A 57,671-nucleotide genomic window follows, 5' to 3' on the forward strand; every position below is an offset into this window, starting at 1 on the left:
CGTCAGCAATCGCGACCACGGCACGAGCTTCTCCATCTCTTCCAGGAAACGCTGGCGCCGAGTCATGCGCTTCTTGCCCGTGCTTTCCGCTTCCGCAAAGCTCATTTGCCGTTTCATCGTCGTGGACCCGTTCCGTGAACTATCTTCTACAACGTCCTCGGCTGCGTCAGCGATGACCACAGAGCCGGATAAATCAGTGTTTCCCTCGGGCGGGAACGGCGGCGATTCAGTATTTGCGGCGATTGACGGCGGCTTGAGGTGAAACAGGAAATTCAAATGAGAATATTTCGTGCGGGACCTATTTTTCCAAGCGGCGGCCATCGCCGCTTGCGGGCATGAAGTATATCGAAGGCGATTCCAACGCGATCAATATCGTAGTTATATGTAGGACTGCAGATACTCTAATCGATTCGATGTCGCGCATGCATTGCGAATTTGTCGCCGATGATCAAGAGGTCTCTCGAGTCGGTCAACCTTAACGGCGAAAGCGTGCATCCGGGCTGTCGCCGCGCGAGATGGAGGTGATCCGGCTTTACTCGTCTGGAATGAGGGAAGCCGCAGATTGCGGAGCGCATGAAGAAAGGCAAGTAGGCCATCAGCGCGGAAGGTTCACGCGATGAAAATTAGGTGTGGCAAACGATGTCGAACTGATCAGATACAAGACGGTTATAGATCTGATCGATGAGGGATGCGCGAGCCGATTTGATATCAGAATTAATCTGGATTCTATACAGATAAGTTATGCGAATTATTAACATATTGAAATGCAGTCCGTATGGGATGCCGATCGTAGCAATCGCGATGTCGCTTGCATCGTCGATTGCCAGCGCGAACATGCTGGTCTATCCGATGTCTGCGTCGATCGGCGGCGGCAAGGAGTCGGCCGCGGAGCTGCGCATCTATTCGAAATCCGATACGACGCAATACGTGAAGGCGATCGCGAAACGCGTGATCGATCCGGCGACGGATCACGAGCGCGAGGAGGCCAGCATGAATTCCGGCGACGACGCAATCGTGATCTCGCCGGCCAAGTTCGCGTTGCCGGCTGGCGGCACACGGCTCGTGCGAGTGATACCGCTGGGCGTGCCGAAAAAGGAAGTGCTGTATCGCGTCTATCTGCAACCGGTGGCGGCACCGTCGGATGACGACTCCGCGGCGAAGGACGATGTGTCCGGCAAGGTCAACTTCAGCCTCGTCTGGGCGCCGCTCGTTCGTGTGCTGCCGAAGACGCCCGTGCCGGATTTCCACGTGTCGAAAGGCGCGCTGGTCAATACCGGCAACGTACGGATCGGTTTGATCGAAGCCGGCGCGTGTCAGTCCGAGCAGGACGCCGCGTCGTGCCAATGGACGAAATTTGACCGCAGTGTCTACCCGGGCCAGCACTTCACGCTGGAGGGGCTGCATTCCGCACCTTATGTGCGAATCCGATATCGAGTGGGGGGAATGACAGATGTACAGCAGAAGATTGTGCACACGCATTCCGCCGACGCGATGAACGCGCCGAGCGCGAGTAACGAGACCCCGATGGGTCATCCCATTGTTTCAACCAACCAGAAGGACTAACCCATGCTGAAATATGTTCCGATCGCTGCCGCCGCCCTGATGTCGATGTCGGCCTACGCCGTTCAGAAGGACATCACCGTCACGGCCAACGTCGACACGACGCTCGAAATGCTGTCGGCGGACGGCTCGGCACTGCCGACCACCATGCAGATGCAATATCTGCCGGGTACCGGTCTTCAGGCCGCTGTAGTGAACACGAAGATCTTCACGAACGACAAGGCGAAGGATCTGCAGATCCGCCTCGCGACTGTTCCGTCGCTGAAGAACCAGACGAGCCCGGGCGCGACGGAAATTCCGTTGTCGGTCAAGCTGGGTGAAACCGAGCTGACCACCACGGCGGCGACGCTGAAGACGGCAGAACTCTTCCCTGGCGAACTGGCACAAGGTTCGAACGTGCTGCCGCTGTCGATCGGTCAGAAGACCGTCGCAGCCGTCACGGCATCCGGCACCTACCAGGGCCTCGTCAGCGTGATCGTCACGCAGAGCGCGGCGTCGGGTAGCTAAGCTCCCCGGCTGTATCGATGGGCGCGCCTGAACGGCGCGCCCTGTTTTTTGTAGTACTCCTCCAAAAAACTTTCACTTTCCCGCATGATTCCATTCGACCTCAAGAAAACCGTTGTCGCATGTCTGAGCGCTCTGTGTGTGACGGACATCGTGTCCGTCGCGCAGGCTGCTTCGACCGTGCCGCCCGGCTTCGAGGACATCATGACGGGGCACGACGAACGCATCAACGTCAACTTTCTGGGCAAGCCGCTCGGCTTGTTCCGCGTGTATGTGACACCGGACACGATCCGTTTCGAGGATCCCGCAGGCCTGTTGCAGGCGCTCGGCTCGCACGTGAATCCGGCGACCGACGTGTCGACGATCGGCGACGCGCTGTCCAAGGCGATGGCGCGCAACGGCAACCTCGCCTGCGCGGGGCAGTCGGGCGTGAACGGCTGCGGGTATGTCGACACCGACAGCGCGGCCGTGATCTACGACGAAAGAGAAGGCAATATCGAGCTGTTCCTGTCGCGCGACTGGCTGAGCACCGAAGAGCGTGACCAGCGGTTTCGCGAGCCGTCGCCGATGACGGAAAACGCGCTGATTCACCAGCAGACGATCAACCTGTCGGGCGGGCGCGGCTACAAGAGCCTGTCCGTGTCGGGCACGGGCGCGCTCGGCATCACGCCGAAGAGTTTCATCGGCGGGAACTGGAATTTCACCCATACGGGCTATTCGAGAGGATCGGACAGCCACGTCCAGCTTCAGGATCTCTACTACCGTCACGATCTCGGAACCGAGCATTACGCGCAGGCCGGCCGGATGGACAACCGCAACCTCGCGAGCGCGCTCGGCGGCAACTTCGGGTTCACGATGCTGCCGGTCGGCACGCTCGACGGCGTGCGCGTCGGCACGACGCTGGCTTATGTGAATCCGGAAGTCGCGCAGCAGGGCACGCCGGTCACGCTGCTGCTACCGCGTGATTCGCGTATCGATGCGTACCGCGGTCAGGAGTTGCTGGGCACGTTCTACATGAAGGCTGGCGTCAATGCGCTCGATACATCCCGCTTTCCGGAAGGCACGTATCCGCTGACGTTGCGCGTGTTCGAGAACGGCGTGCAGGTGCGCACGCAAACGACGCCATTCACGAAGACGGGCGGCGGTGTCAATTCGCGCACACGACAATGGTTCGCGCAGGCCGGCCGCCCGTCCGACCGGGACGCGCCGGACGGCATGACCGCGGCAGCCGGCATACGGATTCCGCTGTTGCGTGACATGGCGCTGACGAGCGGTATCGCGAGCGTCGGCCGGCACGTGTACAACGAAACGGCGCTGGAGTGGCGACACGCGTTCCCGCTCGGCGTGCTCTCGGCCGGCGGTTCGTTCTTCGTCGGGAACGACGGGTCACGCGGCAACACCCAGCAGATTTCGTTCGCCGACGGCGTGTCGTGGAGTGTGTACCGCTATCAGATGCGCGGCGCGGCGTGCAATGGTCCGGCCGTGTCATATCGCGACATCGGCTGCTACGACATGCTGAACGCGACCGTGTCGTTTCCGATGGGCAACTGGTCGGCGATGCTCGGCTATACGTACAACAAGAGCGTCGGGCGGTCGCAGAACTGGCAGCCCGACACACCGGACCGTCCGTGGGCAACGCCTGTCTTCCGTGAGGGTGACCAGGTGTCGCGCGCGCTTCAGGCGTCGCTGTCGCGGTCCTTCACATGGCGCAAGGTCAGCACGAACCTGCGCGTCGGCGCGTACGCGAACCGCAACACCGGTGCCCGCAGCGAGTACGGCGGCTACGTCGGAGTGACGCTGTCGATGGCCGAACCCGCGAAGCAGCCCGGGCGCGCGTCCGCTTACACGTCGGCGGGCGTCGACGTCCGCACGGATCGCAACAGCACGACAACGAACTACACGCTGGACCGAAACTGGAACTGGCAGGGCGACACCTACCGGGAAGTCGCGCTCGGCGTGTCGGGCTATGGCACCGACAGCCTGACCGGCACCATGCAGGGCCGCTGGAAGGGGCGCTACGGCGACGTCGCCGCGTCGGTCGCGAACAGCTACAGCCGTGACAGCGGCGGCAACAATCCGTCGGTGACGGCGAGCTATTCCTCGTCGTTCGCGGTGGCGCGACAGGGCGTATTTCTCGGTGCATCCGCGTCGCAGTCGGATCCGCTGGCGGGTTTCGCCGTCAGGGTCGGCAAGCGCGACGATGCGAGCGGCATGGCGGCCGAGGTGCGCAGCGATTCGAGCGCGAAGATCAAGGTGGGTTTCGGGCAGCGCGCGCTGCTGCCGGTGTCGGCCTTCACGCCGGTGACGACCGAAGTGAACGACGCGGGCGCGCATGCGTCTGCGAGCGCGACGAGCGTGACCGAGGGGCTCGGCAAGCGCACGCTGTTCATGGTTCCGGGGCAGCTCGCGCTGCGCAACGTCGAAGCGAAGGTGACGTACACCTACGTCGGCCAGGCATTCTCGAAGGGTGGCATGCCGCTGTCGGACAGCGTGATTCTCAATGGCACGATGCCGCTGATCGACAACGAAGGCGGCTTTATTGCCGAACTCGACAATAAGGAAAGCGAACTGTTCGTTGTGGACGGGCCGACGCTGATGCGGTGCCCGCTGCACGTGAAGCGCAAGCAGGACGTGCTGATGATGGTGGGCAAGGTGCGCTGCGAAGTGGCCGGGCCGGATGCGCTGCCGGAATCGCTGCGCAAGCAGGCCCGCGTGCGCAAGCTGCTGGAGCATCGCTATGTGATGTCGATGCGGGCGCGGACGACAGGTGTGACCGACGCGGAGCAATGACGCGCACGATCTGTGCCGGCAGGCACCTCACGCTGCCGCTTGCTTTGCCGAAACGATAAGGAAACAGCTACTCAAATGCTTCAGATCAATCGAATTCGCTGTCGGGCAATTGTCCTGGCGGCCGCATTGGGGGCGATCGCGCTTGACGCATCGGCGGCCTCCCAGCAGCCGGCCAACCGCAACGATACGGCGGAAGCTACGCTGGATCGCGCCGCGCCGCAGGGGGACGTCGTGATTTTCGACAACGCTTCGGGAGGTTACGATACGAGCGAGCCCAAAAAATGGGCGAGGAATTCGTGGACTTGCCAATCGGCTACCGACGCGGCGACCGGCGCGTGCAACACATCACCGGCAACAGACGCGACGGGCGAATCGAGCATCATCAAGCTTTCGTTCAAGGAAGAAAAGACCGGTGCCACGGCCGTGCTGAATCTTCACGGACAGTCGGTGCTCACTCGCAGGCTGGATTGCAACAAAAACGTCATTCCGTTAGTATTGTCGATCGCGACAAAGCCAATTAACGAGGCGAACCCCTACTACGTGGCCCAGTGCGACTCCTCAATCGAATGGGATGGCCGCAGTCTCTTCGTCAAGATTCCCGCCGCGGAGCTGAAGAAGCTCCCGTCCGGCGGAACGTGGAAGGCGAATCTTTGGCTGAACCTTAGGCAATGGGCCACCTCAGGTACTCATCCGACGATCGCCGTCTTCAAATCGGCGATCGAGCTGGACGTCACCGACAAGAACAACATCCAGGTCTATCTGCCGGAATACACGAGCGCGACGCCCACCGTCGACCTCAAGCTGCCGAACGGCAGCAGGATGTCGGGCACGTCGAACGTCGACATGTGCCTGTACGACGGCTACAACTCGCAGAGCACGTGGTTCGACGTGTCGGCGAGCGACGGTCTCACGGTCGATCGCCGCGACAAGGGTCAGTATTCGGTGCTGCTCGATAAGGACAAGAGCGGTGCGTACGAATCGCGTATCGACTACAACGTGAGCCTGACGTATGCGGGCAAGAAGATCGCGCTGCCGAACAACGAGACGGTGCGGCTCCAGGGCGTGAACAACAGCGCCGGTCGCTCGGTATCGCTGCCGGGCATTTCGGTGCCGGTCATTTGCACCCCGACGCCGCTGACACTCGAGACGCCGGAATTCCAGTCGGTGTGGAAGCGTCCCGGCAAGTACAGCAACAAGCTGACGATCACGTTTACGCCGTCGTCGGCGAGTCTGTAAGCCAGGCCGTATCGTGCGTCCTGGCCATCGCGTCACCGGCAATCGGCGCGATACTGTGGACGGCGTTGGCTGGGAGTCGCTCTTCGTCGCAGTGGACGATCATGTCCGGATTGCCTACACGGCGATACATCCACGAGAGGCGCGCGACACCGGCCTGCCGCTGATCACGCCCGTCCCATGATCCGCGTGCCGAGCGAGATGCCGAGTTCGGATAGCGAAGCATTGGTCGCGAGCTGGGCGGCTTCCCAGCGCGACAGCGCGGTGTCGAATGCGCTTGCGTGCACGCCACCGCGCAGCGCTTCGGCAAGACCGACGGCATTCTCCGCCGCCTTCGCGACCCCGGCGGCCGTATGCGGTCGCACGAGGCAGGCCGCGTCGCCGAGCAGCACCGCGCGGCCGAACGCCATGCGCTCGACCGCAAGATCGAGGATCGCCTGCGCGAACGGCGCCCGGGTCGCGTCGACGAGCGCGGCGAGCGTCGGCGCGAGCAACCGGCGGCCGGCGTCCACGAGTTCGAGCCGGTTGTCGTCGCGCATCGCGCCGGGCGGCAGCGAGCCGTCGCGCTGCGTGCCGTCCTGCGTGAGAAACAGCGATGGCACGCGATCCTGCTCGAGCCGCCGGTACCAGACCCAGTTCACGCGCCGCTTGCCCGGCTCGATCGCGCCGTCGCGGCCGGGCACCAGGTAGGTCAGGAACAGATGCGCGTTGCCTTGCTGGAACGTGAACCGATCGCGCAGCACCCGCAGCACCGTGTCGGGAAGCGTGTGCTCGTCGACGAGCCCGCGCCAAGCGACGTAGCCCGCATACGCGGGCCGCGCGTCGGACAGCAGCTGGGCGCGCACGGCCGAGCGGCCGCCGTCCGCGCCGACCAGCAGGTCGGCATGCTCGACGCTGCCATCCGCGAAATGCGCGATCACGCGCGCGCCGTCCTGTTCGAACCGCTCGAACGATACGCCGGCGTGCACGACGCCGGCGGGCAGCGCGCGCTTCAGCGCGGTGTAGATCACGTTCCACGCGGTCTGCGCTTGCGGCATGTAAAGGCGCTGCACGATCCGGTCGTGCTCGTCGAGATAGATCCGGTCGACCGAATCGACGCCTGCATCGCGCGGCACCGGCACGCCGCCGAATGCGAACGCGCGCTCGATCGGCGGCTGCAGCACGATGCCGCCGCCGCGGCTGTCGAGGTCGTGCGGCGATTGCTCGAATACCTTGACGCGCCATCCGGCCGCGCGTAGTGCTGTCGCCGTGAACAGCCCGCCCACCGATCCGCCGATGACGATCGCCGACGGGCCCGAAACGTCGCTCATGATTCCCTTCCCCCGATGATTTTTCGCGCGCGGCGACTCAACCTTCCCAGTGCTTCAGGAGGACCGCCGGCCACGCATTCACACGCGCCGGCTGTTCTTCGCGCGCCATGTTGCGCTCGTCTTGGCCGACGGCCGGCCCGCTGCCGGCGTCGACGTCGTGCTGGCGGAAACCGTTCGCGGTGACGGTGCGATGAGCGATCGAAGGCGTGTCGGCGGTCAGGTGACGGTCACCATGCGGTTCGGCCCGCACGCGCCCGGACGCGGGCGCAAATGCCTTTCGAGGATAAGCGAAGCGACCGGCACGCCGGATGAATTGTTCTGAATTCGTCGGGCGGCGCGCGGGGCCGCGCTACACGCGGCGGCGTCGCCGTGCGGCCGCGCCGGCCGCGAGCTGCTTGAGCGTAGCGGGCGTGCCGTGGAGAAACGCGTCGACCAGCCGTTCGATTTCGGTGTCGAGATCGTCGGGCACCGGCAGCCCGTAGACCCACTTGCGAACGCCGAAATAGAAGATGCTCGCGTGCAGGCTCCAGACGAGCTCGATTTCCGCGTTGCGCTGGGCCTCCGTCGCCGGCGTGGCGATGTCGTATTCGTGGCGCAGCTCGCGCAGCACCGGCAGGAACACGCGTTCGCGCAGCCGCGACAGATAGCGCGTGTTGAAGCCCTCGCGGCTGAGCCCCGCGAAGATGAAGGTGCGGATCCATTCGCGCCGCAGGATGGTTTGCGCGTACGCGCGGTAGAACGCGACGAGCCGTTCCTGCAGCGGGACCGTGCGATCCGCGATCATTTTTTCCCAGTCGGGGCTCCACGTGTAGACCTCGTCGTACACGCGATCGATCAGCGCCTCCTTGCTCGGGAAATACCGGTACAGCAGCGGCTGGGTGACGCCGATCTGCCGCGCAAGCTCGCGCGTGCTGCCGGAAAAGCCGTGCGTCGCGAAGTGCTCGATCGCCTTCTCGACGATCTGCCGCTCGCGCGCTTCCGGCGCGAGGCGCCGGCCCGGCGTGACGGCGTTGCCGTCGGCGTCCGTCCCGCGCTCGCGGGCTGGCGTGCTGCGTTTTCTTTCGGTCATGCATCGGCTCCTGATCGCGTGCGCGCTTAAGCTATCGATCGAAAAATAACACGATCGGACCGCGAGGACCGCGCGCGGCGTGCTTGTCGACGCGATGCGGGACCCGTCGCGCAAGTGCCTCGCGTCGCGTCGAGCGCGCCATCCGGCCGGGCGCCCGGGCGTCCTGTTCAGGAAAATTCAGGCCCATCGCCATGACATTAAGACGCGCCTTAACTAGTCTTGCTTCCGAACAGCCGTTTGGACCGGACGCCAGTCGGCACCGCCGGGCCGTTCGGCACAACCGGAGCGGAACATGCGTGATCTGATCTCGCCGGACGCACGCATCGCGTGCGCCGGCGCCACCGTCGCCATCCAGGAGGCCGTGTCATGCCGACGGTAACCGCGGCCGCGGCGCCCGATCACGTGCGCGGCGAGGACGTGTTTCTCGCGTCGATCGCCGGCTACGTCGACACGCTCGGCTTCGTCGCGCTGTTCGGCCTGTTTACCGCGCACGTCACCGGCAACTTCATCCTGATCGGCTCGGGGCTGGCCGGTGTCGGGCAAGGGCTCGCGATCAAATGGCTCGCGTTCCCGGCCTTCATCGCCGGGATCGTCGGCGCGCGCGTGCTCGACCACCGGATGCGTTCGCTGGGCCACGGCCCGCGCGCGCGTTCGCTCTATGCGCTTCAGGCCGTGCTGCTGGCCGGGTTCATGCTGGCCGGCGTGATGGCGTCGCCGATCGCCGACGCCGATGCGCCGCGCACGATCCTGTGCGGTCTGCTCGGCGCCGCGGCAATGGGTGTCCAGAATGCGCACGGCCGGCTGACGGCCCGCTCGGTCGTCGCCAACACGGTGATGACGGGCAACGTCACGCAGGCGGTGATCGATGCGTTCGACTGGCTCGTGCCGCTTGCCGCGCCGGCCGAACGTGACGCCGCGCGCGTGCGGCTGCGGCGCACGCTGCCGCCGGTCGCGGCCTTCGCGATCGGCGCGGGCGCGGGGGCCGCGGCGTACGTATTCGCCGCCTTCTGGGCGCTGGCGCTGCCGCTCGCCACCTTGTGCTTCCTCGCCTATCGATCCGGCCGGCCCGACGACGGGCCGGCATCACGCTGAATCCACGCGCGCCGCACGGCAGCGCTTGCCACTTTCAAGGAGAATTTCGATGATTGCACTGAAGTTGCGACAGGTATTGCGGATGACGGCCGCGTCGACGGCCGTGCTCGGCGCATTGCTGGCGACCGCGCCGGCCCACGCCGACGAGACGCGTCTGCTCGAGACCTCGTCGGCGAAGGTGCCGGCCGTCTCGGTCGGCCCGCAATACGACACGACGCACGTGTGCGTCGCGCCGGCAGACTTCGACCGCTTCACCGACAGCTTCGTCGCCACGTTCGGCGGCAAGAAGTCGCAGCAGGGCGTGTTCCAGGTCACGCCGACGCCGAGCCAGACGATGTCGCAGCTCGTGTTCACGCCGTCCGGCACGATCTCGGTGTTCGGCTTCAAGACGCCGATCCCGTACCCGTTCTGCGAGGAGCGCACCGGCTACCTCGTCACCGACATGGACGTCGCGATGAAGTCGGCGCGCGCGCACGGTGCGGACGTGGTCGTCGACACGTTCCCCGATCCGATCGGCCGCGATGCGATCATCCGCTGGCCGGGCGGCGTGAACATGCAGCTGTACTGGCACACCCAGGCGCCGCACTACGATCCGCTGCAGACCGTGCCGGAAAACCGCGTGTACGTGTCGCCGGAAAGCGCGAGCAAGCTGGTGCACGACTTCGTCGCGTTCTCGCGCGGCAAGGTCGTGTCCGACGTGCGCAAGGCGCCGGGCATCGAGATCGGTCGGCCGAACGACACGTACCGCCGCATCCGCATCGAGTCGGGCTTCGGCAAGATGACCGTGCTGGCCACCGACGGCCATCTGCCTTATCCGTTCGGGCGCGAAATGACGGGCTACGAAGTGGCGGACCTTGCGGCCACGCTGGAGAAGGCGAAGGCCGCCGGCGTGACGGTGCTGGTGCCGACCTTCACGTCGGACGGGCGCGATGCGGCGCTCGTGCAGTTCCCGGGCGGCTACGTCGCCGAGATCCACGCGCGGTCGAAGTGATGGACCGGCGGTCGATGAGGCGGACGTGGCGGGGCGTGTTGCCGGCCGCCGTGCTGGCGGGCGGCGTCGCGACATACGCCGGGACGGCGGCCGGCGCCGAGGAAACCGCGGCGCCGGCCTCGACCACCGCCGCGACGTGCACCGCGAAGCGTCCCGCGGTGCTGTTCAACCGCTGGCAGGAAGACTGGTCGGTACTCGCGAATCCGTGCGTGCCGCGCAAGCCGCTCGACGGGCTGAAGTACATCCCGCTGGGCGGCGACCCGTCGACTTACCTGTCGCTCGGCGCGAACCTGCGCGAGCGCTTCGAGCTGAACAACGCGCCGCTGTTCGGGCTCGGCGCCGCCCACGACGACAACTACGTGATCCAGCGCGCGACGGTGCACGCGGATCTGCGCTATGCCGGGCATTTCCAGGCGTTCGTCCAGTTCGTCGATGCGCGGCCGTACGGCAAGGACACGGTCGGCCCGGTCGACAAGGATCAGCTCGACATCGAGCAGGCGTTCGTCGCGTATGTCGACCAGCTTGGCGGCGGCACGTTCAAGGCGCGCGTCGGCCGGCAGGAAATGGCGTACGACTTGCAGCGGTTCGTGTCGGTGCGCGACGGGCCCAACGTGCGCCAGGCGTTCGACGCGCTGTGGGCGGATTATGAAATCGGCAACTGGCGGCTGATCGGCTATGTGACGCGCCCCGTGCAGTATCGCAACGACGCGGTGTTCGACGACGTGTCGAACCGGCACCTCAGATTCGACGGCGTGCGAATCGAGCACAACGCGGTGGGGCCGGGCGAATTGTCGGGCTACTGGTCGCGCTATACGCGCGACAACGCGCGCTACATCGCGGGGGCCGGCACCGAGCGGCGCGATGTGTTCGACATGCGCTACGCGGGCAAGTCTTCCGGGTTCGATTGGGACGCCGAAGCGATGCTGCAGACCGGGCACATCGGCCAGGACACGATCGGTGCATGGGCGTTCGGCGCGCTGGGCGGCTATACGTTCGCGAAGACGCCGGGCACGCCGCGCATCGGCATCCAGGTCGACGGCGCGTCGGGCGACAAGCATCCCGGCGACGGACGCATGGGCACCTTCAATCCGCTGTTCCCGAACGGCTATTACTTCACGCTGGCCGGCTACACGGGCTACAGCAACCTGATTCACGTAAAGCCGTCGCTGACGTTCAAGCCGGCCGGCAACGTGACGGTGCTGACCGCGGTCGGTTTCCAGTGGCGCGCGACAACGGCCGACGCGATCTACGGGCAAGGGATGCAGGCCGTGCCAGGCACGGTCGGCAAGGGCGGCGCGTGGACCGGCATGTACGCGCAGGCCCGCGTGGACTGGCTCGTCAATGCGAACACGGCGCTGGCGGTCGAGGCGGTGCACTTCCAGCTCGCCGATTCGATTCGCGCGCTGGGCGCGCGCAACGCCGACTATGTCGGCGTGGAGGCGAAGTTCGGCTGGTGACGCGGTGACGCGGTGCGCCGCTCGGCTCAGTGCTGCGCGCCCGCGAGCGTCTCGACGAAGTCGATGAACGCCGTGACGCGCTTCGAGCCGCGCTGATTCGGCAGATACAGCGCGGTGACGACCGAGCGCGCCGCGTCGGGCATGACGTCGTACGCTTCGAACAGCCTGCGCAGACGGCCCGACTGGACGTCGCCGTCGACCAGCCAGTCGGGCAGCAGCGCGATGCCGGCGCCGTCGAGCGCGGCATCGCGCAACACTTCGCTGTGGTTCGACTTCAGCCGTCCGGCGACCAGCACTTTCGTCGTGCCGTGCGCATCGGCGAACGACCACGCCTGCTGGTCGCCGCCGAAGTGAAAGCGCAGGCACTGATGGTCGACCAGTTCGGCCGGGCTACCCGGCGCACCGTGCGCATCGAGGTAGTCGTGGCTCGCGACGACGAAGCGCTGGAAGGTGCCGAGCTGCCGCGCGACGACCTCCGCGGACGGCGCCGCCTCGCCGAGGCGGATCGCGACGTCGATCCGGCCGGCGACGAGATCGACGCGTTCGTCGGTGAGCTGCAGGTCGAGGTCGAGCTTCGGGTAGCGCGCGAGGAAGGCGCCGATGTGCGGCGCGATGCGACGCACGCCGTACGCGACGGGCACCGACACGCGCAGCGGTCCGGACGGCTCGTCGCCGCGATCGGAGACGAGCGCGTCGGCTTCCGCGAGTTCCTCCAGCAGCCGCTTGGCCCGCGCGTAGTACACGGAGCCGGCATCGGACAGCGTGACCTGGCGCGTCGTGCGGTTCAGCAGCACGGTGCCGAGCGATGCCTCGAGCGCATCCACCGCGCGCACCACCGACGAGGCCGCGAGATCGAGACGCCGCCCCGCGCTCGAGAAGCCGCCGGCTTCCGCTACTTCCACGAACGCGCGCAGCGCGGAGAATTTGTCCATGTCGTTGCCTTTGTGCATGCCGCAACGATGCGTTGCGTGCCGCTCGCATTCTATCGCCGGCCGGCAAGCGCTATCTTCGAGACTGCAATCAACAGGAGAGCGCAATGAATTCCGTCGAAGTCACGATCACCTACGACCTCATCTGCCCGTGGTGCTGGATCGCCGAGCGCAGGCTCGCGGAGGCGATCGACGAAGCCGGGCTCGCTGGCGACGTGAAGGTCCGGTTCGTGCCGTTCGAACTGAACCCGACGATGCCGGCCGCGGGCATGGACCGCAAGGCGTATCGCAGCGCGAAGTTCGGCAGCTGGGCGCGCTCCCAGGCACTCGACGCGCAGGTGGCCGACGCCGGCCGCGCGGCGGGCCTCGTGTTCGATCATGCGCGGATCGCGCGCACGCCGAACACCCGGCTCGCGCACCGGCTCGTCTGGTTCGCGCAGCAGCGCGGCGGCGCGGCCGCGCTCGTCGATGCGCTGTTCGCCGCGTACTTCCGCGACGGCCGCGACATCGGCGATGCGAATGTGCTGGTGGAGCTTGCGGCGGGTGCCGGTCTGGCCGGCGACGCGGTGCGGGCGTTCCTCGCCTCTGACGAAGGGCTCGACGCGGTGATCGCGCTCGAGGCCGATGCGGTGCGCGCGGGCGTCGCGTCGGTGCCGTCGACGCGGATCGGAGCCACGGTCGTCAGCGGCGCGCAGCCGGCCGCCGTGTTTCGCGATGCGTTGCTCGCCGCGCACCGCGCGCATCATCCGGTCGCATGAATCCGGCCCGCAGCCGCGGCGCGTCGATTTTCAGAACGTTTCATATTCGGCTCAGGATTATTGCGAAACCGAACGGTACGCTCCATGTTGCGCGCATTTCGTCTGCTGGAGCGGCAGGCGCCGCGCGACGTCGACACGCAACCGTGGAACTCGGACATGAACACACTGAACCGGCGCATGCGCGCGTTGCGCTCCGACGCCATGCTGCTCGCCGCATGGTGCGTCGGCCTTCTCGCCTCGGGCGCGTTTGCCGCCGGGCCGGGCGAGGGTGTCAGCGCGACATGCCGCGCCGCCATGCGCCGGGAGGATGGCCGACGATGCGCGCGAAGAGGCGGTTCAGGTGACTCTGGTCGGCGAAGCCGCACGCGGCCGCGATTTCCGCGAGCGTCATGTCGGTCGTCTCGATCAGCTCACGGGCGCGCATCACGCGCTGCTCCAGCAGCCATTGATGCGGCGTGCGCCCTGTCGTGCGCGAGAACGCGCGGATGAAATATCCGCGCGACAGATCGCATTCGTTCGCGACTTCCTCGATCGATACGCCGAGGTTCGCCTTCTCCATCAGCAGTTCCTTGGCGAGCGCCGTCTTGGCCGGCGACAGCAGGCCCTTGCGCTGCAGGTCGCGCGCATGCGCACTGCCGTACTGGCACGCGAGATGCGTGCCGATCGCGACGCCCATCTGCTCGACGAACAGCGTGTTCAGCGCACCCGGCACGTCGAGGCTGTCGGCGACCGCGTGCGCGAGGTGGCCGAGCACCGCGTCCTGCACGTCGGGCGCGCAGGTCAGGCCGGCGATTTCGGTGCCGTCGTGCTCACGGCCGAGATGGCCGAGGTAGCTGTGCGACAGCTCGATCAGCATGAAGTCGAACTTGCCGTACAGGTCGGCGCGGAAATTCCGGGAAAAGTCGCGAATGTAGATGGAGTTGTGCTGAAACCGTCGCTCGGATTTGCCCGTGCCGCCATAGATCGTGCGCCGGTGCCCGCCGTTCAGCGATACGCCGATCAGGAAGCCGCGATCGCTGGCGGCCATCTCGATGCGCTCGAATTGTTCGTCGCGCATGCATTTGCGATGGAGGGTCAGGCCGCCGGCCGACCTTTCAATATCCTTGGAAAGCAGGCTCGACATGCATCCGAGCGTGTCTTTCGGTGGCGCCGCGGCGGGCGCGACGAGGGCATCTGACATGATGGAGCGTCCTTCGAGGGGTACGGCGCGCGAGCATTCTTGCGCGCAGTTTATACGGCGCGCCCGACAGGCCCACTGTAACTTGAATAAATGTCCGCTTGCTGATGAAAAATGCGTCGGCCGGGCCGGTTCATTGTGCCAGCACGCGAACGATTTCGCCGTCGCGCGAACGGCCTGCGGAGACAGCGGGCCGAATGATACTGCCCCATTCGGGTTCTCGCCGCCCGCGTGTCCGCCGCGTGCCGTCACGGCGGGCGCGAGTGCATTTTCATTCAAGATTTTTCTTTATGCGGCGTTTAGACTCGGCCCACTTTTTGACATTTCGTGCCCCGCGTGCCGCGCAGGCCCGGTGCGGGCTTCCGCCCCGGTGAACCGTGCGTTCACATGGCGGTCATCGTGGGGAACCTGGAGGCGGCCATGATCCAGATCGGGAATTTGTCGGTGGATTTCGAGCAGCGCGACATTCGCCATCACGGCGCGTCGCTGCGGATTGGCGCGCGCGCGCTCGACATACTGGAAGTACTGCATCGCGCGAACGGATCCCTCGTGTCGAAGGACGACATCATGGACGCGGTATGGCCGGGCCTGATCGTCGAGGAGAACCGGCTGCAGGTGCACGTCGCGACGCTGCGCAAGGCGCTGGGCCCGAACCGCGATCTGATCAAGACCGTGCCGGGCCGAGGCTACCTGCTGATCGCGCATCCGCCGGTCGCGCACACCGTGGCGCCGCCCGCGCCCGACGTGGCGCACGATACCGAAGCAACCTCCCATCCGGTGCCGCTCGTCGGGCGTCAAACCGAGATCGGGCAGATCGTCGACATGCTCGAACGGGTGCCGGTCGTCACGCTCGTCGGCGCGGGCGGCATCGGCAAGACGAGCCTCGCCGCGCGCGTCGCGCATGAATTGCGCGCGCGCTCGGGTGAGCGCGTGCTGTTCGTCGAACTGGCGTGTGCGACGACGCGCGACGACGTGCTGCGCGCGATTGCCACCGAACTCGGGCTCGACGCGGACGGCGTGCCTGCCGTCGAGCGGATCGGCGATGCATTCGCCGCGTCGCGCGGCCTGCTCGTGCTCGACAACGCGGAGCACGTCGTCGATCTGGTGGCCGACCTGGTCGAAACGCTGACGTCGCACAGCGCGGCGCTGCGCGTGCTCGTGACGAGTCGCGAGCCGCTTCATATTTCGGTCGAAGCCGTGTTTCGCGTGAGCCCGCTGGCGGTGCCGGACGGGCGCGCATCCGTCGACGAGATCGTGCGCCATTCCGCCGTCGAGCTGTTTCTGGCGCGGATTCGCGCCGCCACGCCCGATTGCGCGGTCGATGCGGCTGGCCTCAGGTTGATCGGCGATATCTGCCGGCGCCTCGACGGGTTGCCGCTCGCCATCGAGCTTGCGGCCGCGCGCGTCGCGACGCTCGGGCTCGAGGTCGTCGCGGCGCGTCTCGACGACAGGCTGAACCTGCTGACGGGCGGGCTACGGTCGGCCTTGCCGCGCCACCAGACGTTGCGGGCCACGTTCGACTGGAGCTACGTGTTGCTGGATGCGGCTGCCCGGTCGCTGTTGCGCCGCATGGCCTGCTTCATCGGTCCGTTTACGTTCGATGCCGCGCGCGACGTCGCGATGGACCCGGGCATGCCGGCCGCCGAGATAGTCGCGCTGCTCGGCGAGCTGGTTGCGAAGTCGCTGGTCGCCGTCGAATTCAACGGCGCGCAGGCGCGCTACCGGCTGACCGAATCGACCCGCGCGTACGCGCTCGAGAAACTGCACAACGAAGGCGAATTCGACGCGGTCGCCGCACGTCATGCGCGTTACGAACACGAGCAGGCGGAAGCACGAATACTGGCCCAGGCACAGCCCGCGCACGCCGCGGGCCTGCGTCCCGACGCAGATGTGGCGCCGCTTCGCGAACGCGCGGCGGCCGGGCCGCAGGCCGCGGAAATCGACGGGCTGGCGCAGGCGTTGCTCGAGCCGGCGCGCATGCGCGAATGTTCGCTACCCGCGCGACGCGCACTCGACGCGCTCGACGCCGGCGCGCCGGAGGCTGTCGACGCCGCGCGCGAGATGCGCCTGCGCGCGGCCTATGCGGCTGCACTGCTGCATACCGACGGCGATACGCACACGGCCGCCGCGATGTGGGACAGGACGCTCGGTCTCGCGGGCCGGGTCGGCGACGACGCGTTCGACGCGCGCGCGCTGGTCGGGCTGTGGAACACCATGCTGACGCGCGCCGACATTCATGAATCGCTGCGCTATGCGACGCGCTTCGAGCGGGCCGCGCAGCGGCGGGGCGACCCGTCGCAACGGCTGCTGGCGAGTGCGATGGTCGCGACCTCGCTGCATTACTTCGGCGAGCATGCGCAGGCGCGCGAGCGGCTCGAGGCGGCGACCGCCGAGCTGGCCGACGCGGGTGAACCGCCGTGCGCCGAAGCCGCACTGGGCATCGACGTCGCGACGCTCGGCCGGACGATGCTGATGCGGCTCGTCTGGATCCAGGGCGATCCGGATTACGCGATGCGGCTGTCGGCGCAGGCGGTCGAATGCGCGCGCCGCAGCGGCTCGGGGCTGGCGTTGTGCGTCGTGCTCGGTGCCGCGGCCGTGCCGATTGCGTTGCGCTATGGCGATCACGATGCGATCTCCGACCATCTCGCGACGCTGCGCGCGACCGCCGACGCGAACGGCTTCGACATCTGGCGAAGCCATGCCGAATGTCTCGCCGGGCGGTTCGACATGCAGGCAGGCCATCCGGGCGCCGGCCTCGCGCGCCTCGAGCCCGCGCTGCGACGCATCGAAGCGAGCGGGTTCCGGCGGCTGCTCGCGCCGCTGGTCGTTGCCTACGCGGAAGGGCTGACGCGCACCGGCCGTGCGGCCGACGCATGCACGAAGCTCGACGCGACGCTCGCGCGCTGCCGCGCGCACGGCGAGCATCTGTTCGTGCCCGAACTGCTGCGCGCGCGCGGGCTGGCGACGCTCGAACAGGCCCGCGCCGCCGATCCGGATCGCGCGGCCGCGTGCGAAGCGGACGGGCAGCATCATCTGTTGACGGCGATCCAGACGGCGAACGCGCAAGGCGCCGCGATGTGGGCGCTGCGCGGCACGCTGGACCTGGCCGATCACCTGATCGAGCGCGGGCGCATCGCGCAGGCATCGTCGCTGGTGGCCGACCTGTCGGGGCAGATCGACCCGCAATCGCGCGCGTTCGACGTCCGGCGGCTGGCGCGTCTGCAGAACTTCGTTCGCCAGGAGACCAACGCGTCGACCAGCCCGACGCGCGCGCGACGCGAGGCGGCGGATGCGATGCAGTCGGCGGCGTGACGGCGCGCGGGCCGATCGTTCAATGTTCAAGGAGGAAGGGATGGTCGGTGGATCGTCAAACCGGATGCATGCCGCGTGCGGCCGCATGCCGGCTTTCGGCGCGGACGGGGGGGCCTGACGGTGCTCGAGACGACGGCATCCGCCGAAGCGGCGGACCTCATCGTATACAACGGCAAGATCGCGACGCAGGACGCGCGGCAGTCGTTCGTGACCGCGCTCGCGGTCAAGGACGGCCGGATTCTCGCAACGGGCAGCGGGCACGACGTGATGCGCCACGCGCGCGACGGCACGCTGCGCATCGACCTGAACGGCCGCACCGTGATCCCGGGGCTGAACGATTCGCACCTGCACGCGATTCGCGGCGGCCTGAACTTCAACCTGGAACTGCGCTGGGACGGCGTGCCGACGCTCGCCGACGCGTTGTGCATGCTGCGTCGCCAGGTGCTGCGCACGCCGGCGCCGCACTGGGTGCGCGTGGTCGGCGGCTGGACCGAATTCCAGTTCGCGGAAAAGCGCGGGCCGACGGTGGCCGAGCTCAACGCGATCGCGCCCGACACGCCGGTCTTCATCCTGCACCTCGGTGACAGCGCGCTGCTGAACGCGGCCGCGCTGCGTGCGATCGGCTACGGCCGCGACACGGGCGATCCGCCCGGCGGCGAGATCCAGCGCGATCGCCTCGGCAGGCCGACCGGCATGCTGATCGCGCGCCCGGACATGGGCGTCCTGCATGCGGCGCTCGAGCGCGGCCCGAAGCTGGACCACGACGAGCAGATGAATTCGATGCGTCAGTTCATGCGCGAACTGAACCGCCTCGGCGTGACGAGCGCGATCGATGCCGGTGGCGATTTCCAGTCCTATCCGGACGACTACGGCGCGATCATGGCGCTCGCGCAGCGCGGTGAAATGACGGTGCGCATCGCGTACAGCCTGTTCGTGCAGCACGCCGGAGGCGAGATCGACGACTACGCGCAGTGGGTGACGCTGGCGAAACCCGGCGACGGCGACGCGTTCCTGCGCATGAACGGCGCGGGCGAACTGCTCGTGTATTCCGCGGCCGATTTCGGCAATTTTCTCGAGCCGCGCCCCGATCTGCCGGAAGCGCTCGAGACGGAACTGGCCGCCGTGGTGCGGCTGCTGGTGCGGCACCGCTGGCCGTTCCGGCTGCACGCGACGTACGACGAATCGATCGGCCGTTTCCTGAACGTGCTCGAAGCCGTGCACCGCGAGGTGCCGTTCGACGGACTGCGCTGGTTCCTCGACCACTGCGAGACGATCTCGGATGCGAACATCGCGCGCATCGCCGCGCTGGGCGGAGGCGTGACCGTTCAGCATCGGATGGCGTACCAGGGCGAGTATTTCATCGCGCGCTACGGCGCGGAAGCGGCCGCGCGCACGCCGCCGATCCGCGCGATGCTGGCGGCCGGGCTGCCGGTCGGCGCGGGCACCGATGCGACGCGCATCGCGAGCTACAACCCGTTCCTGTCGCTGTACTGGATGGTGTCCGGGCGCACCGTGGGCGGTACGGCGCTCTATCCCGAGTGCAACCGGCTCAGCCGCATGGAGGCGCTGCGCCGCTACACGGTGGGCAGCGCGTGGTTCTCGAACGAAGACGATCGCAAGGGCGCGCTCGTGCCGGGCCAGTATGCGGATTTCGCGGTGCTGACGGACGACTATTTCACGATCGACGAGTCGCAGATCAAGTCGCTGGCGTCGGTGCTGACGGTCGTCGACGGCAAGGTCGTGCACGCCGACGACGAGTTCGAATCGCTGGCGCCGCCGCCGCTGCCGGTCAGCCCTGCGTGGTCGCCGGTGGTCGAGTTCGGCGGCTTCGCGCGGCGTGGCTGGACGGCCGCGATGCCGAAGCGCGCGGCGGCCGACGGCCACGCGGATGCGCGCGCTGCGCGCGGTCATGCGGGCCGTTTCGCGCAGCGCCTGCAGGCGGCCGCGCGGGAGGTCGTCGAGCAGTGCGAAGGATTGGTCTGCCACGGTGCCGCCTTTTAGGACGGCATGGGTCGGCGGGCGGAATGGCGGTGCCGGTGCGTACCGCGCGGCGAATGGATAATTTTGTGCCCCGGCAACGGGCAGAAGGAGACGAGATGAGTGCTGCGCACACGTGTGCACGGGCCGACGACGAAGTTGCCGGCGTTCGCATTCCCCGGACGCCGATGACGATCGAGGCCGTCGAGGCCGCATGCGCGTCGCTGCCGCGCGTGATCGCCGATCATGCATGCCGGGTGTTCGTCCTCGCGTCGCTCGCCGCGCGCCGTGCCGGCGAGACGCTCGATGCCGATGCGCTGTACGTGGCCGCGATGTACGCGAACATGGGCTTGAGCCCGGCCTACTCCCGCTCGACCGAACGCTACGAGATCGACAGCGCCGATGCCGCGCAGGCGTTCCTGTCGCGCCACCAGATTCTGCAGCAGCTGCGCGACGAGGTGTGGTGCGCGATCGCGCTGCATACGACGCCCGGCGTGGCCGCGCGCATGTCGCCGCTCGCGCGTGCGCTGGCGTTCGCCGTGTCGACCGACCTGATGGCTACGGGCTTCGACGCGTATTCGGCGGACGAGCGCCGCGCGCTGCTCGCCGCCTACCCGCGCGGCGAAGGATTCGGCGATGCGTTCCTCGACGCGCTCGCGCGCGGTGTCGCGCACCGGCCGGCGTCGACCTTCGGCACGTGGAGCGCGGACGTGCTCGATCGGGCCGATCCGGATTTTCGCCGGCCGAATTTCTGCGGCCGTGTGCTCGGTTCGCGCTGGCAGGACACCTGAGCGTATTCTTCGCGATCCGAACGATCGGGCCGGTCGCGGCGGCAGCGGGGGCTGCCGCCGGCGCAGTGCGTGGCCGGTCAGGCGGTCAGGCCCGCCGCGTCGTGACGCGCGTAGTCGACGTATCCCGCGCGGTCGCCGCCATACCAGCCGACCGTCTTCGGCGCGGCGAGCGGCGCATTCGCCGCGATCCGCTCGACGAGGTCGGGGTTCGCGATGTATGCGCGCGCGAACGCGACGAGATCGGCATCGCCCGCGTCGATCAGCGCATTCGCGGCGTCCGGCGCGATGCCGCCGTTGACGATCAGCGTGCCGCGGTACGCGTCGCGCGTGTTGGCGACGATGCGCGGCAGGTCGGGCTCGCCGCTCCAGCCGTTGGTGTCCGCCGCGTGCACGTAGGCGACGCCGGCTTCGTCGAGCATGCGCCCGACGTAGGCGTAGGTCGCATCCGGATCCGCGTCGCGCACGTTGTTGTACTTCGCGTACGGCGAGATGCGCACGCCCACGCGATCGAGCGGCAGCACGCCGCCGACGGCGTCGACGATTTCCTCGAGGAAGCGCGCGCGGTTCGCGAGCGAGCCGCCGTAGCGGTCGTCGCGGCGGTTCAGCGTCGACGACAGGAACTGGTGCGGCAGGTAGCCGTTGGCCGCGTGAATCTCGACGCCGTCGAAGCCGGCCGCCTTCGCCCGAAGCGCCGCCTGGCGGAATTCCTCGACCGTCGCGGCGACCTCGTCGGTCGTCATCGCGCGCGACGGCGTCGCATGAATCTTCGTGTAGTAGCCGTTCTGCAACTGCGCCCACACCTGCAACTGTTCGAGATCGTCGTTGACGCCGGACGGCGACAGCGGCGCCGCGCCGCCGAGCAGCGTCAGCGAACTGACCCGGCCGCCGTGCCACAGCTGCGCGAAGATGCGACCGCCGTTGGCATGGACCGCGTCGGTGACCTGCTTCCAGCCGGCCGCCTGCTCGTCGGTGACAAGCCCCGGCGTGAGTTCGAACGCCGCGGAGGCCGGGCTGACGTTGGTCGCTTCGGTGACGATCAGGCCGGCGGACGCGCGCTGGGCGTAGTACTCGGTCATGAGCGCGGTCGGCAGGCCGCGCGACGGCGCGCGAGAACGCGTCATCGGGCCCATCACGATACGGTTGGGAAGCGGCAGGCCGCGCAGATCGTAGTGGCTGAGCAAGGTGGACATGATGGATTCCTTGTGCGTGGGGCAGGGCGCCGCCGCGAATCGTCCGGCTGCGGCCGGTGCAGCGGCTGGCCCTGCGGGAAGTCGGAGATGACGTGCCGGCAGCGTTCCGTTGCGCGAGAAGCCCGAGCGGCATTCGCGCGTGAACCGGTGCCGGCGCCGGTTCAGGCCTGTGCGTGGCGTTCCGCGTGCGGCCGCCCGATCACGAGGTAGTGGGCGAGCGCGACGATCGGGAACACGCCGGCGACGGCGGCGACGAGCGGCCAGCCGCCATGCTCGTACAACGGGCTGGCGAGCGCGGAGCCGATGGCGCCGCCGACGAAGATGCTCGTCATGTACAGCGCGTTCAGGCGGTTGCGGCTCGCCGCATGCAGCGCATAGATCTCGCGCTGGCCGAGCACCATGTTCATCTGCACCGCGAAGTCGAGCACGATGCCGGTGACGACGAGGCCGTACAGCCCGGCGCCGTGCACCAGCGCGACCGCATACGACAAGGCGCCTGCGACCAGTGCGATCAGCGTGGCCCGCACCGTGTGGCCGGCATCCGCGAGGCGGCCGGCGACGGGCGCCGACGTCGCGCCGATCGCGCCGACCAGTGCGAACAGGCCGATGGCCGATTGCGACAGGCCGTAGTGACGCGTGAGCTCGACCGGCACGGCGGTCCAGAACAGGCTGAACGACGCGAACATCAGGCCCTGGTAGAACGCGCGATGGCGCAGCACCGGCATCGTGCGCACGAGATGCAGCAGCGAGCCGATCAGTTCGAAATAGGTCGCGCGATGATCGGGCTGGCGCGACGGGATCGTCAGCGCGAGCACGGCCGTCACGAGCGTCATCAGCACGGCGGCGGCCGCGAACACGAAGCGCCAGCCGAACGCGTCGGCCACCACGCTCGACAGCGGACGCGCGAGCAGGATGCCGAGCAGCAGCCCGCTCATGATCGTGCCGACCACGCGGCCGCGCGAATGATCGGGCGCCAGGTGCGCGGCGAGCGGCACGAGGATCTGCACGGCGACCGAGCTGAAGCCGATCAGCAGCGAGATCGCGAGGAACGGCCCGGGCGTATGCACCATCGCCGCGGCCGCGAGGCTCGCGATCGACACGACGGCGGTCGTGATCATCAGCTTGCGGTTCTCGAGCAGGTCGCCGAGCGGCACGATGAAGAACAGGCCGAATGCGTAGCCGATCTGCGTCAGCGACACGATGAGGCTCGCGGTTTCGCCGGACATGTGCAGGCTGGGTGCGATGAGTTCGGTGATCGGCTGCGCGTAGTACAGGTTCGCGACGATCGCGCCGCAACTGAACGCGAACAGCAGGATGAGGCCCTGCGTGAGCTTGGTCGCGTGCCCGTGGGCAGCGAGCGGGGTGGATTCTGCTGACATGATCGACTCCTTGAAAGAGATGTCGGGAGCCCGTTCTTCGGGCGGGCGGTGCGATTGCCGATGCGGCGAAACGACAGCCGCCGCATTGCCGTCAAGATTATTGATCGATCGATAACAAGGGAATACGCCCGCTGCGCAATCGAGCATTGCGTGGCGCGCAAAGGGGGCGGATCGCGCGTGGAATCATGCGCGGGCGCCGCGCGGCAGCGTCGGCACGAGCGTGAAGCGGGCCACCGGCGCGGATATCGCGGCTCGCGAAGCCCATGAACCAGTCTGGATCGCGCGGACTGAATTGTCCTGAAACGCCGCTTTAAATCATTTGATTCATGCGGCGCGCGACGAGGGTGTCGCTGTCAGCCGCGCTTGCCCTGCAGCGTCGGAATCTCCGCGAACTGGCCCGCGAGCCAGTCGACGAAGAGCTTGAGCTTGACCGGCGTATGCCGGTTGGGCGGATACAGGATCGAGATCGGCCGGGGCGGCGGGTTGAAATCGGTCAGCACTTCGCGCAGACGCCCCGATTTCAGGTACGGCTCGACCAGGTACAGCGACGTCTTGATCAGGCCGATCCCCGCGAGGCCGCATTCGATGTAGGTGTCGGCGTCGTTCACCGCGACCGTGCCGCACATCTGCACGATGCGCGGTTCGCCGTCGACGACGAAATCCCACGGACGCGGCCGGCCCGTATCGGCCGAGATGTGACTGACCGCGACGTGCTGCGCCAGGTCGTCCACCGTTTCGGGGGCGCCGCATCGTTCGAGATAGGCGGGGGCCGCGCAGGTGCAGGTGGTGAGGCTGCCGATCCGTTTCGCGACCATGCCCGAATCGTCGAGCGCGCCGATGCGCACGACGCAATCGACGCCTTCGCCGATCAGGTCGATCTGCCGGTCGGTCACGCCGAGTTCGACCGAGATGCCCGGATTGGCGGCGAGAAACTCCGGCAGCGCGGGCACCATGATCTGCTTCGCCATGGCCGGCGGCAGGTTCACCTTCAGGCGGCCGCGCGGCACGTTGCGCGCCTGCGAGACGGCCGCTTCCATGTCGTCGATCTCACGCAGCACGCCGACGCAGCGTTCGTAATAGGCCTGCCCGTCCTCGGTCAACGAGATGCGGCGCGTCGTGCGGTTCAGCAGCCGGCAGCCGAGATGCCGTTCGAGCGTGCTCAGCAGCGCGGACACGCGCGGCGTCGTGAGTCCGGTCGTGTCCGACGCGCGCGTGAAGCTGCCCGTCTCGACGATGCGCGTGAACACGCGCATCGAAAGCAAGGTATCCATCGTTCAGAAATCTCCAGCCTGTCGATTGTCGGCGCCGGTGCGTGCCGGCGCGATCGGTTGTGATCCGCAGCTATGCGTCGATGCGTTTCCTGAGCGAATCGCCGGCGAACGGCATTTCGCGCATGCGCTGCCCGGTCGCGTCGAAGATCGCATTGGCCAGCGCGCCGGCGGTCGGCCCCATCGACGCCTCGGCCGCGCCGAGAAACGGCGCGCCGGGGCGATTGATCAGGTGCACCTTCACGCTTTGCGGCGCGGCCGGGAAACGCAGGATCGGATAGCTGCTCCAGTCGAAACTGCGAATGCGCTGCGTATCGTATTTCAACGCCTCGTACAGCGTCCAGCTCGCGGCCTGCACGATGCCGCCCTCGATCTGGTTGCGGATGCCGTCGGGCGACACGATCTGGCCGGCGTCGACGGCGACTTCCGCACGGTCGAGCGTCACGTGGCCCGTCTCCGGCACGACCGTGACCTCGACCGCGATCGCGACGTAACCCATCAGGTTCTTGTATTTGCCGAACGCGAAGCCGACGCCGCGATTGCGTGCACGCGGCGGCCGCGGCCAGCCGAATCTGGTCGCGGCGAGCTGGATCACCTGGCGCGCGCGGTGATCCTCCATGTGGCGCAGGCGGAATTCGACCGGATCGACGCCGGCGGCGTGCGCCAGTTCGTCCATGAAGCTTTCGATGGCCCAGACGTTCGTGTGCGCGCCGAGCGAGCGCATCGCGGAAGTCTGCAGCGGCATCGTCGGCGAGAAGTTGTTGACGATGTGCATGTTCGGCAGCGCGTACAGCGGGATCGCATTGCGATCGCCGCCGCCCTCGGGCTGCAGCATCGGCGTCGACGGCGCGGACACGAACGGCGGCTCGAGCATGCGGGCGGGCAGAAGCCGGCCGGCGTTGACGATGCGCTCGTTGTGCGAACTGCTCCACAGCGCGTACTTCCAGTCGACGATGCGGCCGCCCGCATCGAGCGATGCGCTGAGCTCGGTGACCATCGCCGGCGTGAAGTGGTCCCACGTATGTTCCTGCTCGCGCATCCACTGCACGCGGATCGGCTTGCCGGGCATCGCGGCCGCGATCAGCGCCGCATGCGCGGCCGCGTCGTCCGCGCCGTTGTGCCCGTAGCAGCCGGAGCCCTCGGTGTGGATGCAGCGCACGTTCGCCTTCGGCATCGACAGCATTTCCGCGAGCGCGTCGCGCAGCGGATAAACGCCCTGCGAGTGGGTCCACACGGTCAGCGTGCCGTTCTCGAGATGGGCGACCGAACACGATGGCCCGATCGAGCCGTGCAGCAGATAGTTCTTCAGGAACGTGGCGGAGAGCGTCTTCGTCGCCGGCGCGCTCGGCGCGTGCGTGTTGGCGATCTCGATGCGTTGGGTCGCAATCCGCTTCAGGTCTGCGTGGACCGTCTCGCGACCGGGCAGCGTTCGGCCGCCGGACCAGCGACAACCGGCGGCCAGCGCGCGCTGCGCGAGCACCGCCTGCCATTCCCCCTGGGCGACGACGGCGAGCATGCTGCCGTTGCGCACGATCCGCACGACGCCCGGCATCTTCAGGATCGCGGCTTCGTCGAACGACAGCAGTTTCGCGTCGTACACCGGCGGCATCACGACCCGCGCATGCAGCATGCCGGGCAGCGTCATGTCCTGCACGTAGCTGACGCCGCCCGTGACCTTGTTCGGAATGTCCACGCGCGGCAGCGACGTGCCGATCACGGCGAACGTGGCCGGCGGTTTCAGCGGCGACGTCGGCGTGGCGTTGCGGTGCAGGTCGACGGTGCGCACCGCGTCGGCGTAGCGCATCGTGCGGCCGTCCGGCGCCTTGATGACGGCGTCGGCGACGGTCAGCGTGCGCGGATCGACGCCGAACTGCTTCGCCGCGCCGTCGACCAGCAGACCGCGAACCTGCGCGGCGGCGTTCAGCAGCGCGGAGCCGCTGTCCGCCATCGTGTGGCTGCCGGCCGTCAGGCCCTCGTCGGGCGACGCGCCGGTGTCGGCGGTCAGGAACGTGATCAGTGAGGGCTTCATGTTCAGCTCCTCGGCGGCCACCTGCAGCAAGGCGGTGCGCACGCCGGTGCCGAGCTCGACCTTGCCGGTAAACACGGTGACCTTGCCGTCGGGCGCGATCTTGATCCACGCGTCCAGCAGCGGGTTGGTCTTCAGGCTGCCGGCCAGCGTTTCGGTGGCCTTGGCGACGTGGACGGCGGCGCCTTCGTCCGCGATCACGACCTCGGCGAGCGCGCGCGCGGCGGGCGCGAGGGTGAACGCGACGAAGAGCGCGCCGGAAACCATGAAGTGCCGGCGGCCTTCGTCGATGTCGTCGGGTGCGTTCATCAGATTTCCTTGTTGATCATGACGGGCGCGGCGGACGGTTCCGGCTCCGGCATCCCCGCGACCTGGCGTACGGCCGCCAGGATCCGCATGTGGGTGCCGCAACGGCACAGGTTCGGTTCCATGTGGGCGCGCAGCTCGCGCTCGGTCGGCTTCGGGTTGCGTTCGAGCAGCGCCTGCGCGCGCATGATCATGCCCGCGATGCAGTAACCGCACTGCGCCGCCTGATGATCGATGAACGCCTGCTGCAGCTTGCCGGGATGCTCGGCGGTGCCGAGGCTTTCCAGGGTCCTGACGCGACGCTCGCCGAGCGCGGCGACCGGGATCAGGCACGAGAACATCGGCTTGTCGTCGACGATCACGGTGCACGCGCCGCATTGCCCGAGGCCGCAGCCGAACTTCGCGCCGTGCAGGTGCAGGTCGTTGCGCAGCGCGTACAGGAGCGGCGTTGAGGGATCGATGTCGAGCGTGTGTCGCACGCCATTCACGGTGAGGGCGATCATTGCGCGCGGTCCTCCTTTCTGAGCTTCGCGGCGAGGGTGTCGACGCCGGTCCATTCGGCGCGATCGGAATATGTTTCGCGGAGATAGGCGGCGAGATCCGCGATCTGCCCGTCGTCGTACTGGTCGATATAGGACGGCATGTAGTTCAGCGTGTCCTCGCCGTGCCAGCCGATACCGTTGAACATCATCTGGATCGCGTTGCGCGGCGTGTCGGCGGCGATCGCCGTGCTGAACGCGAGCGTCGGCCGTTCGCCGATCGACTGCATCGGCGACGCCGGCCCGTGGCACTGCGCGCACGACGCCTGGAACAGCACCGCGCCGCGTTGTCCGGCGGGCGTCGTCGGGCCGTGTCCCGCGCCGGCGGTTGCCGGACGGGCGGCGGCCGGCTTCTGGATGGACAGGATGTACGCGGCGATCGCCTCGACGTCCTCCACCGGCACCGTCGCGAGATCGCGCGTGACCGGCAGCATCGGTCCGGCGGCCGCGCCATGCTCGCTCGCGCGGCCGGTGCGCAGGTACGTGACCAGTTGCGCCTGCGTCCACGGCCGGACCGCGTGACCGAGCGTATTGAGCGGCGGCGCTTCCCAGCCGTCGACGATGCCGCCGTCGAACGCCTTGCCGGCCTGTTCGCCGCCGATCGCATTGAGCGGCGAATGGCACGACGCGCAGTGCCCGAGGCCGTCGACGAGCGCCTTGCCGCGATTCCATTGCGCGGATTGCGACGGGTCGGGCTGGTACGCGCCCTCGCGCAGGAACAGCACGTTCCAGAACGCGACCAGCGGCCGGAAGTTGAGCGGGAAGATCAGGTCGTTCGCCGGCGTCTTCGTCTGGACCGGTTCGCGCGTCATCAGATACGCGTATGCGGCCGCGATGTCCTGGTCGGACATTCGCGTGAAATGGATGTACGGAAACGCCGGGTACAGCGGATGGCCGTCGCGGGCGATGCCGCTGCGCAGCGCGCGCGCGAATGCCGCCTGCGACCAGCGGCCGATGCCCGTGTCGGCATCCGGCGTGATGTTGGTCGCGTAGATCGTGCCGAACGGCGTCGCGAGCGGCAGGCCGCCGGCGAACGGCTTGCCGTCCTTCGCGGTGTGACAGACGACGCAGTCGCCGAGCGCGACGACGCGCGCGCCTGCGCGAATGAGCTGCGGATCGAACGACGCGCGCGCGGGCGGATCGATCGGCGCGATCGACGGCCGGAACATGATGCCGATCGCGACCGCGAGGCCGACGACCGCGACACCTGCCGCGCCGAACCAGAGACGTTTGTGCTTCATGCGCGCTCCCGGCGAGCCGGTTCGTTCGGCGTCGTGCAGTTGGCGTGGCAATGGAAAGGGCGTCGGCCGTGCGGTTCGCCCGATGCGGCGCGGATCCGCTTGCCGTGACAGGCGGGCCGGCGCGTGCCGGCAACGGCGGTTGCGGCCGGGGCCGGCGGATGGCGATGGCGCATGGCCGACCGGTTCGGCCATGACGAGCCGGGCCGGCGATGGCGATTCGCGGCGGAGTTCATGTCGTCGTTCCAGAAGGTGGGATTGCGCGCGGGGCGTGGCCCGTGCGGCGGATGATGGGGGCAGTCTACGCGGGGGGCGGCGCCGTTACCTGAAACCGCGCTGAAACGTTCTGAACGCAGGCGGCGGGCATCGCGTGCGGTTCCGTCGTGCGCCGCGGCGCATTGCGGACCATCGTGTCGGCGTTGGCGACATCGATTCCGTCATCGCCGGCCAGCATGTCAAAGCGGTGTGCCGAGGCCGAACGCGGCCGCGAGTTGCGGCCCCTTCGCGAGCAACGCGGTCACTTCCTCACGCCGTCGCACCGACCATCGCGCGAGACGTTCGACGACGTCGGCCGCGTCGGCCGGCAGCGCTTCGGCGAGCGACACCGCATCGCTCGCCGCTTTCGACGTGCCGGAGGCCGTATGCGGGCGCACGGTGCAGGCCGCATCGCCGATCAGCGCCACGCGGCCGTTGACGAAGCCGGGGCTCAGCGCGTCGACGATCGCCTGGTTGAACGGCGCGCGCGTCGCGAGCACCAGTTGCGACAACGATGCCGGCAATCGTTCTTCCGCCAGTTGCCGCAGCGCGCCGACGGTCTCATCCGCAAGCATCCCCGGATGCACGGATGCATGATGGACGTTGCCGTCACGATCGGTCAGGTGGCGGCGCAGCGCCGTGCGGTCGGCTTCGTTGCGATACCACAGCCAGTTGAAACGGCGCGCGCCCGGCGCGAGCGAGCCGTCGAGCGCGGGAATCAGGAACGCCATGAACAGCTCGCCCGGCGCCTTGTGAAGCGTCATGTTCTCGACCAATGGCGCAATCGCGGCGGCGTCGAAATCGGCTTCGTCGACGATGCCGCGCCACGCGAGATAGCCCGCGAACGACGGCGCGTAGCCGGGAAACAGGCGCGTGCGCAGGGTCGAGCCCGCTCCGTCGGCCGCAATCAGCACGTCCGCGCGGATGCGTTCGTCGCCCAGGAGAACGTCGACGCCGTCGGCGTCCTGCTCGAAGCCGCTGACCGCGCGGCCGTAACGGATGCGTCCGGGCGGCAGCGTCTCGCACAGCGAGCGGTACACGGCGTCCCACGACGAGAACGGCAGCATTTCGGGTTCGTCCCGCGTGACGCTGCCGTCGCGATCGATCCAGCGCCGCCGATGCGTCGGCACGCTGATCATCTGCCGGCAATGACGGCCATGCTGTTCGAGGAACGCCATCATCCGGCGCAGCACGGCCACGCCGCCGCCCTGACCGCGTAGCGGCGACGGCGAGCGCTCGTAGACCGTTACGTCGTGCCCGATGCAGTCGAGCGTCAGCGCGGCCGCGAGACCGGCGATCGACCCGCCGGCAATGATTATTTTCATCGTGCGTGACTCCATGTTCGAAAGACGGCACCGCCGGCCGCTTGCCCGCCCGCGTGCCGACGCGCGTGGTGCCGACGGTTCGCCGGATGATGCCATGTGCGTCGGCGGGCTGCGCCGATCGTGCAGGCGCGGCCGGTCGCATGCGTTTTCGCTGGCCGGCCCGCGCGCTAGATGCGCAGCAGCCTGCCCGCATTGCCGCCGAGGATCATCGAACGCTGTTCCGCCGTCAGGTCGACGCGATCGAGAAAGCGGACCGGTTGTTCGTAGCCCATGTCGAAGCAGTAGTCGCTGCCGAGCACGAGCCGATCGACGCCGACGTTCGCGATCAGGAAGTCCAGCACGGGCCCGGAATGGGACACCGTGTCGTAGCTGAAGCGCCGCAGATAGCTGCTCGGCTTCTGCGCGAGCCGGCGCGTTTCGGGGCGCACGGTCCAGCCCGCGTCGAGGCGTCCCGCGACGATCGGCAACGCACCGCCTGCATGCGGCAACGTGAAGTGCAGGTCCGGATGGCGATCGAGCACGCCGCCGAGGATCAGATGCGCGGCCGCGATCGCCGTATCGAACGGATTGCCGAGCAGATTGCTCAGGTAGAAATCGCCGAGCCGCGCGCCGCCGACCGTTTGCTGCGGATGCAGGAACACGGGCAGGTTCAGTTGCGCGATGCGCGCGAAGACCGGCGCGAACAACGGATCGTCGAGATCGCGGTTGTCGATGTTGGTGCCCATGTACACGCCGCGCACGCCTGGCAACTGCGCGGCGCGTTCGAGTTCGTCGATCGCGTCGGTCGCGTTCAGCATCGGCAGCGTCGCGAGTACGACGAATCGTGCCGGATGCCGCTGGTAGACGCGCGACGCGGCCGAGTTCCAGTCGCGCGCGAGCTTCGCATTGAACGGCCGGTCGCCCCAATACGCCATCGGCACGCTGAGCGACAGCGCCTGAACGTCGACGCCGGACGCATCCATGTCCCTGAGCCGCGCGTCGACGTCGATGAACTTCATCGGCAGCGGCCCGAGGCCGCCGGCGGGCGTGCGGAACGTGAACGATGCGTCGTCGCACGTGAACGACCCGCCGAAGCGCTTGCCCTCGCCGCCGACCAGATCGCAAAAGCTTTCGGGGTAGTAGTGCGCGTGGACGTCGATCGCGCGCGGCCTCGGCAGCGACGGGGCGGTCGATGCGGCCGGGGCGTTCGCGGTTTCGGCGGCCGATGCCGAACGGCCGGCCACGGCCGTGCCGGCAAGCGCGGCAAACGCGCCGAGCAGGCGTCGCCGGGCCGGCGACGGGCAGCAGGTGCAGGTCAGCGTGGCGTGTCTCATGCGGATATCGACTCCTCGAATCGTGCGGCTCCGCCGCGTTGCGAGATGCCCGTTGTGATGCCCGTTTCGCACGCGACGAGCTGGGTGTCGAACTGCGCGCGCTCATGTCGCGCACGGGCCGAGCGATCGGTGACGGAGAACAGGACGACGCCGGCGAACGCCGCCGCCATCGAGAACAGTGCCGGATATTCGTACGGATAGACCGCATGCGCATGACCGAGCACCGTCACCCACACGGTCGGGCTCAGCACCGTAAGCGTGACGGCGGTGGCGAGCCCGAGCAGGCCGCCCAGTACCGCGCCGCGCGTCGTCAGCCCGCGCCAGTAGATCGAGAGCAGCAGCACCGGGAAGTTCGAGCTCGCCGCGATCGAGAACGTGAGGCTGACGATGAACGCGATGTTCTGCTTCTCGAACGCGATGCCGAGCAGGATCGCGAGCACGCCGAGCACCACGGTCGTCGCGCGCGCCACGCGCATTTCCTCGCGGTCGGACGCGCGCCCGCGGCGCAGCACGTTCGCGTAGAGGTCGTGCGAGATCGCCGACGAACCCGCGAGCGTGAGTCCGGCGACCACGGCCAGGATGGTCGAGAACGCGACCGCGCAGATGAAGCCGAGGAACACGTTGCCGCCGACCGCATGCGCGAGGTGGATCGCCACCATGTTGGCGCCGCCCGTCACGGCGCCGGACGCATCGTGGTACTGCCGGTCCGGCGCGACCAGCGCGATGGTGCCGAAGCCGATGATCACGATCAGCATGTAGCCGATACCGACGATGCCGGTCGCATGCAGGATGCTCTTGCGGGCCGCCTTGACGTCGCCGACCGTGAAGAAGCGCATCAGGATGTGCGGCAGACCCGCCGTGCCGAAGATCAGCGCGAGGCCGAGCGACACGGCCGAGACCGGATCGGAGACCAGGCCGCCCGGATGCAGGATCGCCGCATGCTTCGGATGCACGCTCACGGCCTGCGCGAACAGCGCGTCGAGGCTGAAGCCGAAACGGCCGAGCACCATGAACGCCATGAACGCCGCGCCGGCGAGCAGCAGCACGGCCTTGACGATCTGGATCCAGGTAGTCGCGAGCATCCCGCCGAAGAAGACGTAGACGACCATCAGCACGCCGACGACCAGCACCGCGACCGTGTAGTCGAGACCGAACAGCAGTTCGACCAGCTTGCCCGCGCCGACCATCTGCGACACCAGATAGAGCAGCACGATGACGATCGAGCTCGACGCCGCGAAGGCGCGGATCGGCCGTTGCCGCAGGCGATAGGACACGACGTCGGCGAGCGTGTATTTGCCGAGATTGCGCAGCGGCTCGGCGATCAGGAACAGGATGATCGGCCAGCTCGCGAGAAAGCCGACCGAATAGATCAGGCCGTCGTAGCCGCTCGTGAACACCAGCGCGGAGATGCCGAGCAGCGACGCCGCCGACATGTAGTCGCCGGCGATCGCCCAGCCGTTCTGCAGCGCGGTGATCCGGCCGCCGGCCGCGTAGTGGTCGGCCACGCTGTGGTTCTTGCGCGCGGCCCAGCGCGTGATGACGAGCGTCGACGCGACGAACAGCAGGAACATGCCGATCGCGACCGGGTTGTGCCCGTGCGCGAGCGCCGCGGGGCTGGCCGCGAACGCCGGCGCCGCGCCGACGGCGGCGATCGATGCGAGGAGCAGGCGTTTCATTGCGCGTCTCCGTCACGAATGGACGCGACGAGCGCGTCGTGGACCGAGTTGGCCTGGAACACGTACAGCGCGACCAGCGCGAACGTGACGACGAACATGCCGAAGCCGACCGGGATGCCCCACGGCGTCGGCCGGCCCGGCATGATCGGCTGGCCGAGCAGCGTCGGCGAAAACGCCAGCGTCAGGATGAACGCGAAATACAGGGCGAGCATGACGAGCGTCAGCGACCAGGCGAGCAGCCTTCTGCGCCTGACGAGCGTGCGAAAACGGGCATCGCGCAGCAGCGGATGCGGGGCCTGCGCCGGCGAGTCCGGATCGGGCGCGGTGCCGGCGGTGGCCGGAAGCGTGTGGTTCACGGTGTCTCCTCGATGGATCGAATGTCGTGGCGGGGCGTGAGCGTCGCGCGTGTCGTGCGCGGCGTCCGCCGTTGCCGGGCTCAGACGTGCGGCGGCACGGCGGTTTCCCGCATCACGACTTCCGGCGTTCGATAGCGCTCGGCCATTTCGCGCTCGGTGTCGTTTTTCAGTTGCGCCTGCATGTAGGCGCCGAGATGGCGCGCGTGCTGCACGATCGCGGCGCCGAACGCCGTGCGCGTTTCGCTGTATTCGCTCAGTGCGTCGAGCGTGTCGGCGCGCGTGGCGAGTGACTCGACGAGCGCGAGCGCATCGCCGGCGGCCTTGGTGACGCCCATTCCGCAATGCGGCCGCGCGACGAACGCGGCATCGCCGAGCAGCGCGATCCGGCCGAACGCCATGCGTGGCACTTCGAGGTCGTAGATCGGCTGGAACAGCGGCTGCGTCGCGCGCGACACGACTTCCGCGAACTGCGGCGCGAGCAGCGCGTGGGCCGCGTCCTCGAGATCGGCGAGGACGTCGCGCCGGATCAGCGTCGGCGGAATGCCGCCCGCCCACAGCTTGCCGGTCTCGTCGGTCAGCAGGTTCGGGAGGTCGATTTCCTCGCTCGTCGCGCGATACCAGACGAAGTTGTAGCGGCGCTCGCCGGGCAGCGTGCTGTTGCCCTGGCCGGCGACCGGATAGCCGAGGATCTGTTCGCGCGGCGGCAGGCCGAATGCGAACTTGTCGAACAGGGTCGCGTGGGTTGCGTCCGACAGCGCGGCTTCGTCGACCAGCCCGCGCCACGCGACGTAGCCCGCGTATTGAAGCCGTGCGTCCGGCACGAGCCATTCGCGAATCGCGGAGCGGAATCCGTCGGCCGCGACGACGAGGTCGGCGTGCACGATCGAGCCGTCGGACAGCGTGACGGACGCGTGCGCCGGGCCGTCCGAGACGTCGGTCACGACGGCGCCCGGGTGATAGTGCTGATCAGGCAGCGCCGCGCGCAGCACGTGATACATCTTGCTCCACGCGGTAAGCGTCTGCGGCAGCCGGCGCGCCGACGCCACGGCGCCGTCCTGCGACAGCGTGATGCGCGACTCGACCTTGACGCCGATCGATTCGTCGATGCGCACGCCCGCGGCGCGCATCACGTCGAACAGTTCCGGATGCGTGACGATGCCGGCGCCGCGGCCCGACAGCGCCTCGGGCACCCGCTCGTACACGTCCACGTCCCAGCCGTTGCGCAGCAGGAGGTTCGCGGCGAACAGGCCGCCCAGCGAGCCGCCGACGATGACGGCCTTGCGGTGGGTTGAAGTGACGTCGTTCATGTCAGTCTCCGATGGATGCGCGGGCCGCTGCGGCCGCGTCGGGAAGCGCCAGGCCCTCGACCTCGGCGGCAGGGAAGTTGAGTTCGATCGTCACGCCGGACGGATCCTCGATGAAGACCTGGTGCAGCCCGAGGCTCGGCACCGTGCGGTCGCGCCACGGGATGTTCTCGGCGCGCAGCGTATGCCACGTCGCCTCGACGCCGGTCGCGAGGAACGCGATGTGATCGACGGTGCCCGTGCCGCTGGCCGACAGCGCCTTGTCGCCGAGATAGGCCGCGAGCCCGTCCGGGTTGGCCGGATCGACGCCGATGATGTGAACGATTCCGTAGTCGGCTTCGTCGCCGCCCTTGTAGAGCCACGCGCCCGGAAAGTCGAACGGCGGGCGATAGCCGCGTTTGAAGCCGAGCACGCGTTCATAGAACCGGCACGATTTTTCGAGGTCGAGCGTGCGGATCGAGTAGTGCGCGAGTCTGGATACAGGCATGGGACACCTCGTGTTTATCGGGCGATAAGTTATCGTTCGATAAATTCTAGTGGAAAAGATCGGCAGGACAAAGCCGCGATCGAGCGGTGTTTACCCGTGGTCGGAAAAGGTGCCGGATGCCGCCACGCGATGCGTTACGACGCGATCTCGCCGGCCATGACGTCGTCCGCGTAGCACCATACCCAGCGCTCGCCCGGCTCGATCGAACGGGCGAGCGGGTGGCCGGTTTCGTGGAAATGCCGGCTCGCATGGCGATTCGGCGACGAGTCGCAACAACCGACCTGCCCGCAGCTCAGGCACAGGCGCAAATGCACCCACCGGCTGCCGGACTTCACGCATTCCTCGCAGTAGTCCTTGTCCGTGTTCAGCACGCGTGCTTCGCCGAGGTGAGTGCAGGTCGTGGCCATCTTTCGCTCCGATGCCGGCGCCGCAGAGCGCTCGCAGCGCGGCCGGCACGAAGCTGCGAGCGGAGGTGGACAGGCTTCATTGTGGACGGTCGCGGTGCGAGCGGACCTTAATTCTTATGAAGCGCGGCGGCGTGAAGGCGATGACGACGTACAGTCGCAAGTACGGCCGACATGAAATACGGCACCGCGGTCACCTGGAGGTTTCATGACGCAGTCTCAGCAGGTCAAGGTCATCGGTTTGCCGAACAGAAAGGAGGCCTACGCAATTCGCGACTTCCTGAAGCGCGGCGTGGTCAAGTACGCGTGGTGCGAGCTGACGTCCGACACCGACTGCATGCGCGAGCTGGGCATCGCGCCGCTGCGCGACATCCGGCTGCCGGCCGTCGTCTTTCCGGACGGCACGTGCCTCTACCAGCCGACGCTGCCGGAGATCGCCGCCAAGCTCGGCTGGGTCGCCCGGCCGCGCTTCGTCGAGTACGACGTGTCGATCTACGGCGCCGGCCCGGCGGGCTTGTCGGCCGCTGTCTATGCGGCGTCGGAAGGGCTGCGGGCCGTCGTGATCGAGCGCGATGCGGTCGGCGGACAGGCGGGGACCAGTTCGCTGATCGAGAACTACATGGGCTTCCCGGACGGCATACCGGGCGCCGAACTGACCGAGCGTGCGCGCCAGCAGGCGGTCAAGTTCGGCGTCGAGCTGCTGATGATGCGCGAGGGCGTGCATGCGACGTTCGTCGACGGCAAGATTCGCGTCGACCTGGCCGACGGCTCGATCCTGACCGCGCGCGCGAATATCTGTGCGACCGGCATCGAATACCGCAGCCTCGGTTTGCCGGACGAACAGCAGTTTCTCAACGCAGGCCTGTTCTACGGCGCGGGATCGAGCGAAGCGTCGATGTGCGAGGGCAAGCACGTGTTCATCGTCGGCGGCGGAAATTCGGCCGGCCAGGCCGTGATGAACTTCGCACGGCACGCACGCGAAGTCACGATGATCGTCCGCGGTGCGTCGCTCGCGGCGACGCTGTCGCGCTATCTGATCGACCGGATCGAACGCATGCCGAACGTGACCGTCCGCTACGGCACGACCGTCGACGCGCTGCAGGGCGACGATCGACTCGAGGCGATCGTGCTGCGCACGGAAGACGGCACGCGGGAAGTGCTGCCGGCCACGCACCTGTTCGTCTGCATCGGCGGTGCGCCGAACACCGAATGGGCAAGGGATACGAGCATCATCCGCAACGAGGGCGGTTATCTGGTCACCGGCAGCGATCTTTACGACTGTCCGGCATTCGAGCGTGTGTGGCCGCTCGAGCGCCGGCCGTACTTTCTGGAAACGAGCGTGCCGGGTTCGTTCGCGGCGGGCGACGTCCGGTCGGGTTCGGTCAAGCGGGTGGCGTCGGCGGTCGGCGAGGGGGCGATGGCCGTGACCTTCGTCCATCGATTCCTGAGCGAGGACGCGCACCGTCAGGGCTGAACCCGAGCCATGCGTTTGCCGCCGATATCAGCGCGGCGTCGACACCGGCAGCCGGAACGTCATGACGGTACCGTGCCCGTCGCGTGGCGCGGCCTCGAGCGTGCCGCCATGCGCTTCGATGATCGAGCGGCAGATCGCGAGGCCCATCCCCATGCCGTGCGATTTCGTCGTGAAGAACGGGTCGAAGATCTGGTTCGCGATGTCCGCGTCGATGCCGGCGCCGCGATCGGCAATGCGGACGACCGCGTGGCCGTCGCCGACCTGCGATGTGATTTCGAGTTCGCGCGGCGCGATGAGTCCGTCCATCGCGTCGAGTGCATTGGTGACGAGGTTCAGGATCACCTGCTGAATCTGGGTGCGGTCGGCCATCGCGTGCACGCCGTCGCAGTGCAGGTCGACGCGCAGCACCACATGCTTCGCGTCGATTTCCGTCTCGGTGAGACGCAGCATGTCGCGAATCAGGTCGTCGATCGCGACGGGCGCGAGCGCGGGCGGTGCCTGGCGCGCGAGCGATCGCAACGCGCGGACGATGTCGGCCGCACGCACGCCGGACGCACGGATGTCCTCGAGACTCGCGAGCGCCTCGCCGAGATCGGGTTGCGGGCCGCGTAACCAGCGCAGGCATGCGCCGACGCTCGACACGATGCTCGTCAGCGGCTGATTGATCTCGTGCGCGATCGATGCGGCCAGTTCGCCCATCACCGTCATGTGCGCGGTGCGCGCGAGCTCGGTGCGCGCGTGCCGCAGCTCGGCCTCGGTCTCGACCCGGCGGGCGTTCTCGTCGATCAGTTCCGCATAGAGCCGCGCGGATTCGAGCGCGTTGGCAGCCTGCGGTGCGAGCACTTCCAGCATCGCGATGCGCCGCGGCGAGAACACGCCGTTGCTCAGTGCATTCTCGAGATACAGCACGCCGATCAGCGTGCCCTGTTTCAATAGCGGCAGGCAGAACAACGAGCGCGTCGGGTGCGCGCGCAGGCTGTCGACGTGGTCGGGAACGCCATCGCGCTGCGCATTCGCGAGCACGATCGGCTTGCGCGTCCGCGCAACGGTGTTCAGGATCGACAGCGGCACGTCCTGTTCGGTCGGTTCGCCGCGGGCGATGTCGACGATCACGTCGCTGCCCGCGATGCGCGCCACCGCCTCGATGGTCAGCCGGTCGCGCCGGGCGAGCAGCAGCAGGCCATGACGCGCGCCGGCGTACACGAGCATGTTGCGCATCAGCGTCTGGATCAGGCGCTCCAGCACGATTTCCTCGGACAGCGAGTGGGCCACACGCATCGCGAGCGCGAAATCGAGATCCTCGCACGCGGGCGCGGCCGGGCCGCCCGGCGACGCATCCATCACGAGGAACGGATGCTGCGCTTCCATCGCAAGGGTCTTGCCGGTCGCGCCCCAGCGCCGGTAGCACGCATGGGCGAGCCGCAACTGATGGCGGGCGTGGCCGGCGAGCCCGAGCGACGCGGCATGCTCCGCGGCCCGTTCGTGCGCGAGCGCCTGTTCGTGCACGAAACCGCGTTCCGCCGCGAGGCCGGCGGACGTTTCGTACTGCTGCATCGCGACGACATGCTCGCCGCGTACGCGCGCGAATTCGGCGTCGATCAGCGCGAGCTTGTTGAGAAACGTACCCGGATTTCGCTCGCTCCACGCCGCGAATCTGGCACGCTGCGGCGCGAAGCGCTCGAGCAGGCGATCGGGCCGCGTTGCGCCGTCGTCGGCGGCGATGCCGGCCAGCACGCTGAACAGGTGGAAATCGGCAAGCATGATGTGCGCGGGCGTCGACCACGCACTCGATGCGGCCGCCTCGAGCGATGCGCGTGCCGTCGCCGCATCGCCGAAGATGAACGCCGCCTGGCCGACGAGCACGTCGGTCCAGAACGCGAGGACCGACATCGGGGTCCGGGTCGACGCGCGGGTCCGCCACGTGCCGATCCGCCGGTCCTGGCCGAACTGCAGCGCGTCGATGAATTCCGATTGGGTGGAGACGAGGTCGACGATGTCGTCGTAGTGCGTGCCGCGCGCGATTTCCAGCAGCGGGTCGATTTCGTCGCGGATCGTGGGCAGCGCTTCACCCATCGACAGCAGATCGCTGACGATGTGGTTGCAGCTGTAGCACATCCAGCGCAGCTCGGCGCTCGCATTGCCCGCCGCTTTCGCATCGCGTGCGCGTTCGAGTGCGTAGGACAGCGGCTGCGTCCAGACGCTCACCTGGTCGAGCGCGATCAGCGTGGCGGAGCGATAGCGCTCGAAGCCGTGGCGATCGACCAGCGCGAGCGCGACCTTGGCGAATTCGAAGCCGTCTTTATACGCGTCGTGATGCTCGGCGATGCTGACGCCGTACCACGCGAGCCCCTGCACCGACGCGGCGGTGACACCGTGGCGCAGCGTCAGCCGCACCATCGTCGCGAAATGCAGCAGCATCAGCCCGCCGCTCGGATAGAACATCGCGGCTTCGAGCGCGGTCAGCAGCGCCATCGCGGCTTCGACGCGCGTGTCGGTCATCATGGGCAGGTCGACCAGATCGGCGATGGCGCGGCCGTCGAGCGCCGTGTGCACGGCCTCGCAGGCCGCCGCGAGATCGGCCTCGGCCGGCTCGGCGGGCAGCTCGACGCCGAGCAGCGCCAGCCCGGCCAGCGCGACGTCGATGGCTTGCCGGTAGTGCGACTCGACCGTGAGCTGCGCGGCCTTCAGCCGATGCGCCTCGGCCCGGTCGGCGGGCGTGCGCGTCCGCGCCATGAGCATGTCGATCGCGTCGGCCGCCTGCGCGGTTTCGCCGATCGCGAGCAGCAGGCCGCCGCGCAGTATGCCGATCCGGCTTGCGAGACCGTAGTGTCGCGACCACGCATGCGGGCCGAGCAACGATTGCGCCAGCGCCAGGAACGACAACGCGCGATCGCGCGCGGCGGCCGTGGCGGCGGCCGCCGCGGCGTCGGTCAGCGCGCCCGCGAACGCAAGCGCGAGCGCGTCGTCGAGCGGCACGTCTTTCGCCAGTTCGATCTGGGCAGCGAGCGCGAGCAAGGATTCGGGCGACGGCGCGTTCGCGCGTGCCAGCATCGCGGCGGCGATCCGGGCGTGGCGCAGCGCGCGCTCCGGGCTCCCCGTGAGCGCGTAGACGGCCTCGAGGATGCGATCGTGCGTGAAGCGCCAGCGGTCGCCGGAGAGCGACACGAGGCCCATCTGGCGCGCCGGGTCCAGCCAGAAGCGGAGTTCGGCCAGCGTCTTGCCGGCGGCGGCGCGCAACAGCGCTTCGTCGGTGTCGATGCCGATACAGGCCATCAGCGCCAGCAGCGTTCTCGACTCATGCGGCAAGCGCTGCATCCGGATCGCGAGCAGGCTCACGACATTCTCGGTCTGGTGGTGCGCGTCGATGTCGCCCGCGTTCCATTGCCACGTTTGCCGCACCGGATCGTAGCCGAGCAGCTGCTCGTCGATTAGCGTGCGCAGCAGCTGCTGGATGTGGAAGGGATTGCCGCCCGTCCTGCGATGCACGATGTCGCCGAGCCCGGACAATCGGTCCGGCGCTTCCCCGAGCATGCCGGACAGCATGCGCGTGACGTCGGGCGCGCCGAGCGGCGCGAGCGTCAACGACGACAGGCGGCCGCGATCGATCTGCTGGAGGAAGCGACGGAACGCCGGCGGGTAGTCGTGCGACGGCCCGCTCCGGTAACCGGCGACGATGCAGAAATGCGCCGGCGGATCGAGCACGATCGATGCGAGAAACGCGAGCGTCGCGTCATCGGCCCACTGGATGTCGTCCAGCGTCATGACGAGCGGTTCGGCCGGCGCCGCGAACGCGCGGAATGCATTCACGACGATCTGGCAGAGATGAAATGCCGGAATCGCATCGGTGTGGTCGAACGCGACGGGCTCGACATCGAGGAGCCACGCGGTTTCCGGGAAGATCGCGGAAAGGACGCTGGCCTGACGGCCCACGCGGTCGCGCAGCCGCGCGGCGATCACCGCGATTTCGTCGTCGCGCCTGGCCAGCGCGCTGCCGAACAGCGCGCGCAATGCCTGCAGCACGGGCGCATACGGCCGCGCGGGCTGGAACTGATCGACCTTGGCCGACGTGCACCAGGCGGTGTCGGACGCCGCGCGCGCATGGCGGATGAAGTGTTCGGCGAGCGCGGTCTTGCCGACACCGGCCGGCCCGTCGATCAGGACGACGGCCGTCTCGCCGGTGCGCATGACGGCGTCCAGGCTCCCCTCGAGCACGTGAATTTCAGCGTCGCGGCCGACCGGCAGGTCGGGCGCGTGCAGACCGGCGAACGGATCGCGGCCGCCGAGCGCGAAGGGCTCGACGCGGCCCGCTGCCCGCCAGTCGTGCAGGATCCGCTCGAGATCGTGCTGCACCGTTTCACAGGACGGGTAGCGATCGGCGGGCTCCTTGGCGATCAGCTTCAGGATCAGATCGTTCAGGATGGCGGGCACGTCGCCGCGAAACGCCGCGGGCGGCGACGGTTGTATCGCGACGTGCGCGTGGACCCAATCGGACGTCGACGCGGCCTTGTACGGCATCGCGCCGGTCAGCAGGCGGAACAGCGTGATGCCGAACGCGTACAGGTCGGCACGCTCGTCGACGGATGCGCCTTCCGAGACTTCCGGCGCCGCGTATGCGGCGAAATCCGTGCGCATCGTGCCCGCCGCCGCTTTTTTCGTGCCGCGCTCCCGGGCATGGGCGAACGCGCGGAGCATGACCGTGCCGTCCGGTGCGATGACGAAACTGGCCGGCTGGAGATCGCCGTGCAGCCAGCCGTGCCGATGCAGTTCGCCGAGCGCGCGTGCGGCGCCGATCGCGCTTTCGAGGAAGACGTCGAGCGGTAGTCGCCCGTCCGTCAGCGTGTCGAACGCACGCACGTCCAGGCGCGGATAGACGAGCACCGGGCCGTCGGCCGCGCGGATCAGCGCCGTCGGCGTGAGCGCCCGGGCCGGTTCCAGGAGCCCGGCCAACGCGTATTCCTGCTCGAACTGCCGGCAGCGCTGATCGGATACCCAGCCGGTCTGGCACGCCGACCACACATCCCCCGTTGCAGCGTCGGTCAGGTCGAACGTCAGGACGTCGCCCGAGCGCACCACGTTCGACAGGCGGGCGCGCGCGAGCCAGTCGGCATCCATTCGATTCAAGTCGTCCGGGTCACGCAAGGGCTGATTCACGGTTGGGGCAGGCTGGGTGGAGCAGGTCGGAAACGGCTCGCGATGCGGGATCGGCCGGGCTCGGTCGCGCACGTCCGGGCGGCGACCCGTGCATTGTCCGACAGCCCGGCGGATTTTGCAGGACCCCCTGCGCCCCGGGGACCGGCCCATGCCGGACTAAACCTATGGATAATGTTCGCGGCGCCGGTTGCGACCTACGATACGGTCGAGCCTTCCGGCCTGCCTTGGCACGGCCGGACGGGCAACCCAGGAGTGCGTCGTCTCGCGAGGCGGCGCAAGGTGCCACGCAGCATAAGCGAGTGCGGATCATGTACACGTTCGGGCAGGTGACGGTTTCCCTTGAATGCCGCGAGGTCTGCGTCGACGGGCAGCCCCGGTATATCGGCGCCCGGGCATTCGAGATCCTCGAGCTGCTGGTGAAGGCGGCCGGCCGGCTGGTGTCGAAGGACGAGATCATGCAGGCCGTGTGGCCGCACACGGTCGTGGTCGAGAACAACATCCAGGTTCACATCTCGACGCTGCGCAAGCTGTTCGGCGGCAAGCACGGGTGGATCCGGACCGAATCGGGTCGCGGCTACCGGCTCGCGCCACCGGCGGACCGGACGCATGACGATCGCCTGCCGATCGCCTTCGAATCGGCGGGCGCGGCCCGCACGAGCGCCGCGCCGCGCAAATGTCCGATGATTGGTCGTGAGACGGAAGCGGCCGAGCTGCACGAGCTGCTCGAGCGCGAGGCGCTCGTCACGCTGGTCGGCCCCGGCGGCGTCGGCAAGACGCATCTGGCGCTGGAGGTCGCGACGGCCTGGTCGGCGGCGCGCGGGATCGAGATGGCCCGGGTCGATCTGGCCGGCCTGCAGGCCGGCGCGACGCCGGCATCCGCGGTGCTGGGCGCGCTCGACCTGCCGGGCGGCGCGACCGCGGGGCCCGCCGATGTCGTGCGGGCGATCGGCGAGCAGCGCGTCGTGCTGGTGTTCGACAACGCCGAGCCGTACGTCGACGATCTGGCGGATCTGAGCGAAGCGATCGCGGACGCGAATCCTGGCGCGATACTCGTCGTGACGAGCCGGGAGCCGTTGCGCGTCGCGGGCGAGCGGGTCTATCGCGTCGGTCCGCTGTCGGTGCCGCCGGCCGGCGCGAACGCCGGCGATATCGTCGCGAGCGGCGCGGTCCGGATGTTCCTGGCGCGCGCGCGTGCGATGGGGACGGACCTTCCGTGCGATGCGAAGACCCTCGACGCGATCGCGACCATCTGCCGCCGCCTGAGCGGCCTGCCGCTCGCGCTCGAGCTCGGGGCGGCCCGTGTCGCATCGCTCGGCATCCAGGGGCTGGCGGCGGATCTCGACAAGTCCGTGCTGTCGCTGTCCGGCGGCCTGCGCACGGCCCACCCGCGGCAGCAGACCCTCAGGGCCACCATCGAGTGGAGCTACCGGTTGCTCGACGACATGGAGCGCACGGTGCTGTGCCGTCTCGCGGTGTTTCCGGATGCGTTCCGGCTCGACGCGGCCTGCGCGCTCGCCGCCTGTGACGAACTGGGTTCGGAGGAGGTGCTGGACGCGCTCGTCGGCCTTGCATCGAAATCGCTTCTGGTCGTCCATTCGGTCGGGCTGTCGAAGCGTTACTCGCTGCTCGAGGTCGTGCGCGCATACGCGCTCGAGAAACTGGCGGAGTCGGGCGAGGCCGGGCGCCTCCATGCGCGGTGCGCGTCGTTCGCGGCCGACGCGATCGCGAACACGCCGCACCCCGCGCCGGCCGACGCGTCGGCGCAACCCATGCTGCTTGCCGGGTCGTGGGCGTGAACCCCGGGCCGCACGGCGATGTTCTCGACTGACACAATTTTCCGGTTCTTATTTCATGGCCCTTGTTTGCATCATCGATGACGATGCGTCGGTCCGAAAGAGTCTTGTCAGCCTGCTGAAATCGGCGGGCCATACCGCATTGCCGTTCCCGTCTGGCGAGGAATTCCTCGCGGCCGGCCCGCTGGACGACGCGGCGTGCGTGCTGCTCGACCTGAAGATGAAAGGGATGGGCGGTCTCGACGTCCAGCGCCTGCTGGCACAACGCAACGCGGCGCTTCCGGTCATCCTGATGTCGGCGCACGGCGACGACGAGTCGGTCCGCCGGGCGCTCGCGCAAGGCGCGGTCGCGTTCCTGCGCAAGCCGTTTCCATCTGACGACATGCTCAACCTGATCGATCAGGTCGCATCCGGCGCACCGCCCGCTTGATCGGCCCACCGGCCGTCACGTCGCGCGTTCAGGCGTAGCCGCCCGAATTTTTCTCGGTTTATCATTCGATAATGAAGCGGATGACTACTCAGGGAATGCGATGGCGAGCACGCCGGATATGACTTCGAACCGCAACCAGAGCGCGGGCGATCCTGCGCCGATCGTCTATGTGGTCGACGACGACGAAACGCTGCGGCGCGCACTGAGCGCGCTGTTGCGCTCGGCGGGATTTCGCGTCGAGACGTTCGCGACGTCGCGCGCGTTCCTCGCCTTCGAGCGGCCCGACGTGCCGAGCTGCCTGATCCTCGACGTGCGTCTTGCCGACGAGAGCGGGCTCGCCGTTCAGGAGGAAGCGGTGCGCGCGGGCCTGAACGTGCCGATCCTGTTCATGACGGGTTACGGCGACGTACCGACCACCGTGAAGGCCATGAAGGGCGGCGCGCTCGATTTCCTGACGAAGCCGTTCGACGACGAGACGATGCTCGATGCGGTCGGCCGCGCGCTGGCCCGCGACGGCGAACGCCTCGTTCGCGAGCGAGCGCTGGATGCGGTGCGGCAGGCTTATGCATCGTTGACGCCGCGCGAACGCGAGGTCATGAGCCACGTGATCGCGGGCCTGATGAACAAGCAGATCGCGTCGAATCTCGGGCTGCAGGAAATCACAGTGAAGGTGCATCGTGCGCAGGTGATGAAGAAGATGCAGGTCCGCACGCTGCCGGATCTCGTGCGCCAGGCCGAGGCGCTCGGTGTGCGTCCGGCCGGCGCGGGCGACTGAGCGGGCGCGCCGGCCCGTTCGACGCGACGGCATCGGCGCGCGCCAGCGACGGCGCAACGCACGTTCAGGCATCTTCAGAACAGCCCGGCGCGATGCGCGTCGCCCGCCGGCGCCGACGCCGGCGGCGTCCACCCGCCGCCCAGCGCGCGCACGAGACCGACCGTCGCGATGGCCAGCGCCTGGCGGCTGTGAATCAGCTGGCGCTGCGCGCTCAATGCATCGCGGTCCGCGTCGATGACTTCCAGATAGCTGACGTAGCCGTGCGCGTAACGGCTCAGCGACAAACGCGCCGCCGCCTCGGTGGCGCGCGCCGCGCCGTCGTAGCGCACGATCCGCTCCTTCTGCGCGGCGATGTCGTTGAGCGCATCCTGAACCTCGCGCAGCGCGCCGAGCGCGGTCGCGCGATAGTTCGCGTCGGCGACGTCGGCGCCCGCCGTCGCGGCGGCCACCGCGGCGTCGCGCTTGCCGCCGTCGAACAGCGTTTCGGCGACACTCGCACCGAGTCCCCACAGCGAACTGTTGCGATCGAGAAACGTGCCGAGATCGCGGCTGGCAAAACCGCCCTGCGCGGTCAGCGTCAAGGTCGGCAGCCACGCGGTGCGGGCGACGCCGATATCGAGCGATGCCGCGTCGACACGGCGCGCGGCCGCGTAGACGTCCGGCCGTTGCGCGAGCAGGGTCGACGGCAGGCCGGGCGGCACGTCCGGTACGCGAACGGCAGATGCGGTCGGCGCGACGGCGAATGCGGTCGGCGACACGCCGGTCAGCACGGCGAGCGCGTCGACGAGGTTTTCGCGCAGTCGCCTGCTGTCCGCGAGATCGGCGCGTGCCGTATCGAGATCGGCCGACGCGCGCAGCGCGTCGAGATCGCTCGCCGCGCCGGCCCGCACGCGCGCGGCGATCACGTCGAGCGCGGTGCGCCGCAGCTCGATCGCGCGCGCGAGCGTCGCGAGATCCTGTTCGACGAAATGGAGCGTCAGGTAGTCGGCCGCGACCTCGGTCGCGACGCGCAGGCGCACCGCCGCGCGATCGGCATCCGCCTGCAGCACGTTCTGCCGGCCGATCTCGGCGTCGCCGCGCAGGCGCCCCCACAGATCGACTTCGTAGCTCGCGTTGAACGGCACCGACCAGTTGTGCATCGTGCGTTTCGGCAATGCGTTGTCAACCGTGCCCGACACGCGCGCGCGGCTGAACGACGGCGCGACGCCGACGGTGGGCGCCAACGCGGCTTCGCGCACGCCGAGCAGCGCCTGCGCCTGATCGACGCGCGCCGCGGCGGCGCGGATGTCGGGATTGCCGGCGAGCGCGGCATCGACGAGCGCGACGAGCGGCGGTGCGTCGAACCACGCGGGCCACTCGGCGAGCGGCGGTGCGGGCTCGTGCGCCGCATCCGCGTGGCGAAACCGGTCGGACCCGACCGGCACGGGCGCGAGCGGCCGCGGCGCGATCGTGCACGCGCTGAGCAAGCCGGCGGCGAACAGGGCGGCGATGCGGATCATGGCCGAGTGCGCTCGCGCTGCAGCGTGACGACGACCGACAGGCCGGGCCGGATGCGCGGCTCGCTCGACGCCTGGCCGTCGAGCAGGATCTTGACGGGCACCCGCTGCGTGACCTTCGTGAAGTTGCCGGTCGCATTGTCGGGCGGCAACAGGGCAAACTGTCCGCCGGTCGCGGGCGACAGGCTGTCGACGTGTCCGCTGAAGGTCCGGTCCGGCAGCGCGTCGAAGCGCAACTGCACGACGTCGCCGGTGCGCACGTGCCGCAGCTGGGTCTCGCGAAAGTTCGCGACCACCCACGGGTGCGGCTCGACGAGCGTCAGCAGCGCCTGGCCGGGCGCGACGTGTTCGCCGGTCTCGACGGTTTTCTTGCCGACGTAGCCGTCCGACGGTGCGACGACCGTCGTGTATTGCAACTGAAGCTCCGCGTCGCGCAGCTCGGCGTCGTTCTGGTTCGACACGGCGGCGGCGGCCTGCCACGCGGCCTGCGCGCCGCGCTGCTGCGCGTCGGCCGCGGCGACGCGCGCGCGGGCGGAAGTGCGCGCCGCGTTGGCCGCATCGAATTCCTGCTGCGACAACCCGCGCGGCGTTTCGCGCGTCAGCTCGCGTGCGCGTGCGTAATCGAGTTCGGCCTTCTCGGCGTCCGCATGCGCCGACACGCGCGTCGCCTCGGCTTGCTCGACCAGCGCCTTCGCGCGGCTCGCGTCGGCATGTGCCTGCGCGACGCGCGCCCGCTGCAGCGCGACGCGCACGTCGAAGTCGCGCGGGTCGAGGCGGACGAGCGGCTCGCCCGCGTGCACGAAGCGGTTGTCGTCCACCAGCACGCGCTCGACGGTGCCCGCCACGCGCGGCGAGATCACGTGCAGGTGCCCTGTCACGTAGGCGTCGTCGGTGCCGCGCTCATGCGCATCGAATTCGTAGACGAGCAGCGCGACGAGCAGCAGTGCACAACCGGCGATCAGGACGATCGGCCACTTGCGTGAGCGCGCGGCGGGCGGGGACGGTGCGTCCGGCGGGTTCGGGGTCATGGTCGGGATACTCCATCGAACAGACGATTTTTTTCGCATCGCGCTATGCTTGCGCGAGCCTCATGTGTGGAAACCACTCGACGATGAACACCACGTTCGCCCCCGGCGGCGCGACACCGGGGCCGGCCGCCGCGCCAGCCACCGACATACCGACGTTTCGTTCGATCGCCGCGATCGCGTCCGTGCTGCTCGGCGCGATCATCGCGACGCTGACGTCGCGCATCACGTCGCTCGGGCTCGCCGACGTGCGCGGCGCGCTCGGCGTCGGGTTCGACGAAGGCGCGTGGATCAACACGGCGTTCACCGCATCGCAGATGTTCGTCGGCCCGCTCGCGATCGCGGCGGCCTTCGTGTTCGGCACGCGCCGCGTGCTGCTGGCGGGCGCGTCGGTGTTTCTCGTCGTCGAAAGCGTGCTGCCGCTGTGCACGAACTTCGGCACGTTCATCGTGTTCCAGAGCCTCGCCGGCTTCGCGTCCGGCGTGTTCGTGCCGCTGACCGTCGGCTTCGTCGTCCGCACGCTGCCGCCGCGGCTCATTCCGTTCGGCATCGCCGCGTATGCGATGAACCTCGAGATGTCGCTGAACCTGTCTGCGACGCTCGAAGGTTGGTACAGCGAACATTTGAGCTGGCGCTGGCTGTTCTGGCAGAACGCGCTGCTGACGCTTCCGTTCATCGTGTGCCTGCTGCTGTCGCTGTCGAACGAGCCGATCAAGCGTTTCGCGTCCGGTATGGACGCACGCGGCATGCTGCTCGGCGCCGGCGGATTCACGTGCCTGTGCATCGCGCTCGATCAGGGCGAACGGCTGTTCTGGTTCCAGTCGCCGTTGATCGTCGCGCTGCTGTGCATCGGCATCCTGATGGTTGCCGCGTTCCTGATTCACGAGCTCACGTCCCGGCGGGCCGGGATCGATCTCGGCTACCTCGCGCGGCCCAACATCGCATGGCTGATCGTGCTCGTCGGCCTCGTGCGCTTTACCGTGCTCAATACGAGCTTCATCCCGTCGGTATTTCTCGCGAGCACCTACGGGCTGCGTCCGCTGCAGATCGGCGATACGCTGCGCTGGATCGCGATTCCGCAACTGCTGTTCGCGCCGTGCGTCGCGTGGCTGCTGCAGCGTGTCGATCCGCGCCGGCTGATCGTGGCCGGCTTCCTGATGGTGGCGGTTGCGTTCGCGCTCGGCGCGCGTCTCACGTCCGCCTGGGCCGAACCCGATTTCATCCCGTCGCAGTTGCTCCAGGCGCTCGGGCAGACGATGGCGCTCACGTCGGTCATCTACTTCTTCGGCAAGCACGTGACGGCCGAGCACGCGCTGACGTTCGGCGCCGTCGTGCAGACGACGCGCCTGCTGAGCGGGCAGCTCGGCACGACGTCGATCGCGGTGATCCAGCGCATCATGGAAGCTACCCATTCGAATCTCGTCGGTCTGCATGTCACGCTGTCGGATCCGCAAACGCTCGACCGCCTGCGGGCCGGCGCGGCGTCACTCGTGTCGCACGGCGCCACCTTCGCGGCAGGCGACCAGGCGGCCTATGCGCTGCTCGACCGGGCGGTCCGGGTCCAGGCGACCACGCTCGCGCTGGCCGACAATTTCCGGGTCGCGATGGCGGTTGCGGTTGCGGGGGTGATGATCGGCATGCTGCTCAGGCCGGCGCGCGCGCCGTAAGCACCCGCCATCGCGCAGCGACGATCTTCGCGATCGCGCTCGCCGCAACGAGATGGTGCCGGCCTGAAAAATCCTGAATCGTGCTGAAGCGCGCCGGCGCAACGGCCGGACGCGCCGTGCCGCGACGCTTACGCCTTCAGGAACGCGAGCAGTTCGGCATTGATCAGATCGGCATTGACGACGCACATCCCGTGCGATCCGCCGGGAATTACCTTCAGCTGCGCGTGCTTCACGATCTTCGCGGACAACCGCGCCGAATCGTCGATCGGCACGATCTGGTCGTCGTCGCCGTGCAGGATCAGCGTCGGGACGTCGATCTTCTTCAGGTCCTCGGTGTAGTCGACCTCGGAGAATTCCTTGATGCACAGATACTGGCCGTGCACGCCGCCCATCATGCCCTGCGCCCAGAATGCGTCGATCGTACCTTGCGACGCCTTGGCGTTCGGGCGGTTGTAGCCGAAGAACGGCACGGCGAGATCCTTGTAGAACTGCGAACGGTTTTCGGCGACGTTCTTGCGGATGCCGTCGAATACGTCCATCGGCAGGCCGCCCGGGTTGGACGCCGATTTCACCATCTGCGGCGGAACCGCGCCGATCAGCACGGCCTTCGACACGCGCTTCGTGCCGTGGCGCCCGATGTAGTGCGCGACTTCGCCGCCGCCGGTGGAGTGGCCGACGAGCGTGGCTTCGCGCAGGTCCAGCGCATTCATCAGCGCCGCCAGATCGTCCGCATACGTGTCCATGTCGTTGCCTTGCGACGGCTGGCTGGAGCGGCCGTGACCGCGCCGGTCGTGCGCGATCACGCGGAAGCCGTGCTGCACGAGGAACAGCATCTGCGCGTCCCACGCATCGGCGCACAGCGGCCAGCCGTGCGAGAAGACGACCGGGCGGCCGCTGCCCCAGTCCTTGAAGTAAATCTGCGTACCGTCTTTCGTGGTGATCGTGTTCATCGCATGGGCTCCTTGATGGGCGGAAGCGGCGTGTTTGGGCGCGGCGGCGGCAGCGGCGGCCGGCAGCGTGGCGGCGGCAACGGCGGTCGCGCCGGCCAGCAACATGTCTCGGCGACGCGCCGAGGGAACGGCGTCGATATCTGCGGGACGCATGGGAACTCCTTGAACGTGCGGTGGAACGGTGCCGCGCTGGTTGGTTGGGTCGGATCTGCCCGCCTGCGGCGATCGCGCCGGCAGCCGGCATGCGTTCGCGTTCGCGCCCGCGGGCGCGCAACGTAGCGAACGAATGCGGACAGGAGCCTATCGCGCGGCCGCGCGTCCTGTACTGAAATCGCGCTGAATTGTCATGAACGCGGCCGCGGCGCGTGTCGCGCGACGCATGAACCGACCGGTCAGAAAAATTAAGCCTGGCATCAAGACTCTTTAGCGGCGGCCCGCTATCGTCAAGGTCAGGTCATCGTGTCGCGGATCGTGCCAGTTCGCGGCGGCGGATGACGACCGCGATGTGCCCGGGTGTGATGCGTCCGGCCCGTCGCCATTTGCCTGGATACGTTGCCATGAACGCCTTCAATCGCTGGGAACACGTGATGACACTGCTCGACCCGTCGCCCGCAGTGAGTCGCAATGCGTTGTCGCAGCTTCGCGACGCGGACGCCGCGCGCCGCCGCCATCGTGACGAGGCGCCGCCCGCGTCGAGCGGCGATGCGCGCCGCCGATGCGCGATCGTCGCGGTCGAGCGGCAGACCGATTCATCGGTGTTGATATCGTGGAGCGATCCGACGCGCTGTCGCTACGACGAGCAGCGCTGGATCAGCGCCAAGTCGCGCAGCGCCGGGCGCTGCGCGCTGACCGGCACGACGATTCGCACCGGCGACGCGATCTACAAACCGCAATGGCGCGGCGCCAAGCGCCCCGCGAACTATCGGGAGGCGATCCTCGCGTCCGAGCTGGACCGGTTCATCGTCAGACTGCCCCGTTCATGACCGTGACGGGCACGGCCGGCCGCGCTCAGTCCGCCCATTTCGACCCGAGCACCAGGCCGCAGAAATTTGTCCGACGATAGTCCGGGTCGCAACGCTCGAGCGCGTCGGCGCATACGTTGCCGAACGCGGTTTCGGGGCGATGCGCGGTGCCCGCGGCGAGCGCTTCGAGGAACAACTCCTTGAAGCACGGGCCTCGCGGCCACGCGTTCGTGATCTCGTTGCGTTCAGCGCAGCTCACCTCGTCGAGATGGCGCGCGAAGAGATCCGTCTCGATGCCGGCGCCGAGCAATGCGGTCAGCGGCGTCATGTGAGGATGAAGGCCGAAGGACGTGTGCAGCGCGATCGCGCGCCATACCTCGGCCGCGTCTTCGGCGGCAACGCCGTATCCGCCGAGGAATGCGCGCGCGACGTTCGCGCCGTCGATTTCGTAGCGCCGGTGCGAGTCGCGGTGGCCTTCGGTCAGTCCGATGTCGTGGAATAGCGCGGCGACGTACAGGAGCTCGGCATCGAAGGCGATGCCGCGACGCGTGCCGATGACAGATGCAAACGCGAACACGCGCATCGCATGCCGGAACAGGAGTTCAGGCTCGCTGGCCCGCACGATCGCGGCCGCTTCGCGCGCGATCGCGCTGTCGGGAATCAGGATGCCGGCGATACGGTGGCCCATGGTCGCCTCCTCGCGGCGTGACGGTGGTTGTCCGGTGCCCATCGTCTCGCGCCGCGCCGCCGAATGTCTTGAGCGCGGCCTGAATCATTCTGAAAGGAAAAATCGCCCGACCGGCGGGATGGAAATCGGTTCCGCCAAAATGCCGCGAGTCATCTTTTCCGGAACATTAACGCAATTCATTCGATTCGCCACGGCAAACGACGGGTTGCCAAAGCGAAGCCGGAATAACCGGGTTTTGCTGCCGGAAAAGAATTCATCGGTAAATCACTATTTCGCGTATCGGCGGTGCTGCCGGACGCCGTGATGCGAGATCCTGCGCGTGTGCGAGAACAAATGCCGTCCCGTCGGCGGTGTTCGCGAATTTCATCGATTCAAAAAATTTGTTCATTGGGTTCTGATAATTTGAATCATTGTTCGAAGCGAATGCCGTAGCATTGGCACGGTAGCGGTGTCATTTCCGACAGGGCATCGACGAATGGAAACGATTAAGAATTCACATGATCCGGATTGGAACGCTTCACGTCTTTCTCGACAGACGTGAAATTCGCTCGAACGGCAAACTGCTGAGAATCGGCAGTCGCGCATTCGAAATTCTCGAACTCCTGATTCGGGCGAACGGCGCATTGGTATCGAAGGACGAGATCATGCAGCGCGTGTGGCCGCACACGGTCGTGGAGGAAAACAACCTGCAGGTGCATGTCGCCGCGTTGCGCAAGGCGCTGGGCGGCGACCGGAACCTGATCGTCACGGTGCCGGGGCGCGGCTACCGGCTGGTGGGCGGGCAAGCCGAGCGCGCGGCGCCCGTGCGTCCCGCGACGTCGCGGCTGGCGCAGGCCCCGACGGAACTCATCGGCCGGGAACAGACGGTCGCCGAGGTCCTGGCCGCGCTCGACACCGCACGCGTCGTGACGCTGGTCGGCGCCGGCGGCATCGGCAAGACGCGGGTTGCGCTGGAAGCGGCCATGCGCGCCGAGGCGAGCTTTCCGGACGGCGCCGCGTTCGTGTCGCTCGCCACGGTGGCGTGCCCGCAGTTCGTGCCCGACGCGCTGGCCGACGCATTCGAGCTCGCGCAGCCGGCGGGATCGCTGACGCTCGAGGCGGTGCTCGCCAGCGTCGCACATCGGCGGATGTTGCTGGTGCTCGACAATTGCGAACATCTGCTCGACGCCGCGGCGCGGATCGCGACCGCGCTGACCGAGGCGGATGCCGGCCTTCGCGTGCTCGCGACGAGCCGCGAGGCGCTGCGCATCCAGGGCGAGCGACTGTGTCCGGTTCTGCCGCTCGAGGTGCCCGACGAGGGCGCGGACGAACGTGCGATCGTGGGCGCGAGCGCCGTGCAGCTGTTCTCGGCGCGCGCCCGCGCCGCCGACCCGCGCTTTCCGCTCGACGAACGCAGCCTGACGCTGATGGCGTCGGTCTGCCGGCGTCTCGACGGCCTGCCGCTCGCGATCGAACTGGCCGCGGCCCGCGCGGCCGTGCTCGGCATCGACGTGCTCGCCGCGCATCTCGACGACCATTTCCGGTTGCTGACCGGCGGTTTTCGCACGGCGTTGCCGCGTCATCAGACGTTGCAGGCGATGTATGACTGGAGCTACCGCCTGCTCGGCGACGCGGAACGTCTGCTGTTGCGCTGGCTCGGCGTGTTCCGGGACGGCTTCTCGATCGACGCGGTGCGGGAGATCGTCGGCACGAAGGGGCTGGCCGGCGCGGACCTGCTCGACACGATCGCCGGCCTGGTGTCGAAATCGCTGCTGAGCCTGGAGAGCACGCACGGCGCGCCGCGCTACCGGCTGCTGACGACGACGCGCGCCTATGCGCTCCAGCAACTCGAGAACAACGGCGAATGCGCGGCCGCGGCGCTTGCGCATGCGAACTACTTCCACACGCTGTTCAGGCTCGCGCCCATCGACGATGGCGGGCAGCTCGCCGAATCGCGGCTCGACGTGATCCGGCGCGAGCTCGGCAATCTGCGTGCGGCGCTTGACTGGGCGTTTTCGCCGAACGGAGACGTGCAGGTCGGCATCGCGCTGGCGGCGGTCGCGGTTCCGTGCCTGTTCGACCTGTCGCTCGTGGACGAATGTCGCGAACGGGCGCGCACGGCGCTCGACGCGATGCGCGATCTCGACGACACACCGGAGCACGCCGACGCGCGCGTGCGGCTGCTGGCCGCGTATGCGGCGGCGCTCGCTCATACGTCGCGGCCGACGCAGGTCGCGCACGACGCTTGGTCGGCCGTGCATGCGCTCGGGTTCGAGGCGGGCGAGGCCGAGGTGTCGCCGCGCGACGCGTAGCGCCCGTGTGCCGACGGCACATTCAGAACATTTCAGGCCGAATACAGGACCTGGCCGGCCGGCGCGTCTACATTGCATGCGCGGGGACTGTCCGCTCATCGCTGTCGCGACGCCACTGACTGCCGGCGCAGGGTCCCCGCCCGTCGCGAAGCGCGCCCTCAGCCCATTCCAGCATGCCGAACCTGTCCGACACGGTCGCCTACGGCGCGCCGATCGTTCTTGCCGACCTGATTGCCTGGCGGCTGCTTGGGGCCGGCCGTTCGACGACGAAGGCGATCTGGCGCTGCGCGTCGTTCGCCGCGTTGACTTATGCGCTGTTCTCGACCGGCGTGAGCCCGCTCGCGGTGCCGTCGTCGCCCGACCGCCTCGACCGCCTTGCGATCCAGGCAATCGCCGTCGCGTGGTGGCTGCAGTGCGCGCTGGTGTTCAGTCTGATGCTCGATCATCTGCTGCTGCCGCGTGCGTGGCGCAACCAGCGGCTGTTTCATGACATCGCGGCGGGCGCCGTGTTCGGTGCCGCGGCCGTCGCGGCGTTGGGCTACGTCCTCGGGTTGCCGCTGAGCGGGGTGGTCGCGACGTCGGGCGCCGTGGCGGTCATCCTCGGTCTCGCGCTCCAGAACACGCTGAACGACGTGTTCTCGGGCCTGGTCCTGAATACCACGCAGCCGTTTCGCCTCGGCGACACCGTGTCGATCGGCGAGCTCGAAGGTCGCATCGTCGAAAGCAACTGGCGCGCGACCAAGATGATCAACAGCCTCGGCAATCTGGTCGTCGTGCCGAACAGCGCGGCGGCCAAGGCCACGATCGTCAACCTGAGCGAGCCCGCGAGCGTGCACGGCGTGACGCTGACGATCGAGATCGATCCCGGCGTGCGGCCCGCCGTGGTCGTCGATGCGCTCGATCGCGCCGCCGCGAGTTCGCTCGACGTGCTGACGCGCCCCGCGCCGGTCTCGGTCGTCAAGGCGTTCCGGACCAACTCGATCGAATACGAGCTCATCTGTTACGTCGACACGTTGCAGAAGAAGATCGAGGTCCGCAACCGCCTCTACGATCTGACCCATCGGCACCTGGCCGCCGCGGACGTCGCGTTGCGCCCGCTTGCCGGGACCGTCGCGGAGCATCGTCCGGTTTCGCGGGGGCAGCGCCTGTTGCGTGCGGTCGAACTCTTCCGGCAGCTCGACGACGCGGATCTGGCGGTGCTGGCCGACGCGCTGGCGTCACGCGTGTTCCACAAGGGGGAGGTGATCTACGCGTCGAATGCCGATGCGCGGCTGCTGACCATCGTCGGCAGCGGCGTCGCGTCGGTGTTCGTGCCGGGCGCGGCCGGCGACATCGAAGTCAGGCGCATGGCGCCCGGCGACGCGATCGGCCAGTCCGTCGTGCTCGCCGGCACGCGGCTTCATGCGAGCGTCTACGCGGTGACCGCCGTGACGGCGTATCAATTGAGCAGCCGCGACCTGTCCCCGCTGATCGCCAGGAAGCCCGAACTGGGAAGGCTGATGTGCGAATCGCTGACCGAGCACATCGCGACCGAGGAAAGGATGCTGATCCCGCCGGCCGCGAAGGCTCACGCGTCGTTCAATCTGATCGAGTGGCTCGAGAAGGAGATGAAGCGCCTGCACGATGCGTTCGGCTGACGCGGCGTCATGGCGTGCGGCCGCGGAATCAGGCAAGCGCGGTGAACCGGTCGACGAGGTCGGGGCGATCGAGTTGCTCGACCCACCAGTGCAGTGCGCGTCCGGCTTCGTCGCCGCGCCACGCGATATAGCAATGGGTCGTGTCGCGCATGCCGGTCACCTGGCGCGCGACGAGTCTGCCTTGCGCGATCGCGCGTGCCGCGATGCAGTCCGGGAGCGTGCCCACCGCGAGTCCCTCGCATTGCGCGGCCAGTTTCGCGGCGAGCGTCGGCACCGCGAGATACGGTTGCCCGGCATCGACGGCGACCGAACGCGGCTGCAGTTCGCGGGAGGTATCGGAGATCACCGCGCCGCGATGCTCGACGACCGACGCCATCGACAGAGGCTCCGGCAGCGCCGCGAGCGGATGGTCGGGGGCGACCGCGAACACGTGCCTGAGCGTGCCGATCGGCCGCGTCACGATGTCGGGCAGCTCCGGCGGTTCGCCCGACGCGCCGACGACCAGATCGGCGCGGCGCGAAATCAGCGCATCCCAGGTGCCGCCGAGCACTTCGGTGGAGAGTCGCAGCCGCGTGTCCATCTCGAGACCGTAGAACGCATGCACGTACGGCCACATCGCCTCGAAGGGCAGGATCTCGTCGACGCAGATGCGGACCTCGGTTTCCCAGCCTTGCTGCGCGCGCTGCGCCTTGCGTTCGAGCTGTTCGGCGGCATGCAGAAGCCGACGGCCTTCCTCGACGACGACGCGGCCCGCGTGCGTGAGCCGCGCCCGGCGTCCGCTGCGGTCGAACAAGGCGACGTCGAGGTCGCTCTCGAGCTTTTGTACGAGGTAAGTCAGCGCGGACGGTACGCGGTGCAGCAGTTCCGCGGCTTCGGCGAACGTACCGGTGCGGTCGATCGCGTCCAGTGCTTCGAGCGCTTCGAAGGACAGCTTCATGGCGAATTCCACGGGGGAAGGGCATCGGGCTGTCATGTTAGCGTCAAGCGGCACCGAATCCAATACGGATCGGGGCGAGGCATCGCCCGACGTGCCGGAAAACGCGCAAGCGTGCGCGCCGACGCGCGTTGCCGCATCCGGTCAACGCATGCCGGTCAGGTCGGCGTCGATTCGCGGCGCTTCGTGGCAGCGTCGGACGCGTGCGCGCCGGGCAGCGCGCCGAACATGTGCTGGCTGCACTTCGCGTCGCTCCACGCGGTTCCGAGGCGGATTCCGCCGACCATCCGCCGCGCGACGGGAAGAATCTGTTCGCCGACCAGAATGCCGAGCAGGCCAATCAGGGCGACGGTCGGCGGCGCCGGCGATTGCACGCCGATCA

45 protein-coding genes and 2 pseudogenes (1 of these 47 running past the window's edge) are annotated in these 57,671 nt (G+C 68.2%); 22 read left to right on the top strand and 25 right to left on the bottom strand.

Annotation, left to right across the window (positions count from 1 at the left end):
- Nucleotides 1-117: pseudogene (locus HWX22_RS28415) on the bottom strand (IS5/IS1182 family transposase); the annotation flags it as partial.
- A gap of 624 nt (nt 118-741) precedes the next feature.
- On the opposite strand from HWX22_RS28415, the gene cblB reads away from it, so the two are divergent.
- The 5 genes and pseudogenes from cblB to HWX22_RS28440 form a co-directional block, all read left to right on the top strand.
- Nucleotides 742-1,563, top strand: coding sequence for a cable pilus chaperone CblB (gene cblB, locus HWX22_RS28420; RefSeq protein ID WP_175916841.1), 822 nt, complete (start codon nt 742-744; stop codon nt 1,561-1,563).
- A gap of 3 nt (nt 1,564-1,566) precedes the next feature.
- Nucleotides 1,567-2,067 carry a cable pilus major pilin CblA gene (gene cblA, locus HWX22_RS28425; RefSeq protein ID WP_175916842.1) on the top strand — a complete coding sequence of 167 codons (501 nt, stop codon included), beginning with the start codon at nt 1,567-1,569 and terminating at the stop codon, nt 2,065-2,067.
- 84 nt (nt 2,068-2,151) lie between these two features.
- Nucleotides 2,152-4,854 carry a cable pilus usher protein CblC gene (cblC, locus tag HWX22_RS28430; protein ID WP_175916843.1) on the top strand — a complete coding sequence of 901 codons (2,703 nt, stop codon included), beginning with the start codon at nt 2,152-2,154 and terminating at the stop codon, nt 4,852-4,854.
- A gap of 75 nt (nt 4,855-4,929) precedes the next feature.
- Entirely contained in the window at nt 4,930-6,090 is a 1,161-nt protein-coding gene (locus tag HWX22_RS28435; RefSeq protein WP_175916844.1) for a CfaE/CblD family pilus tip adhesin, read from the top strand.
- Nucleotides 6,089-6,247: pseudogene (locus HWX22_RS28440) on the top strand (IS481 family transposase); the annotation flags it as partial. The gene HWX22_RS28435 and the pseudogene HWX22_RS28440, both read left to right, overlap by 2 nt.
- 7 nt (nt 6,248-6,254) lie before the next feature.
- Here the strand turns inward: HWX22_RS28440 and HWX22_RS28445 are convergent.
- Nucleotides 6,255-7,397, bottom strand: a complete 1,143-nt coding sequence (locus HWX22_RS28445; RefSeq protein ID WP_175911435.1) for an FAD binding domain-containing protein — start codon at nt 7,395-7,397, stop codon at nt 6,255-6,257.
- Nucleotides 7,398-7,446: 49 nt separating this feature from the next.
- On the opposite strand from HWX22_RS28445, the gene HWX22_RS28450 reads away from it, so the two are divergent.
- Nucleotides 7,447-7,719, top strand: coding sequence for a hypothetical protein (locus tag HWX22_RS28450; protein WP_175911434.1), 273 nt, complete (start codon nt 7,447-7,449; stop codon nt 7,717-7,719).
- Nucleotides 7,720-7,746: 27 nt separating this feature from the next.
- On the opposite strand, the gene HWX22_RS28455 is transcribed toward HWX22_RS28450, so the two are convergent.
- The gene (locus tag HWX22_RS28455) at nt 7,747-8,466 is read right to left on the bottom strand and encodes a TetR/AcrR family transcriptional regulator (RefSeq protein WP_175911432.1); all 720 of its coding nucleotides are present in this window, start codon (nt 8,464-8,466) and stop codon (nt 7,747-7,749) included.
- Nucleotides 8,467-8,832: 366 nt separating this feature from the next.
- Between HWX22_RS28455 and HWX22_RS28460 the strand changes: the two genes are divergently transcribed.
- Genes HWX22_RS28460 through HWX22_RS28470 form a run of 3 tightly spaced genes read left to right on the top strand, consistent with a single transcriptional unit; the run spans nt 8,833 to nt 12,006 of the window.
- Entirely contained in the window at nt 8,833-9,558 is a 726-nt protein-coding gene (locus tag HWX22_RS28460) for a YoaK family protein (protein ID WP_059534426.1), read from the top strand.
- 49 nt (nt 9,559-9,607) lie between these two features.
- Nucleotides 9,608-10,549 (top strand): glyoxalase, encoded by a 942-nt coding sequence (locus HWX22_RS28465; RefSeq protein ID WP_175911430.1) that lies wholly within the window; start codon nt 9,608-9,610, stop codon nt 10,547-10,549.
- 14 nt (nt 10,550-10,563) lie between these two features.
- Nucleotides 10,564-12,006 carry an alginate export family protein gene (locus HWX22_RS28470; protein WP_175916845.1) on the top strand — a complete coding sequence of 481 codons (1,443 nt, stop codon included), beginning with the start codon at nt 10,564-10,566 and terminating at the stop codon, nt 12,004-12,006.
- A gap of 26 nt (nt 12,007-12,032) precedes the next feature.
- On the opposite strand, the gene HWX22_RS28475 is transcribed toward HWX22_RS28470, so the two are convergent.
- Complete coding sequence (locus tag HWX22_RS28475; protein WP_059534422.1) at nt 12,033-12,938, bottom strand: LysR family transcriptional regulator; 906 nt, start codon at nt 12,936-12,938, stop codon at nt 12,033-12,035.
- A gap of 104 nt (nt 12,939-13,042) precedes the next feature.
- Here HWX22_RS28475 and HWX22_RS28480 point away from each other — a divergent pair, with 104 nt between their 5' ends.
- A complete protein-coding gene (locus tag HWX22_RS28480; protein ID WP_175911428.1) occupies nt 13,043-13,693 on the top strand; it encodes a DsbA family oxidoreductase in 651 nt (216 codons plus the stop codon).
- A 271-nt stretch (nt 13,694-13,964) separates the two neighbouring features.
- Here the strand turns inward: HWX22_RS28480 and HWX22_RS28485 are convergent, their stop codons facing one another.
- Nucleotides 13,965-14,873, bottom strand: a complete 909-nt coding sequence (locus tag HWX22_RS28485) for an AraC family transcriptional regulator (protein ID WP_175916846.1) — start codon at nt 14,871-14,873, stop codon at nt 13,965-13,967.
- Nucleotides 14,874-15,290: 417 nt separating this feature from the next.
- On the opposite strand from HWX22_RS28485, the gene HWX22_RS28490 reads away from it, so the two are divergent.
- The 3 genes from HWX22_RS28490 to HWX22_RS28500 all read left to right on the top strand — a co-directional run bounded on the left by HWX22_RS28490 (nt 15,291) and on the right by HWX22_RS28500 (nt 20,950).
- A complete protein-coding gene (locus HWX22_RS28490; protein WP_175911426.1) occupies nt 15,291-18,182 on the top strand; it encodes a winged helix-turn-helix domain-containing protein in 2,892 nt (963 codons plus the stop codon).
- 120 nt (nt 18,183-18,302) lie between these two features.
- On the top strand, nt 18,303-20,183 hold the full coding sequence (locus HWX22_RS28495; protein ID WP_175916847.1) for an amidohydrolase: 1,881 nt from the start codon (nt 18,303-18,305) through the stop codon (nt 20,181-20,183).
- A 95-nt stretch (nt 20,184-20,278) separates the two neighbouring features.
- On the top strand, nt 20,279-20,950 hold the full coding sequence (locus tag HWX22_RS28500; RefSeq protein ID WP_175916848.1) for a phosphohydrolase: 672 nt from the start codon (nt 20,279-20,281) through the stop codon (nt 20,948-20,950).
- A 77-nt stretch (nt 20,951-21,027) separates the two neighbouring features.
- Here HWX22_RS28500 and HWX22_RS28505 read toward each other — a convergent pair whose 3' ends face one another.
- The 13 genes from HWX22_RS28505 to HWX22_RS28565 form a co-directional block, all read right to left on the bottom strand.
- On the bottom strand, nt 21,028-22,140 hold the full coding sequence (locus HWX22_RS28505) for an alkene reductase (protein ID WP_059690261.1): 1,113 nt from the start codon (nt 22,138-22,140) through the stop codon (nt 21,028-21,030).
- 161 nt (nt 22,141-22,301) lie between these two features.
- Entirely contained in the window at nt 22,302-23,519 is a 1,218-nt protein-coding gene (locus HWX22_RS28510) for an MFS transporter (protein ID WP_059534411.1), read from the bottom strand.
- A gap of 353 nt (nt 23,520-23,872) precedes the next feature.
- Nucleotides 23,873-24,790: a LysR family transcriptional regulator gene (locus HWX22_RS28515; protein WP_175911423.1), complete on the bottom strand. Its 918-nt coding sequence runs from the start codon at nt 24,788-24,790 to the stop codon at nt 23,873-23,875.
- A gap of 70 nt (nt 24,791-24,860) precedes the next feature.
- Nucleotides 24,861-27,122: a molybdopterin cofactor-binding domain-containing protein gene (locus HWX22_RS28520; protein WP_175916849.1), complete on the bottom strand. Its 2,262-nt coding sequence runs from the start codon at nt 27,120-27,122 to the stop codon at nt 24,861-24,863.
- Nucleotides 27,122-27,622: a (2Fe-2S)-binding protein gene (locus HWX22_RS28525; protein ID WP_059534405.1), complete on the bottom strand. Its 501-nt coding sequence runs from the start codon at nt 27,620-27,622 to the stop codon at nt 27,122-27,124. Before HWX22_RS28525 ends, HWX22_RS28520 begins: the two co-directional genes overlap by 1 nt.
- A complete protein-coding gene (locus HWX22_RS28530; protein WP_175911421.1) occupies nt 27,619-28,899 on the bottom strand; it encodes a cytochrome c in 1,281 nt (426 codons plus the stop codon). Before HWX22_RS28530 ends, HWX22_RS28525 begins: the two co-directional genes overlap by 4 nt.
- A 452-nt stretch (nt 28,900-29,351) precedes the next feature.
- Entirely contained in the window at nt 29,352-30,476 is a 1,125-nt protein-coding gene (locus HWX22_RS28535; RefSeq protein ID WP_175911420.1) for an FAD-dependent monooxygenase, read from the bottom strand.
- Between the two features lie 167 nt (nt 30,477-30,643).
- Nucleotides 30,644-31,789 (bottom strand): amidohydrolase family protein, encoded by a 1,146-nt coding sequence (locus HWX22_RS28540; RefSeq protein WP_175911419.1) that lies wholly within the window; start codon nt 31,787-31,789, stop codon nt 30,644-30,646.
- A complete protein-coding gene (gene actP, locus HWX22_RS28545; RefSeq protein ID WP_175911418.1) occupies nt 31,786-33,465 on the bottom strand; it encodes a cation/acetate symporter ActP in 1,680 nt (559 codons plus the stop codon). Before actP ends, HWX22_RS28540 begins: the two co-directional genes overlap by 4 nt.
- The gene (locus HWX22_RS28550; protein WP_175911417.1) at nt 33,462-33,821 is read right to left on the bottom strand and encodes a DUF485 domain-containing protein; all 360 of its coding nucleotides are present in this window, start codon (nt 33,819-33,821) and stop codon (nt 33,462-33,464) included. The genes actP and HWX22_RS28550 overlap by 4 nt, the downstream gene beginning before the upstream one ends.
- A gap of 80 nt (nt 33,822-33,901) precedes the next feature.
- Nucleotides 33,902-35,128 carry an FAD binding domain-containing protein gene (locus HWX22_RS28555; RefSeq protein ID WP_175911416.1) on the bottom strand — a complete coding sequence of 409 codons (1,227 nt, stop codon included), beginning with the start codon at nt 35,126-35,128 and terminating at the stop codon, nt 33,902-33,904.
- A gap of 1 nt (nt 35,129) precedes the next feature.
- Nucleotides 35,130-35,612: a VOC family protein gene (locus HWX22_RS28560; protein ID WP_175911415.1), complete on the bottom strand. Its 483-nt coding sequence runs from the start codon at nt 35,610-35,612 to the stop codon at nt 35,130-35,132.
- 134 nt (nt 35,613-35,746) lie between these two features.
- Complete coding sequence (locus HWX22_RS28565; RefSeq protein ID WP_059534396.1) at nt 35,747-36,019, bottom strand: UBP-type zinc finger domain-containing protein; 273 nt, start codon at nt 36,017-36,019, stop codon at nt 35,747-35,749.
- Between the two features lie 205 nt (nt 36,020-36,224).
- Here HWX22_RS28565 and HWX22_RS28570 point away from each other — a divergent pair, with 205 nt between their 5' ends.
- Nucleotides 36,225-37,490, top strand: coding sequence for an FAD-dependent oxidoreductase (locus tag HWX22_RS28570; RefSeq protein WP_175916850.1), 1,266 nt, complete (start codon nt 36,225-36,227; stop codon nt 37,488-37,490).
- A 27-nt stretch (nt 37,491-37,517) separates the two neighbouring features.
- On the opposite strand, the gene HWX22_RS28575 is transcribed toward HWX22_RS28570, so the two are convergent.
- Nucleotides 37,518-42,602, bottom strand: coding sequence for an ATP-binding sensor histidine kinase (locus HWX22_RS28575; RefSeq protein WP_175911413.1), 5,085 nt, complete (start codon nt 42,600-42,602; stop codon nt 37,518-37,520).
- Between the two features lie 347 nt (nt 42,603-42,949).
- Between HWX22_RS28575 and HWX22_RS28580 the strand changes: the two genes are divergently transcribed.
- From HWX22_RS28580 to HWX22_RS28590, 3 genes are all read left to right on the top strand, one after another.
- Nucleotides 42,950-44,437, top strand: coding sequence for a winged helix-turn-helix domain-containing protein (locus tag HWX22_RS28580; protein ID WP_175911412.1), 1,488 nt, complete (start codon nt 42,950-42,952; stop codon nt 44,435-44,437).
- Nucleotides 44,438-44,492: 55 nt separating this feature from the next.
- Nucleotides 44,493-44,864 carry a response regulator gene (locus tag HWX22_RS28585; protein ID WP_175911410.1) on the top strand — a complete coding sequence of 124 codons (372 nt, stop codon included), beginning with the start codon at nt 44,493-44,495 and terminating at the stop codon, nt 44,862-44,864.
- A gap of 118 nt (nt 44,865-44,982) precedes the next feature.
- Nucleotides 44,983-45,639, top strand: a complete 657-nt coding sequence (locus HWX22_RS28590) for a response regulator (protein WP_244135309.1) — start codon at nt 44,983-44,985, stop codon at nt 45,637-45,639.
- A gap of 74 nt (nt 45,640-45,713) precedes the next feature.
- Here the strand turns inward: HWX22_RS28590 and HWX22_RS28595 are convergent, their stop codons facing one another.
- The gene (locus HWX22_RS28595; protein WP_175916851.1) at nt 45,714-47,138 is read right to left on the bottom strand and encodes an efflux transporter outer membrane subunit; all 1,425 of its coding nucleotides are present in this window, start codon (nt 47,136-47,138) and stop codon (nt 45,714-45,716) included.
- On the bottom strand, nt 47,135-48,163 hold the full coding sequence (locus HWX22_RS28600) for an HlyD family secretion protein (RefSeq protein WP_175911404.1): 1,029 nt from the start codon (nt 48,161-48,163) through the stop codon (nt 47,135-47,137). The genes HWX22_RS28595 and HWX22_RS28600 overlap by 4 nt, the downstream gene beginning before the upstream one ends.
- Nucleotides 48,164-48,246: 83 nt before the next feature.
- Between HWX22_RS28600 and HWX22_RS28605 the strand changes: the two genes are divergently transcribed.
- The gene (locus HWX22_RS28605; protein ID WP_175916852.1) at nt 48,247-49,827 is read left to right on the top strand and encodes an MFS transporter; all 1,581 of its coding nucleotides are present in this window, start codon (nt 48,247-48,249) and stop codon (nt 49,825-49,827) included.
- A 128-nt stretch (nt 49,828-49,955) separates the two neighbouring features.
- On the opposite strand, the gene HWX22_RS28610 is transcribed toward HWX22_RS28605, so the two are convergent.
- Entirely contained in the window at nt 49,956-50,777 is an 822-nt protein-coding gene (locus HWX22_RS28610; protein WP_175911400.1) for an alpha/beta hydrolase, read from the bottom strand.
- 557 nt (nt 50,778-51,334) lie between these two features.
- Here HWX22_RS28610 and HWX22_RS28615 point away from each other — a divergent pair.
- Complete coding sequence (locus HWX22_RS28615) at nt 51,335-51,760, top strand: DUF3331 domain-containing protein (RefSeq protein ID WP_059698900.1); 426 nt, start codon at nt 51,335-51,337, stop codon at nt 51,758-51,760.
- A gap of 25 nt (nt 51,761-51,785) precedes the next feature.
- Here HWX22_RS28615 and HWX22_RS28620 read toward each other — a convergent pair whose 3' ends face one another.
- Entirely contained in the window at nt 51,786-52,427 is a 642-nt protein-coding gene (locus tag HWX22_RS28620) for an HD domain-containing protein (protein WP_175911396.1), read from the bottom strand.
- On the opposite strand from HWX22_RS28620, the gene HWX22_RS28625 reads away from it, so the two are divergent.
- The 3 genes from HWX22_RS28625 to HWX22_RS28635 all read left to right on the top strand — a co-directional run bounded on the left by HWX22_RS28625 (nt 52,426) and on the right by HWX22_RS28635 (nt 56,355).
- Nucleotides 52,426-52,731 carry a hypothetical protein gene (locus HWX22_RS28625; RefSeq protein WP_175911394.1) on the top strand — a complete coding sequence of 102 codons (306 nt, stop codon included), beginning with the start codon at nt 52,426-52,428 and terminating at the stop codon, nt 52,729-52,731. The genes HWX22_RS28620 and HWX22_RS28625 overlap by 2 nt on opposite strands.
- A gap of 193 nt (nt 52,732-52,924) precedes the next feature.
- Nucleotides 52,925-54,718, top strand: a complete 1,794-nt coding sequence (locus HWX22_RS28630; protein WP_175911392.1) for a winged helix-turn-helix domain-containing protein — start codon at nt 52,925-52,927, stop codon at nt 54,716-54,718.
- Nucleotides 54,719-54,891: 173 nt separating this feature from the next.
- The gene (locus tag HWX22_RS28635; RefSeq protein ID WP_175911390.1) at nt 54,892-56,355 is read left to right on the top strand and encodes a mechanosensitive ion channel family protein; all 1,464 of its coding nucleotides are present in this window, start codon (nt 54,892-54,894) and stop codon (nt 56,353-56,355) included.
- A 28-nt stretch (nt 56,356-56,383) separates the two neighbouring features.
- Here the strand turns inward: HWX22_RS28635 and HWX22_RS28640 are convergent, their stop codons facing one another.
- Complete coding sequence (locus tag HWX22_RS28640; RefSeq protein ID WP_175911388.1) at nt 56,384-57,292, bottom strand: LysR family transcriptional regulator; 909 nt, start codon at nt 57,290-57,292, stop codon at nt 56,384-56,386.
- A gap of 155 nt (nt 57,293-57,447) precedes the next feature.
- Nucleotides 57,448-57,671, bottom strand: partial view of a XapX domain-containing protein gene (locus tag HWX22_RS28645; RefSeq protein ID WP_175911385.1) — the 3' portion only. Its footprint extends 58 nt past the window's final position; the window shows 224 of its 282 coding nt (coding positions 59-282); the start codon falls outside the window, past its right edge; its stop codon occupies nt 57,448-57,450.

It is taken from the genome of Burkholderia sp. BCC1638, assembly GCF_902833195.1.
In the GTDB taxonomy this organism is placed as follows: domain Bacteria; phylum Pseudomonadota; class Gammaproteobacteria; order Burkholderiales; family Burkholderiaceae; genus Burkholderia; species Burkholderia diffusa.

What these genes read in the sequence shown, in the direction of transcription:
- cblC (WP_175916843.1), top strand. Translation starts at nt 2,152, where the DNA reads ATGATTCCATTCGACCTCAAGAAAACCGTTGTCGCATGTCTGAGCGCT.
- HWX22_RS28585 (WP_175911410.1), top strand. Translation starts at nt 44,493, where the DNA reads ATGGCCCTTGTTTGCATCATCGATGACGATGCGTCGGTCCGAAAGAGT.
- HWX22_RS28480 (WP_175911428.1), top strand. Translation starts at nt 13,043, where the DNA reads ATGAATTCCGTCGAAGTCACGATCACCTACGACCTCATCTGCCCGTGG.
- HWX22_RS28595 (WP_175916851.1), bottom strand. Translation starts at nt 47,138, where the DNA reads ATGATCCGCATCGCCGCCCTGTTCGCCGCCGGCTTGCTCAGCGCGTGC.
- HWX22_RS28560 (WP_175911415.1), bottom strand. Translation starts at nt 35,612, where the DNA reads ATGCCTGTATCCAGACTCGCGCACTACTCGATCCGCACGCTCGACCTC.
- HWX22_RS28565 (WP_059534396.1), bottom strand. Translation starts at nt 36,019, where the DNA reads ATGGCCACGACCTGCACTCACCTCGGCGAAGCACGCGTGCTGAACACG.
- HWX22_RS28625 (WP_175911394.1), top strand. Translation starts at nt 52,426, where the DNA reads ATGGTCGCCTCCTCGCGGCGTGACGGTGGTTGTCCGGTGCCCATCGTC.
- HWX22_RS28465 (WP_175911430.1), top strand. Translation starts at nt 9,608, where the DNA reads ATGATTGCACTGAAGTTGCGACAGGTATTGCGGATGACGGCCGCGTCG.
- HWX22_RS28640 (WP_175911388.1), bottom strand. Translation starts at nt 57,292, where the DNA reads ATGAAGCTGTCCTTCGAAGCGCTCGAAGCACTGGACGCGATCGACCGC.
- HWX22_RS28620 (WP_175911396.1), bottom strand. Translation starts at nt 52,427, where the DNA reads ATGGGCCACCGTATCGCCGGCATCCTGATTCCCGACAGCGCGATCGCG.
- HWX22_RS28530 (WP_175911421.1), bottom strand. Translation starts at nt 28,899, where the DNA reads ATGAAGCACAAACGTCTCTGGTTCGGCGCGGCAGGTGTCGCGGTCGTC.
- HWX22_RS28505 (WP_059690261.1), bottom strand. Translation starts at nt 22,140, where the DNA reads ATGTCCACCTTGCTCAGCCACTACGATCTGCGCGGCCTGCCGCTTCCC.
- cblA (WP_175916842.1), top strand. Translation starts at nt 1,567, where the DNA reads ATGCTGAAATATGTTCCGATCGCTGCCGCCGCCCTGATGTCGATGTCG.
- HWX22_RS28580 (WP_175911412.1), top strand. Translation starts at nt 42,950, where the DNA reads ATGTACACGTTCGGGCAGGTGACGGTTTCCCTTGAATGCCGCGAGGTC.
- HWX22_RS28490 (WP_175911426.1), top strand. Translation starts at nt 15,291, where the DNA reads ATGATCCAGATCGGGAATTTGTCGGTGGATTTCGAGCAGCGCGACATT.
- HWX22_RS28525 (WP_059534405.1), bottom strand. Translation starts at nt 27,622, where the DNA reads ATGATCGCCCTCACCGTGAATGGCGTGCGACACACGCTCGACATCGAT.
- HWX22_RS28600 (WP_175911404.1), bottom strand. Translation starts at nt 48,163, where the DNA reads ATGACCCCGAACCCGCCGGACGCACCGTCCCCGCCCGCCGCGCGCTCA.
- HWX22_RS28635 (WP_175911390.1), top strand. Translation starts at nt 54,892, where the DNA reads ATGCCGAACCTGTCCGACACGGTCGCCTACGGCGCGCCGATCGTTCTT.
- HWX22_RS28575 (WP_175911413.1), bottom strand. Translation starts at nt 42,602, where the DNA reads ATGGATGCCGACTGGCTCGCGCGCGCCCGCCTGTCGAACGTGGTGCGC.
- HWX22_RS28435 (WP_175916844.1), top strand. Translation starts at nt 4,930, where the DNA reads ATGCTTCAGATCAATCGAATTCGCTGTCGGGCAATTGTCCTGGCGGCC.
- HWX22_RS28500 (WP_175916848.1), top strand. Translation starts at nt 20,279, where the DNA reads ATGAGTGCTGCGCACACGTGTGCACGGGCCGACGACGAAGTTGCCGGC.
- HWX22_RS28510 (WP_059534411.1), bottom strand. Translation starts at nt 23,519, where the DNA reads ATGTCAGCAGAATCCACCCCGCTCGCTGCCCACGGGCACGCGACCAAG.
- HWX22_RS28475 (WP_059534422.1), bottom strand. Translation starts at nt 12,938, where the DNA reads ATGGACAAATTCTCCGCGCTGCGCGCGTTCGTGGAAGTAGCGGAAGCC.
- HWX22_RS28610 (WP_175911400.1), bottom strand. Translation starts at nt 50,777, where the DNA reads ATGAACACGATCACCACGAAAGACGGTACGCAGATTTACTTCAAGGAC.
- HWX22_RS28515 (WP_175911423.1), bottom strand. Translation starts at nt 24,790, where the DNA reads ATGGATACCTTGCTTTCGATGCGCGTGTTCACGCGCATCGTCGAGACG.
- HWX22_RS28470 (WP_175916845.1), top strand. Translation starts at nt 10,564, where the DNA reads ATGAGGCGGACGTGGCGGGGCGTGTTGCCGGCCGCCGTGCTGGCGGGC.
- HWX22_RS28570 (WP_175916850.1), top strand. Translation starts at nt 36,225, where the DNA reads ATGACGCAGTCTCAGCAGGTCAAGGTCATCGGTTTGCCGAACAGAAAG.
- HWX22_RS28460 (WP_059534426.1), top strand. Translation starts at nt 8,833, where the DNA reads ATGCCGACGGTAACCGCGGCCGCGGCGCCCGATCACGTGCGCGGCGAG.
- HWX22_RS28555 (WP_175911416.1), bottom strand. Translation starts at nt 35,128, where the DNA reads ATGAACGACGTCACTTCAACCCACCGCAAGGCCGTCATCGTCGGCGGC.
- HWX22_RS28535 (WP_175911420.1), bottom strand. Translation starts at nt 30,476, where the DNA reads ATGAAAATAATCATTGCCGGCGGGTCGATCGCCGGTCTCGCGGCCGCG.
- cblB (WP_175916841.1), top strand. Translation starts at nt 742, where the DNA reads ATGCGAATTATTAACATATTGAAATGCAGTCCGTATGGGATGCCGATC.
- HWX22_RS28445 (WP_175911435.1), bottom strand. Translation starts at nt 7,397, where the DNA reads ATGAGCGACGTTTCGGGCCCGTCGGCGATCGTCATCGGCGGATCGGTG.
- actP (WP_175911418.1), bottom strand. Translation starts at nt 33,465, where the DNA reads ATGAAACGCCTGCTCCTCGCATCGATCGCCGCCGTCGGCGCGGCGCCG.
- HWX22_RS28540 (WP_175911419.1), bottom strand. Translation starts at nt 31,789, where the DNA reads ATGAGACACGCCACGCTGACCTGCACCTGCTGCCCGTCGCCGGCCCGG.
- HWX22_RS28485 (WP_175916846.1), bottom strand. Translation starts at nt 14,873, where the DNA reads ATGTCAGATGCCCTCGTCGCGCCCGCCGCGGCGCCACCGAAAGACACG.
- HWX22_RS28615 (WP_059698900.1), top strand. Translation starts at nt 51,335, where the DNA reads ATGAACGCCTTCAATCGCTGGGAACACGTGATGACACTGCTCGACCCG.
- HWX22_RS28590 (WP_244135309.1), top strand. Translation starts at nt 44,983, where the DNA reads ATGACTTCGAACCGCAACCAGAGCGCGGGCGATCCTGCGCCGATCGTC.
- HWX22_RS28455 (WP_175911432.1), bottom strand. Translation starts at nt 8,466, where the DNA reads ATGACCGAAAGAAAACGCAGCACGCCAGCCCGCGAGCGCGGGACGGAC.
- HWX22_RS28605 (WP_175916852.1), top strand. Translation starts at nt 48,247, where the DNA reads ATGAACACCACGTTCGCCCCCGGCGGCGCGACACCGGGGCCGGCCGCC.
- HWX22_RS28520 (WP_175916849.1), bottom strand. Translation starts at nt 27,122, where the DNA reads ATGAACGCACCCGACGACATCGACGAAGGCCGCCGGCACTTCATGGTT.
- HWX22_RS28630 (WP_175911392.1), top strand. Translation starts at nt 52,925, where the DNA reads ATGATCCGGATTGGAACGCTTCACGTCTTTCTCGACAGACGTGAAATT.